The organism is Paenibacillus sp. AK121 (assembly GCF_019042715.1).
In the GTDB taxonomy this organism is placed as follows: domain Bacteria; phylum Bacillota; class Bacilli; order Paenibacillales; family Paenibacillaceae; genus Paenibacillus; species Paenibacillus polymyxa_C.
Genome location: NZ_JAHPJM010000015.1, coordinates 57,672 through 115,342, shown reverse-complemented (window position 1 = coordinate 115,342; position 57,671 = coordinate 57,672). Strand labels below are relative to the sequence as shown.

The following is a 57,671-nucleotide window of genomic DNA, read 5'->3' as shown; positions in this document are numbered from 1 at the left end:
TTACTCGATATGCCAAAAGAAACGGCTCTTTCGCAGCGAATCAAGCATGCGAAAGAAGGATTGCGCAGTATTCCGCAAAAAGGAATAGGTTACGGGATACTGAAATATTTAGCCGAAGTATCTCCAGCCCTATGTGAGGTAGATCCTGAGATCAGCTTTAACTATTTAGGACAATTTGATCAGGATATGAAGGGAAATGACCTGCAGTCGTCTCCTTATAGTGGAGGTATGCCACTTAGCCCGACTATGGCTCGGACGTATACGCTGGATTTTGGCGGCATCATTTCAGGAGGCCAACTGGGGCTGACAATTAGCTATAGTCGTACCAGCTATCGACCAGAGACGATCGAGCGATTGGCCAGTTTATTGGAATCGAGCCTGCGTGAAATTTTGAAGCATTGCATTCATAAAGAACATCCAGAGCTAACCCCAAGCGATATTTCCTATAAAGGAATGCGTGTTGAGGAGTTGGACAGCTTGTTGTCTGAGATGGGTGCTACGGGTGAGATCGACAATGTCTATACCCTGACCCCAATGCAAAAAGGGATGCTGTTTCACAGCCAACTCGATAGTCAAGCAGCTGCCAATGACGCGTATTTTGAGCAGGTTTCTTATGATATGCAAGGTCAGCTGGACATTCAGGCTTTTGCAGAAAGCCTGAATACTCTAGTTCGGCGACATGAGGCGCTACGTACACACTTTTATTTTGGACGGGATACGGAGCCTTTGCAGGTAGTGTATCGAAACCGGGATTGTGGCTTCTATTACGAAGATTTACGAGAGCTGGATAGCGATACAAGGGATACGCAGCTGACCAATTTCAAGTTGCAAGATAAAGCACGAGGCTTTGATCTGCGTCGGGATGTCCTACTGCGTGTAGCGATTTTGCGCACTGGGGAAGATCGTTATCATTTTGTGTGGAGCTTCCATCATATTGTGATGGACGGTTGGTGTCTGTCCCTTGTAAACAAAGAAGTGTTTGAGAGCTATGCAGCACTTCGGGAGCGCAGAGTACCGGAGTTGGCACCGGCGGTGCCCTACAGCCGCTTTATTGAATGGCTGGAAGCACAGGATCGCAACGCAGCAACCGACTACTGGAGAAGCTATTTGTCCGGGTATGAGGAGCAAACAGCACTGCCAGCTGTAAAATCCGGTCGCAAGAGTGAAGGCTATATGGCCAGTGACTGGATGACGGATTGGGAGCATGAGCTGGCTCTCCGGGCGGAGGAGACGGCCAAGCGGTATCAGGTGACCATGAATACATTATTGCAAACCACATGGGGGATTCTGCTGCAAAAGTACAACAACCATAGTGATGTTGTATTTGGCAGTGTCGTCTCAGGTCGTCCATCGGATATTATCGGGGTCGAGGATATTATTGGCTTGTTCATTAATACCATTCCTGTTCGCATCCGTAGTGAAGCAGGGGAAACTTTTGCGGAAGTTATGAAGAAAATGCAGGAGCAAGCGCTGGCTTCTCATGCGTATGATACGTATCCGTTGTTTGAAATTCAGGCACTGACCGACCAGAAACAGAATTTAATTAACCATATTATGGTGTTTGAAAATTATCCGGTGGATGAGCAGATTGAAGAAATGGGTAGTGACGGGCAGGAGTTATTATCGGTTTCCAACGTGACGGCTACAGAACAGACTAACTATGATTTGAGCATCGTCGTTATGCCGGGAGAAGGCATAAAAATTCGTTTTATGTATAACGAACTCTGCTTTGATCAAGCAGATATTGAACGTCTGCACGGACATTTTGTGCATCTGCTAGAGCAAATTTTGCTTAACCCGAATGTTTGCGTTGAAGAGCTGGAATTGGTTACAGCCTCAGAAAAACAACAGATTATAGGAGAATTTAATGACACGGCCTTAGCATATTCCTACAATCAGACGATCCAAAAACGGTTTGAGGAGCAGGTGGAACGCACGCCGGATCATATCGCCGTCGTTTGGGGTCAACAATCTTTAACTTACCGTGAACTGAACGAGCGAGCCAACCGCCTTGCACGGACTTTGCGCGCGAAGGGGGTTAAACCAGATCAGTCGGTAGGCATTATGGTATATCGCTCGCTAGACATGATCGTAGGCATCTATGCGATCCTCAAGGCCGGCGGAGCCTATGTGCCAATTGATCCGGAATTTCCGGCCGACCGCATCTGCTTTATGCTGGAGGACTCGGGAGCGAAGCTGGTGCTGACGCAATCGCATTTAGCGGAGCAAGTATCGCTGAGCTTCGATGGCCAGGTGCTTGTGCTGGATCACGAGGACATCTATCACGAAGATGGCTCGAATCTGGAGCCACTGGCCGGACCGCACCATGTCGCCTATGTGATCTATACCTCCGGTTCCACCGGAAAACCGAAGGGCGTAATGGTGGAGCACCATTCCGTGCTGAACCGGATTTTGTGGATGCATGATCGTTACGGCTTAAGTGCGGAAGATACGATCCTGCAAAAGACCGCCTTCACCTTTGACGTGTCGGTGTGGGAGCTGTTCTGGTGGTCGATGGTCGGCTCGAAGGTGAGTCTGCTGTCGGTCGGCGGGGAAAAGAACCCGGAAGAGATTGTGGACACGATTGCTCGTGATGGCGTGAGCACGATGCACTTTGTACCTGCCATGCTGCATGCGTTCCTGGAGTATGTGGAGCAGCAACCACGAGAAGCGATGCAAGCGAAGCTAGGCACGCTGCGCCATGTTTTTGCCAGTGGTGAAGCCTTACCGCCACAGCATGTGGCCCGGTTCCAGCGGCTCGTGTCGAGCTTGGCCGGAGCGAAGCTGATCAACCTGTATGGTCCAACCGAAGCGACGGTGGACGTATCGTACTTCGATTGCGAGCCGGATGAGGAATATGCGGTTATTCCGATCGGGAAACCGATTCAGAACATTCGTCTGTACATCGTGAAGGAAGGCACAGGGCAATTGCAGCCGATCGGGGTCGCGGGTGAGCTGTGCATCGGCGGTGTAGGTGTAGCCCGAGGTTATCTGAACCGTCCAGAGCTGACGGCCGAGAAATTTGTGAAAGATCCGTTTGCTGGAGGCAAAGCAGGCTATGAGCGGATGTACCGTACAGGCGATTTGGCAAGATGGATGCCGGACGGCAACATTGAATATCTGGGCCGGATTGACCATCAGGTGAAAATTCGCGGTTATCGAATTGAACTGGGCGAAGTGGAGGCACGGTTGGCAAGTGTGCCGCTCGTGCGGGACAGCGTTGTTATTGCTTTGCAGGATGGAATAGGTCAGCAGCAATTATGTGCTTACTTCACGGCTGATGAGCAGCTGACTGTCCGTGAGATTCGAGCTGTACTATTGGGCAGTCTACCAAGCTATATGATTCCATCCGTATTCGTACAGATGGAGCGTATTCCGCTGACGGCCAACGGCAAAATCGACCGAAAAGCGTTACCTACGCCGGACACAGCGCTGCGCACGGGTATAGAATATGTTGCACCGCGAACCGACGTGGAGCAGTTACTGGCAGCCATTTGGCAGGAAGTGCTTGATATTCCACAAGTGGGTATCCACGATGACTTTTTCACGTTGGGTGGACATTCCTTGAAAGTACTGGAGCTTATACGCAAAGTTCACCTTGCCACAGGCATTGAGCTTCCTATACGTAGTGTGCTGGAGTTCCCGACCATAGAAGAGCAGGCGCTCACATTATTGAAAGCTGATCTGGAATACAAGGCTGATAGTCCAATCATTCGGTTGAATGAACACGGTCCGGTCTCCATCTTCTGCTTTCCGCCGATGCTTGGATACGGGCTGTCGTTTGCAGAGCTTGCGAAACAACTGGATCAAGACGCAGTCGTGTACGGGTTAGAGTTCGTAGATGATGCTGCGGATGAGCAGGCAATGTTGGCACGTTATGTTGATCTTATCGTCAGCACGCAAGCGCAAGGTCCGTATGTACTGCTTGGTTATTCCATAGGTGGGAATCTAGCGCATAAGGTTGCCTCTACACTGGAGCGTCAAGGTCATGCTGTATCCGACATTTTTATGCTTGATTCAGTCAAAAGAACGGAAGCCCTGCCTTTCACAGACGAAGAAACAGAGCAGGAAATTCATGCGATGCTGGAACAGGTTCCTGAATCTTACCGCGAGCTGCTGAATGAAACGTACCAGCGTAAAATGATCGCTTATGCGGTGTATGGCAATCAGCTTGTGAACACTGAAAAGGTTCAGGCGAATATTCATGGTTTTGACGCCGTTGGATCGGAAACGGTGAAGGGCACAGGAGATAATCGACTTTTATGGAAAGACGCTACACAAGGAAGCTATGAAGAACATAGCTTGATTGGGAATCATTATGAACTGCTGGAACCCGGATTTATCGAAGAAAATGTAAAAGGTATCCGTGCCGCGATACAAAAGATTACCCGGAACATGGACAAAGGCATGACACAAGGTTTAACACATCATAATTCTTGAAAATCTACGCTTGACGAATGATTAGAAGTTATCACCAATTTTAATCTGTAACCCATGAATCCTGATCGAACAAGTAAGAAGCCTTCCACTTACGCGATTCGATCAGGATTCGCTTTATCATGTGCACTCCCACGATGGGAAGTGCGATGATTTCATAGCGCCATGCTGATGGCTTCCATGCGGAGTATAAAGATCTGCTCGCTATGCAATCACCGCACGGTTCAAATTATTAAATCAAACTCATACGTAAGGAGAGTACTTGAATATGAAGAATAGAGGCTTTTACTACCTATCCGCATTTTTAGCAGCGTTGTATCTCTGGAATCTACTCATTGCTTCGGTATGGGCAGCAGATAGTATAACACCTAATTCAGTGGAAAAAGCAGTGGACGACATCATGAGTACACAATTGGAAAAATTGCATACTCCGGGCGCTGCGGTCGTTGTGACCCAGGAAGACCACATTCTTTTTAGTAAAGGTTATGGATATGCAGACCTGGAGCGGAAAGTGGCATTTGACCCAGCGAAGACTATTGTTCGTGTCGGCTCTCTAACCAAATCATTTAGCGCAAGCGCCGCAATGCAACTGGTCGAGCAAAACAAACTTGATTTGAATGAAGACGTAAACCGCTATCTCCACAGCTATAAAGCTTCACAATACCAAAATCATCCTTTTAATCTACATCAGCTTCTGACACATACTGCAGGATTAGATGAAGCGATATACGACATCAACAGCTCGACTCGGGCAGGTGTTTTACCTACAGAGCAGTATCTCAGCACGTATTTTCAAAAGCAATCTCCTATCCGAAAACCTGGAATTCGGTATGAATACAGTAATGTTGCCTTTGGTCTGATCGGTAACATTGTGGAGCAAGTAAGCGGTCAGGGACTGAATGATTACCTTAGCACACATCTGTTCCGGCCGATGAATATGCCGAGTGCGACATTGGAATTGCCACTAAATAATCCGGCACTAGCGCAATCCTATCAGTGGAAGCGTGAAGCGTATCTAAAACAGCCTTTTTCGTATATCAATCTGCCGGGAGCAGGAGCGTTGAACGTCACACCCAACGAATTTTCCCATTATCTGATCACTCATTTGAATCAAGGCAAGTATAAGGGCAAAGCGGTGCTCCAGCCACAAACGGTAAAAGCGATGCACGCACAGCAATTTGCAGCTGACGCTCGTCTTGATGGCATAGGTTACGGATTTTTCCGCGGTCAACTGGAGACGGGAGTGCACATGTTGTGGGCTACCGGGAAAATTGATGGTTTTATTTCCAAAATGGTACTGGTTCCCTCCCAAAAGATCGGTATTTTTGTAATCAGCAACTCAGCGGATACGGACACCCTGCTTCATGGAAAAGTCATCAATGCGATCGCCCAAATACTGCCCGCCGAGCCGCAGGCCGCTTCTCAGTCACCGGTTCGTTCTGTCAAGGAAATAAAGCTTTTACCAGAAATCGAGGGTGTATATCAGCTGAATTTGAATCCTATTCATGGGTGGGGAAAATGGCTTCGGATGCTGGGAAGTGTTAAATACACCGTTCGAATTCAAGATGATCATACGTTAATTGTTAAAGGGAAATTTCCGGATCAAAATGAAGCATCAGACAAAGTTTTTCAAGCAGCAGGTGATGGACTGTTTGTGGAGAAAGGGGGACAGCTTAAAATATTGCTGTATCAGGAAAACAGTACATGGATGATGATTGCCCCGGATAGTGAGACCATGAAGCAGACGACATTTTGGCATCGTACCTGGACGCTGCTTGTCAGCTACGCCGCATCCTCTATATTTTTCATCACAACCCTGCTGATATGGATGATAAGGTATGTGCTCAGAGCTATCCGTAAAACGAATAATCACATTTCATCCAATCTGGCATACATCGCGTTACTAAATACGATTTTTCTCGGGGTACAGGTCGTCTATGCTAACAATCAGATGGTCTATGGCTATTCCGCCTGGTTTATCTGGGGAATTTGCACGCTGCCGCTCCTTTCAGCACTCATTGCCGTGTGGGTATTGATTGTGAATGGCGCAAAGCTGATTACCGGGGAAAAAAGAACTCGGGCTGCCGGGAAAATTGTATTTGCGGTACTCACATTGCTGCATACAGCCTATCTTTATTATTGGAATTTCCTTCCCTTTCATTATTCCTAAAGATTTACAAAATAACGCATGTCCGCACATAAATGAATGCTAACATTTATATTTAGTGCCCCTCTGAGAGGGGCCTTAAACCAATTAACAGGAGGAATAGAATGGGAATCTTTCGTCGTTTTACATCCCGTAGCTTCAAATACGCAACAGCTATGGTTTTCACTTTATCGTTGTACGCTGGTGTTGTAGGCGGCATACAACCGGCACGTGCAGAAGGTCCGGCAGACCCTGCCCCTTTCATTGCAGCCAAAGTGGTCAATGAAAACGCTGGTAAAAAAGTATTGTTCGATAATACACATGGACAGACAGCCGGCGCAGCAGATTGGGTGATTGATGGTGGATTCTCAGATTTCGGACAAGCCCTTGCAAACAATGGCTACGATGTTCATGAACTTCGCCAATCTACACCTATTACTTATAATGATTTAAAGAATTATGATGTATTTGTGACAGCAGAGCCCAATATCCCTTTTAAACAAAGCGAACAGGCCGCAATGGAACAGTATGTTAAAGCAGGCAATAGCATTTTTTTCATTGGAGATCATTATAACGCCGACCGCAACAAGAATCGCTGGGACGGGTCGGAAAGTATCAATGGGTACCGTCGAGGTGCATGGGAAGACCCTGCGAAGGGAATGAGTGAGGAAGAAAAAAGCTCGACAGCGATGCAGGGCGTGGTTAGCTCAGATTGGCTGGGCAGCCAGTTTGGTATACGCTTTCGCTATAATGCATTAGGCGATATCACGGCTAATCAGATTGTTGAGCCTGCGCAGGCGTTCGGCATTACAGCAGGAGTGAGTAATGTGGCGATGCACGCAGGATCTACATTGGCGATTATTGACCCGACCAAAGCCAAGGGGATCGTATATCTCCCTAAAACCAATCAGGCTTGGGGGAATGCAGTAGATCAGGGCGTTTATAACGGTGGCGGTATAGCGGAAGGACCTTATGCTGCTGTAGCAAAAGTAGGTCTAGGCAAAGCTGCCTTCATTGGGGATTCATCTCCTGTTGAAGATGCAACGCCAAAATATTTGCGTGAAGAGACAGGAACCAAGAAGACAACGTATGACGGATTTAAGGAGCAGGATGACGCCGTGTTACTGGTCAATATGGTAGACTGGTTGTCCAAGAAGGAGGACTATACCAGCCTGTCGGATGTAAAGAACTTACATCTTGATCAGCCGACGGCATTGCTGTCTTTTGAAGATCCTCAGGCTTCCACGGAACCGCAAGCAGAGCCTTGGTCCGCTCCTGCAGCCGGCTACAAATGGTGGGATCAACGAACGTTCAAGGCCGGCTCCTATGGCGGACCTACAGCCAGCGCGCAGCCTGTGTACAGCATCGTTCGTCAGGAGCAGCTGCCGAATGCACAGCCTTTTCAAATTCGCATTGTTGCCGACCAACTGGCTCCCAATAGCACGATTAGCGGATTCAGCGCAGGTATTTATGTAGCGGGCGGCAACCAAGTAGCCCAGATTCAGAATCCGGATGGAAGCTGGCCGACCTCTTACGGTTATAGCGGAACATTTAGTCTGGAATCCGACAGCAAGGGGCATGCCTATAGAGACCTGACGGTGCGGATCAAGCCGGGAACCAGTGGTTCGGCTAATCTTAGGCTGAGACAAAACGGCAGCAACCTGCTGACCCAATCCGTCGTGCTGGCTGATGTCCCGGCTCAGCCTTTGCCTGAGGATGGCAACACGATTCCAGCTCGTATCAGTGTCGCAGAAGCACGGACTCTTTCGGCTGGCAAAGTTGTGACCTTGGAGGGTGTTGTGACGACAGAACCAGGGGCTTTTGGCGGTCAAGCCTTTTACATGCAGGATGAAAGTGGCGGCATTTATGTATATCAAAACCAAAGCGGCTTTCACCCAGGTGATCGAGTAAAGATTACAGCAAGTTTGGCGCTGTACAATAGTGAAGTGGAGTTGACCGATCCAGTGGCTATTGAAAAAACGGGAGAAGAACAACTTCCGCAAGCTGTGCAGGTCACTGAACTCAACGATGCGAACCAAGGACAGCTGGTTGAGCTTCCTACTGCCATTATTCGTAATGTGATAGATGCAACTCCTGTAGGTTCGTTTGAATTTGATGCAGTCGCGGGTGAGGTTAGCCATCATGTGCGAATTGATGCACGTACAGGCTTAACACGGACATCTTTTCCGTATCAAGAAGGACAGCAAGTGAAGCTGAAGGGAATTTCGGCGGTTTTTAAAGGGAATTATCAGTTAAAGCCGCGCGGGCTAGATGACTTTTCAGCTCAGACAGACGCAACTTTGCAGGAAGTGGAGCTTTCACTGGATCAAACAACATTTAACGTTGGGGATAAAGCAGCCACACATCTGAAGGGTACGCTGACAGATGGCAGCCAAGCTGATTTAAGTAATGCCTCTGTTCAGTATAGCAGCAGTCATGTATCCGTTGCACTGGATACGTATGGAGAACTTCGGGCCCTAAAAGAGGGGAGCGCCGAGATTACAGCCAGCGTCACCTTGGACGGTAAAACGGTCGTATCCAATCCTGTAACCGTTAGAGTCGAGAAAATCGCTGCAGGTGAGGTGCCGGGTAAACTGGTGCTGTCTCATGATAACGGTCAGGACACCGGACTGAAGGATGGAGACTACAACATCACCATGAATCTGTGGTGGGGCACGAATGGTGATGAACTCAAGTTGTATGAAAATGATAAGCTGATCGAAACCCAATCATTGCAAGCAGCTTCCCCTGGAGCACAGCATGCAGTCATTTCCATTACAGGCAAGAGCAATGGAACCTACACGTATACTGCCGAACTGATCAACGCTTCCGGTAAAACGGTCAGCGACCCGTTAACTGTCGAAGTGACCGATGCTTCTCCTGGCATTCCGGTGTTGTCTCATAATAATTGGGATGGTGACGGCGACTATACCCTGACAATGAACATGTGGTGGGGCACGAATGCTACCCAATACAACCTGTATGAAAATGGAAAGCTGATCGACACGCAGGATCTGTCGAGCCAAAGCCCGCAGGCTCAAAGTGCTGCGACCAATATCCAAAATCAAAAGCCGGGTACATATGAGTATCGGGCCGAGTTAGTCAATGCTGCCGGAGAGGTTTCCAGTCAAACCATAAGTGTAGAAGTAAAGGAACGTTAAATCGAAATGATGGGCTGTTAAAAAGAAGAGCATCTATTGACCTCGCGAGAGTCTATAGATGTTTTTTTTTTCGGGAATTATCATTTTAGGATTGGGTTGGCGAAGCGGAAAGTCCCTCTATATCTGAGGAGCCATAGAAGATCATGGCAACTAGAATCACAATGATGATAACCTCTGCAAAATATTCTCCATCAAACTCACTCACCACAAATATCTCCTTTCGCCACCTCTTAAGTATTTATTTATTTATTTTCTGTGAAAAGGCTTGTATTACCTGATCCAACGTCATATTGCCGTTATCATTTAAAAATTTCACCATATTATCGACATTAGTAGGGGCAGATGCTAATGTTTTGTATTTTCCTGTGAGTCCTAAAAATAAAGTTGCTTGTCTGTATAAAGTCACGGAATCGACGTTTAGTTTTCCTGTTAGTAGGAGGGCTGCGACTAGGACCTCCACATTTTTTCCTTGAAGTGCTGAAAAGATAGCCGAATTACTGTTTAATCCATTTTTCTTTTGACCGTTAGGGGGGGATTTGGATTTGCGATTCCCGTTCCCGTTGCCATTCTTTCCTAAGGAAGCCATTGAATCTTCCTCCCGCCATACACTGCTCCTGCCTGGTTTTCATGAAATTTGGGACAAGGGCAGTGGCACTGCACGTGCTCATTAAAATACGTTATGATCATACGATATGCGAGCAAGAAAGCTTTGGTTACCATATGAATCACTGTGGCCGAAGGTAGCTGACTGCTAAATTCCTGAATTTCTTTTCGCATGTTGGTCCAATTTAGAGTAAACTACAATAAAGAAAGCTAAATGAGCATTTTGCATCAATTCCAGGAGCTTTATCCAATCAGCAATAGATGGACCCTAACGGTTTAGCTCGTATATATTGCACCTTCGAGTATTGAACTTGAATTATGCAAAGTGCTGAAATAGGAGTTGAAATAAGACCATGTCGAACGAAGAAGTATTGTTAACTAAAGAGGGATTAGCCAAGCTGGAGGAAGAGCTTAAGGAACTGAAGACGGTAAAACGCAAGGAGCTAGCCGAACGCCTCAAGTTGGCCATCAGCTATGGAGATCTGAAGGAAAATAGTGAATATCACTCAGCCAAGGACGATCAGGCGTTTATGGAAACACGGATCATGGTCTTAGAAAAAATGTTGACCAAAGCTCGGATAGTGGATGAAAGTAATCTTGACCTTAAAACGGTCAGTATCGGATCTACTGTTATTCTGAATGACATCGAATTTTCGGAGAAGGTGGAATACAAAGTTGTAAGTCCTGCCGAGGCAGATGTTCTGGACAACAAAATTTCCTATGAGAGTCCTTTAGGTAAGGCACTTTTGGGGAAAGAAGTGGGCAGTATCATTCATGTCGATGCACCCATGGCTGTAATTAAATATGAGCTGCTAGAAATTAAGCTCACTTAGTCCATTCCCGATTCCCTTTATAAGGGGGCCGGGATTTTTCATTCTTGCTATTTACATACCATCCCTGCGGAGTGCATTTGCACTCCACAAACTGGACAGGATTTTCATTGCTTTGTATCGTATTAAGATTAATCTGTCATCAGGAAGCCGGCTTGCTCCAGTGCAGCACAGGCATCATTAATTTTATTTTCAACCGAGGCATGCAAGGTATGCAGGTGAATGCCTCCGGTCAGCTGGGACAAATAAGTGGCTTGGGTGGAACTGATCTTACGTATAAAATCGTCCACTTCTTTGCGAGTTCCGACCCGTATTGGAGCAGTCAGATCTCCATATACTGGATGTTCAACTATAACATCCTGCACACTGACACCGTAGTCCACAATCAGTTTTAATTCTTCTTCTGTTTGTTCAGGTCGGTGATTACACACAATAATACGAGAGGCTAAGGGAGCGACTTGAGCCGTAGGCTCCATATAAATGTATCCTTGACTCGTTGCAAGGATAGGCTCTTGGCTTGCTTTTAACAGGGAAATATCCTGTACAATTACTTGTCTGGAAACGGAGGACCTGCGTGCCAGTTCGCTCCCGGTCAGCGGTGATTCGCTTTTGAGCCACAATAGCAGCTGTTCGCGGCGATCCGTACCTGACCGTTTTGAAGATTCAGTCAACGGGATAAGCTCCTTTCTTGTTGATGCGTCAGGTCTGTCAAAATATCTACCAGTACATTCAATTCCTCGATGGTGGTTGTCCTGCCGAAAGAAATACGGATAAATTGTAAGGCTTCACGGCCGGATACTCCAAGGGCTTGTATGGCAGGGGAAGGATCGTGATGTCCGGCGGCACATGCGCTTCCGGTAGATATACAGACACCGCTGCGATTACATTCCAGCATAACATATTGTCCCTCGTAACCGTGAAAAAAACATCCTACAATATGATGCAGCACCGCTTTTTTTTCGCTTTCCTCTACGACCCAACGTAATGGAATCGATCTTTCCTGAATTTTCGTAATAAAGTATCTTCGCAGGGTAGCATACCGCTCCTGATGCATCTCCATCTGTTCGGTCATCATTTCTGCCGCTGCGACAAAGGCTGCAATCCCTGGAACATTAATCGTTCCGGGACGAAATCCCTTTTCATGCAGTGTATCAGGATATACCGGACGCCATGGGGTTCCGGGTTTGAGATATGCAGCACCGACACCTTTGGGGCCATACACTTTATGGCTTGATATAGAGAGTGCATCCACTCCCATGGCTTCTACATCTATGTGAACATTTCCAAATGTTTGTACCGCATCACTATGCAGCATAATACCGCGTTCGTGGAGCAGGGGAGACAAGGCAGCAAGATCCTGAATCAGCCCTGTTTCCGAATTGGCGTGTTGTACCGATACAAGCCCGGTATTGTCTCTAAGGTGGGGGATAAGAACTTCACGGGTTATTCTTCCTTCCCGATCCGGTTGTACAATGGTCAGCTCATAGCCCTGATGTTCTAGAAAAGTAGCAAGATTGTACATCGAGTGATGTTCCAAAGCGCTCATAATCCAATGCTTTTTGTGCGGCGGCAACCCGTTCAGGATCGATTGCACGACCAACATATTGGATTCTGTGCCCCCTGTTGTAAAATAGATGCCTTCCTTATGCCCGCCAATCATATTTGCCATTCGTTGCCTGCTGTAATCTAGTGTGTAGGCTGCTTGACCGCCTGCATCATGGAGACTGCTGGCATTTCCGAACATTTCCTTATTCATTACGCTATATATATGCAAAGCTTCGTCACACATGGGTGTGGAAGCGGCATAGTCCAGGTAAATCACAGCAAATCCTCCCCACTTAAAAATAATTCCATTCCAAAAACCCTTGAGATTATTGTAGGCATGTGTAAATATAAGTGTCAAGACACATGTAAATATGTTTGTACACATAGCGGTTATCTATTCGTGAGCGAGGGACAGTCAGCCGCAACGATATGGAGGGAATCTAATGTCTATGCTAGACGTTTTACAAGGAAATCGTGGACTTATGCCAGAGCATTATAAAACACTGACGGTTGCTGACATGGAGCAACGTGTAGCTGAGCTGAAACAAAAATGGGGCTCAAAGCTGCTCATTCCGGGCCATCACTATCAGAAAGACGAGGTTATCCAATTTGCTGATATCACAGGAGATTCGCTACAGCTCGCTCAAATGGCGGCACAAAATCAGGAAGCGGAGTTTATTGTGTTTTGTGGGGTTCATTTTATGGCGGAGACAGCGGATATGCTGACTACCGACCAGCAAACCGTCGTTCTGCCGGATATGCGCGCAGGCTGCTCGATGGCAGATATGGCGAACATGGAGCAGACGGAACGAGCGTGGAAGCATTTGCAGGAGTTGGTAGGTGATACGATCATTCCGTTAACGTATGTAAATTCCACAGCAGAGATCAAAGCCTTTGTAGGGCGGCATGGCGGGGCTACCGTGACTTCTTCGAATGCCAAGCAGGTGCTGGCCTGGGCGCTGAAACAAAAGGAACGTATTTTATTTTTGCCGGATCAGCATTTGGGACGCAATACAGCCCATGATCTTGGAATTCCGCTGGATGAAATGGCTGTATGGAATCCTATGACCGATCAGTTGGAGACTGAACGAAACCCGGAAACTGTGAAAATCATTTTATGGAAAGGGCACTGTTCAGTTCATGAAAAATTTACGGTAGATCACATTCGCAACGTCCGTGAACGCGATAAGAATATCCGGGTCATCGTTCACCCCGAATGCTCTTATGAGGTTGTACAGCTCGCAGATTGTGCTGGCTCCACCAAATTCATCATCGATACGATCCGTGCGGCAGAGCCGGGGACCCAATGGGCCGTTGGCACAGAGATGAATCTCGTGCAACGGATTAGACAGCAGCACCCTGAACAGCAGATTGAATCGCTCAATCCCGATATGTGTCCTTGTCTGACCATGAACCGGATCGATCTTCCGCATTTGCTGTGGGCAATGGAACAGATTGATCGGGGAGAGCCTGTGGGGGTCATTCGTGTGGATGCTCAGATCAGACAGGACGCTGTACAGGCACTGAATCGTATGCTTGCTATACGTTAAGTTTTTACCGTTATGTGAGCGTACTTTCTTGTTTGTGATCCAACCTCTATCTCTAATTAAAGATTAGTCGATTGTTCGGTTTCGTGCTATAATTGTAGCAACATACCGAAGGAGGTGAATCCCTTGTTTGAGCTTCAGGACCTACTCCCCTATTTGCTTACGATCGGCTTGCTGTGCACAGTGACTTATACGTATCTTGCTCATTTGCATGGCAGTGTAGCTGAATGCTGGGTCGAAGGCGGGCCCGTTCGCTCGCATGCTTCTCCGCTGATGCCGATATCTGCCCGCGGACAGGACATGCCTGTACGGCTAGCACGTCACATTCGGCGGAAAGAAGCGCCAGATGAAGATGCATCCGATTGTTCCCCCTTGTTGAGTGATGGCACAGTCAATCAACGAGGAGGAACATATGAAACGATTCAAGGGATTCACTTTCTGGGGTAAACAAGAACGAATATTGGGTTTAATCGTAGCGTTGGCGGTGGTCATGCTGCTGTCTGGTTGTGGTGCGAATGCTGCGGAGATTAATGCACAGACACCTGGTTTTTTTAATCATTACGTGGTATTCCCACTTTCTTGGCTCATTCAGCATTTGGCGCAATGGTTTGGTGGAAGCTTTGGGCTGGCGATCATGACTTTGACATTCATTGTCCGTCTGGCCTTACTGCCGCTAATGATGCGTCAAACGCGTGCCCAGCAGGGGATGAAGCGCAAGATGAGCGCTATGCAGCCCGACTTGGACCGAATTAAGAAGAAGTATGAGAATAAGAAAGACGCCACCAGTCAGCAAAGTATGCAGCAGGAAATGATGTCACTATACAAAGAACATCAATTCAATCCACTCAATATCGGTTGTCTGCCTATTCTCATTCAGCTACCGATTTTAAGCGGGATGTATACTGCTATCCGACTCACGCCGGAGCTGGCGTCTCACTCCTTCTTATGGTTCCGGCTCGGACAGCCGGACTGGATTCTGGCAATTGTCGTCGCAGTTGTATACTTGGCACAGGCTAAGCTTTCTCAGCTACAGATGACGGCTGACCAGCGCAAGCAATTTGCTATCATGGGTTATCTTTCACCGATTATGATGGCGGTCTTTTCCTTCAACGCTCCTGCGGCTATGCCTTTATATTGGACCGTAAGCGGCACCTTTTTGCTGCTTCAATCGTTGTGGTTCCGCAAACGCTATCCAATTGAGGAAGCAGAGAACAAGATTAAGCTTGGTGAAGTCACGCCAACCTAATAAGAAGATGCTATTTGTTTGACATAGAATTGCGTTTGCAGTGTCTCATGTGTAATGACAGGATACTATTCGAGCCTATAAGGCTTAAATAGTGTCCTTTTTTTGTAGTTTTTTTCACTATTATTTCGCTTGCGGTTTTGTAATCATTATGAAATCCTTATATCATAAATATTCTTAAAAGTTAGGAGAGACTATATGGGAAATTCAACAACAACCACTGAATGGTATGAAAATCAAATAAGAGAAGACGGCTGTTTTTGCATGAGAAGCATGCAAAAAGCACCGGGATATGTACAAAAGCTGAATTGGACAGAAAAAGAATTCACTCAAGGTTTGACTTACATACAATTAAGAAAAGACAATAAACCAGTAGGATTCATTGAGTATGCATTGGGTGAACAAGCATGGAGAGCTGTTCATGCGGATGGATATCTAGTAATTCATTGCATCTGGATCGCTGTAACTGGTTTGGGGCTAGGTTCACAGCTTATTCAACGCTGCATTCAAGATGCTATTACGTTGGGGAAGAAGGGAGTGGTAGTTGTTACCAACATAGATACCTCCTGGGCACCAGGTCCCGAGATTTTTCTGAAAAACGGATTTCGGCATGTGGAGGATGCTCCATATTCTTTTCAGTTGTATGTTTACAAGCTTAATCAAGAGCATTCAGACCCTTATTTTCCTGATAATTGGGTTTTACGTCTGGATCGTTTTAGTGAGGGCTTAACCATTTTACGAACTCATCAATGCCCTTATCTGGAAATAGCCACGCACAATGTGATTGAAGCAGCTGAGACTGTGGGGATACAACCTGAAATCATTGATATACGAGATCGTTCACAATTGATGGAACTGTCCCCGACACCGTATGGCGTATTTCATGTGATCTGTAATGGAGAATTGATTTCATATCACAGGATGACTCCTCGTTCTTTTGCCAAAAAGCTAACCATGCTTTATTCTAAAAGCTAATCTTTTCATGAAATGATACAAAAAAAGTGGGTAAATTAAATACATAGACGATACGAATGCTACATTTTGCTTGATCAGGGGATGAAGATTATGGAGGACCTTTAAAAAATGAAGCAACTACCTACAAAGCTGCCAATTTCCGTGGCTCTGCTCACATGTATAGTATGTGCCCTCGGTTTTGGCTTAATTGCACTATGGGTCAGCGACCATCAAGTACGGCATTTTGACCACAAGATCATTACAGCTATTGGGCAACTGGAGTCGCCTGCCATGACACGTCTTATGAAATGTTTCACTATGATCGGCAGCGGGATTCCAATAGTGATTATCATTTTAATTGCCATGTTCGTGCTATATAGCGTATTAGGACACCGCCGAGAATTGTTTTTTTTAGCGGTTGCTGTGCTGGGATCGGTGCTGCTGAATATGGTGTTAAAAATGCTGTTTCAGCGTGCGAGACCTGAAATTAACCGTATTATTGAAGCGAATGGATACAGCTTTCCCAGCGGACATTCTATGACTGCTTTTAGCATGTATGCGGCGCTGACGTTTTTATTGTGGAAGCATGTTCCTTCCAGAAGAGGTCGTATCCTTCTTGTTGTGCTCAGTAGCCTGCTAATCCTAGCGATCGGGACAAGCCGTATTTATTTGGGCGTACATTATCCGAGTGATGTTGTGGGTGGCTATTTCATGAGTGGCTGCTGGATGGCGGCTTGCATTTGGTTCTACCAACGTTATGAAGAACGAATACTATCCCTTCGTACCAAATCGACTGCATAATGAGTGGCATAGATGAAGAGGTTAAAAAAGCAGACGCATTAGCGTCTGCTTTTGATTTGGACAGAGGAAGTGGATTCGGTCATCTTAGTTCTCGTTTGTGATCTAGGCTTAAGTCCCAGCTTCTGCTCCCATTTTTCATACAAAATAATAGCCGCCTGCATAAAGATGCCTGGAAACTTCCGACTGCGAATGAATTTATGAACACCAACTGCGCAACCTGCCCCAATAAGTGCGCCTGCCAAAATATCTGAAGGATAATGCACCCCGGTCCATACGCGGGATATTGCAATAAGCACAGCCAAGATAACCCACAGAACACGATATTTTTGATGATGAAGCCATAGAATTGCAGCCAGAGCAAAAGCTCCAAGTGCATGATTACTCGGAAATGAAGCATTTGGATCATGGTGAATAAGCTGAATGACAGAATGTCCAACAAAAGGCCGGTCTCTGTAAAACAAATGTCCAAGCCCCCAACTGATTATAAAACCGATACAAACCGTTATAACGGCTTCTAAAACCATCATCCGATGCGGCATTTTAAAGGTGAACCAGTACATCAGTAAGGCCACTCCGAATAAATACGGTGCATATTGCGCCAAGAAGCGCATGGTTCCATTCAAAAAGGCGAGGTGATCAGCCAGTTCATTGATCCAGTGAAACAAAGCAAAGTCTACATTAATTAACATGAATAAATTACTCCTTAACCTCAAAAAATTGAATTACAAAGTTATATTATAGAGCGACTATACGGATAAAAGCTTAAAATCAAATAAAAAATGAATGTTATGTGCATTGCTTATTAGTTTTTTCTATAGAAAATAGGTGGTTTTGCGATGGATAAGTCGGTGCTGGTCATTGATGATGAAGAGAAGATATCCAGATTGCTTCAGTTGGAGTTATCCCATGAAGGATATGTGGTTGAAATCGCACAAACGGGAAGAGAAGGGTTGGAAAAAGCATTAGCCCATACATGGGATATTATTATCCTGGATGTGATGCTGCCGGAGATAAACGGAGTTGAGGTGCTGAAGCAGATTCGAAAAGTGGACCATCATACCCCGATAATTATGGTTACTGCACGTAACACGACTCCTGACAAGGTCTCAGGTCTGGATGAAGGAGCTAATGATTACATTACAAAGCCTTTTGAAATTGAGGAGTTATTAGCGCGGATGCGGGCTAGTATGAGGAATCAATTGGAGCCGGTAGCTACCGCTTCACCAAAAGAGGACAAGCAGCAGTCCAAACTTCAAGTCGATAGCCTCGTGTTGGAACCCAAGACGCGGTCTGTGGTGAGGGAAGGAAAACGTATCGAACTTACTCCCAAAGAATTTGATCTGCTTCTTTATCTGATGGAGCACAAAAATCAGGTATTGCATCGAGAGCAAATGATTCAGGACGTGTGGGGGTTTGATTTTGTTGGTGATACAAATGTAGTAGATGTTTATATCCGATATGTTCGCAAAAAAATTGATCATGGATACAAAAAGAAACTGATTAAAACCGTGCGCGGCGTTGGGTACTGTATCCGGGAGGAAGACCATTGAAGCTGCGGACCAAAATTACCTTGCTTAGTTCTATTTTAGTGATGACGATTCTCCTGTTTGTAGATGTCACGGTTCATCTATTATTTGTCAAAATCGCTACTCGTAATGAAAGAGAAGTGTTACAAAATAAGTGGACTGAAATTATTTCCGAAACAGGACCTACGATGATTCTGAAAAATGCATGGGGGCCCAAGCTGAAAGATGAACTTTCGGGGGATACCATTCTGAGGGTATTTGATCAGCAATCTCGCCTTCTGTATGAAGTAAGCCGTCAGTCGCGCTTTAAGCTAGACGATATACGTTTTAACCTTTCTCAGAGCTCTCAACTGACGGATCTACAGAATCATAAAATTCTGATCATTCACCTTCCGGTGCTTTCCCCAGAAGGTAGTCAAAAGGGGACACTGGAGATTGTAGAAAAATGGGATGCGCTCGAAAACAATCTCGATATCTTAAATACAATTCTTATCACGTCGACTGTAGGAGCTATGTTGCTCAGTCTGGTGGGTAGCACGATTTTGGCGAATGCGATATTGCTGCCAATTGCCAGTAGTATTCAAACGATGCAGGAAATCGAAAGAAGCTTGAAATTCAAAAAAATTCCTGTCGGCAGCCACAATCAAGATGAATTGTCCCAAATGACCGCAACTTTTAACCGAATGGTGGAGAGATTGGAAGAAAGCTTTCAGAGCCAGCAGCAGTTTGTTTCCGATGCCTCACATGAGCTGAATACGACATTGATGATTATTGAGGGCTATGCCAACATGTTGCGGCGGTGGGGTACGCGTGACGAGGACATACGTAAGGAATCGATTGAATCGATCTATGAAGAAACTCAGCGAATGCGTACGATGACGCAGCAATTACTGACATTGGCCTCCTCACAGCAGCAAGCCCCCGAACCGTATGAGCCGGTAGAGCTGGTTGGTTGTTGTCAACAGGTAGTAGCACATCTCAAGCCTGTACATGAACGTCAAATTTCTATTTTTACAGAAGAAAAGGAAATTTGGCTGGACGCTAATCTTGCAAAAATCAAGCAGTTACTAGTCATCCTGCTGGATAATGCCTTAAAGTATAGCTCGGATGAAATCGAAATATGGATATCTACAGATGAAAAAGATGTCTACCTTCGGGTTAAGGATTACGGAATTGGCATTCCTGAGGGCGAGATCAAGCGTGTCTTTGAACGATTTTATCGGGTAGACAGCTCCAGACATCGTAAAACCGGAGGAACCGGACTGGGGTTGCCGATTGCCAAGACAATAACAGATGCTCACCAGGGTACGATACGCATGGAAAGCGTAGAAGGAGAAGGGACGGAGGTCATCGTTACGCTGCCTCAAAAACAACAGAAAAGGCTGTCCCTCCAGTAGACATCTCTACTCAGAGAAACAGCCTTTTTAATGTTAATTGTAAGTTAAGCATTCGGTGGATGGGAATCATCCAAAATGATCCTAAAGGACACGACGTGCTGTTGTGTAATGGGAGTTCCACCATCCCGAATTCAGTTTTGTAACCGTTACGCCACCTTTACCATACGTGTGCAGTATTTTCCCGTCTCCCATGTAAATGGCTACATGATGAATTGGGGCATAGAAAAAGACCAAATCGCCTTTTTTAAGCTGACTACGCGGTACATAAGTGCCTACAGTTGACTGCTGTTTGGACGAACGTGGAAGCTTGATTCCATTTTGTGCAAAAACATACTGAGTGAACGAAGAGCAATCAAAAGAGCTTGTACTGCCTGCAGGAGCTCCATATTCATAACGGACGCCCATATACTGGGATCCTTTTGAAATAATCCGATCAGCTTTACTTGTCGAAGCGGCATGAGTGGTGTCTGATCCAACGACGAAGCTCCCAGCGCTCAGTGCCAAAGTCATCGTAAAGCAAATACCCATCCACAATTTTTTAGAAGTACGTTTCATATATAATTTCCTCCGTTATTCGTATTGTGTTGATGTCCTGAAATGACAATAACACAAATAAAATATCCGGAATTTACCACTCGTGGTTACAATCCTGTTACCCCAACGTTTTGCCCTGCTTTATTAGAAAACGATGAGAATTTTCTCCTTAACTTTGACTTGACAAATTAAATAAGTCCCCCTTATGGCTAGGCTCGTATGACAAAAAGCGACTTGCAGACGATTGGCACAAGCAATCATGCAAAACATACATACCTATATACTACAATTTATAACCTGTACGGGAGTATGCTCAGATTCCCGTTGACATCGTAAAGATTACACCGTATCTCCGGTCAGGAAGGGGAATTCATATGGCTTCAAGGCAGAGTAAAGCACTCAAAAACCAACCTTTAACCATTGTGCAGGTCATATCCAACTATCCCGATGCACAGCCTGTACCCTCCATCAAGGGCGGAACGGAAAAGGTTGTGCATGAATTAACAGAGGAATTAGTGAGACGAGGGCATCATGTATCTCTTTTTGCCGCCCGTGGGAGCAGGAGCAGCGCGCGATTGATTACTTATCCCAAGGGTTTGAAACATAGTCAGATCCCCCAATATGTACTTCGGCATATGCCTTCCGGTACACATATCATTCATGACCATACCTTTCGTTCTGCGGTGGCGCGTAGGAAGCTGCCTTGCTCATCATTGTGTACCGTTCATCTACCAGTGAAGAGGCACGGTAAAAACCCCGTATATGTCAGTAAAAGAGCACGCCAACTGATGGGCGGGGGCAAAGGATTTTATATCTATAACGGCATCAACACCCATGAATACGAGTTCAGCAGTGAGAAGCGCGGCTACTTGCTGTTTATGGGCAGAATCATACCGGATAAAGGTGTACTGCAGGCCATTCAGGTTGCAGAGCGAACAGGAAAAAGACTGCTTATTGCGGGTCCTATCAAAGCCCCTGTATTTTTTCGCCGAGAGATTCAAAAGCGAATTCAGCGCAATCCGAATATACGTTATGTGGGACCAGTTGGGGGTGATCGGAAACAGAAGCTGCTGAAACATGCAGAGTGTCTGTTGTTTCCATCACTGTGGGAAGAGCCGTTCGGACTCGTAATGGTAGAAGCCATGGCTTGTGGAACACCGGTGCTGGCACTAAAAAATGGCTCCGTTCCCGAGGTGCTATCAGGCTTTCCACAGTTGATTTGCAAATCAGTTGGCCAAATGGCACGTAAGGCACAGCAAAAAAATTACCCGTCACCCGCGCAGCTTCGATTGTATGTTAACCAAAGATTTACCAACAAACAGATGACCAGCAACTATTTGAGACTATACCGTGAAATCATCCGTCGGCGAGAACAGAAGAGAGGACACCGAAAGCCTATACGGAGGTGAAGAGGATGCAGGTCAAACGATATATGCTTGGAAAGGGCTCTTCTTGGGCGACTCCTTATTATGTAGCCATAGAGGGACAGAAAGGCCCGTGTGCGATGGTGGTTGCAGGCATACATGGTAATGAAATAGCAAGTATACGTGCGGCTGAGAAACTGGTAAAGCTTTTGAATGAGCAAAAACTGAGATTCAGCCATGGCAAACTTATTATTGTGCCAATTGTGAATCAAGAGGCTTACCGCAAGCGGATCAGAGGAAAACCTGATCTGAATCGAACCTTTCCGCGCCAGAAAAAGCAGGCGGCAACACAACCACTTTCCGCTGCTCTATTTAAACTAACACAAAAGCATCACCCTGAATGGTATCTCGACTTGCATGAGGCGAATGGATTATCACAAAAGGATGCCAAGGTGCTTGGTCAAACGCTGATCTCCAATAAGGGCAACCCGGTAATTCCCACGACGCGCCGGATTATTAAGCGAATGAATCGCTCGATCAAGGTGAAAGGCCGCCATTTCAACATGCGGTTGCATGAGCTCCCAGGTTCCTCTCGTACCGCTGCCGCCCGTATTTTAGGGGCACGTGCAGTAACCGTGGAAACGGGGTGGAGCCTGCCCGAGAAGGAACGCACACACTATCAGATGAAGATTATGCAGCACTTTTTAAGAGAAGCCGGGATGATTAAGGCCAACAAGGTTTATTTATCTGGCAAGGTTAGAACGGTTTCCTTATGAGATGTAATATTAAAAAAAATCGCTTCATGAGCAAAGGATTTTACTCACCTTGCTCAAGAAGCGATTTTTTTGATGTGTGATCTTCGTGCAGAAATCCTATCTGTTTAGATGCTATAACTCTGTGTTGTCAGGAATCGGATTTATAGAAGGCGCTCACCAAACTGTGACCCAGGCGCACCTCGATCAGTTCCAGTGCGGTATCCAGATCTGCGCGGATCGTGTGATACGTATCCACTGGAATGCTAAATACAGAGCCGCTTGCCGCAGCAAAGCGTTCTCCGTTCAGCATAACCTCTCCCCGGCCGGACACGATCGTCCATACTTTAAGTCCGCTGCCGTGAATACGTCCGTTCAAGCGATGATCTGGCAACACCGTCAGTCGTATGGCTAAGATGTCGTTCGGACTTCGGTGATCAAACTCGTCCAGCACCCGGTAACTGCCCCAAGAGGTTTCACCATGCATGGGGTGAAGTTGGAGGTTGCCTAGCTGCTCCTTGATCGCGTGAGCATGGCTTTTGGACGCAATGAGAATACCGTCAGGGCTTGCAGCAGCAATAATATCCTCCACGCCAATGACATGAAGTGGATAGGGCAGCTCATTCACGATGTGTGTGCCGTGAGTCTGGCCACTGATTTGTCCACGTCCGATCACTCGGCTTCCTAGCTGCTCTGTTAAGGCCTGCCAGTTGCCGATGTCGTGCCATTCGCCCTCGTAAGGCAGGACAACGGCCCGTTCAGTACGCTCCGCAATCTCCTCATCGAAACTGCGAACCGGGAGGCTAACATATATTGTGTACAGTTCTTCATCGTTCAGCGGCAATTGAATTTGCTCCATGCAGGACAGCATATACCGTAACGTAAAAGCGTAAATACCGCAGTTCCACAGCGCGCCTTGGTTAATAAGCTGCTGCGCCCTAGAGAGAGCCGGCTTTTCAGTGAAGCGAGCAACTTGTGCATAAGCCGATTTCCCTTCCTGCCTCATTTGCAGATCTGGAACAATATATCCATATTGGTCGGAGGCATGGGTAGGCCTTGTCCCAAGCATAGCCAGATCGGCTCCGCTCTCGAGCAATAGACCGGAGAGCGCTGCTATGCTGTGGAAGAAGTCGTCGCCTGCGAACATATCTGCTGGAGCAATACAGAGAACTTCATCCAGTCCCATGCCTCTTGTGTGAAAATAAGCAGCAGCGAGTGCGGCAGCTGTGAAGGTTCCCCGTTTGGCAGGCTCGCCAAGAACGGGCAGACGACCTTCAGTATGGCGAAATGCTAGATTTACCTGACTCCGATGAGCCAGAAGCAGGGCAGAGGAATCTAGCCCGGCTAAGGTAAGCTGACGATACACCCGGCCAAGCATAGATTCCTGCTGCCCATCAGGAGCGGGTAACAACCGGAGAAACAGCTTTGACCGAATATCGTTGGACAATGGCCACAGCCGTTTTCCGGCACCACCGCATAACAATACGATGCGCACGGACGTTTCCTCCTTCAATGCAGATCCATTTGGATCGCATCAACAATTGCGGGATTTTCTATTTTAGGAACTATTTCAATGCAGATTGAATCTTTGTTTTTGGAGCTAGCTGGTATACTTTGCGTTGATGAAAAGATAAGGAGCGGTAGCTTTGGGCGTAGAGATCCAATTGTTTTGGTGACAGCGAAGAAGCACGACTATGAAGCGCTTTATTCAATGACTTGCGCAAAATCATCCGAGAGGGCTGATTGCTGTATAGATAGTTGGCATACGTTTCATATTCGGAAAATCCAAACTGTTTTGTCCGGTCTATACTTTGAATAATGGCGTTGTACCAAGGTTCCCCATGTCTGGTCTCAATAACTTGCTTGAGCTGGGCGAGCCGTGTTTTTTCAAAAAGCATATAGTGAGTGACAAAGGACTTTGGTGAGGGAGCTTTAGCACCCATCAGCTTACGGTAAGTGCGAAAGTACTCAGGTTGACTCCAGCTGCGATAGTAAAAAATTGTTTTCCCGTCTTTACGGAACGTATGTGGACGAATCAAAATGGTGTCCGCGTCTATGACGAGAAAAAAAGACGATTTACTGATTTTGTCGCCATTCATTTTGAGCAATTGCTGATACAGCCAGCCTGATCGATCCCAGCGCGTTGTTCCGTAACGAATATGCTTTTTAGTGATGGGCAACACCGTTTTTTCGTCTATAAATGTACACTTCTTGTTGGCACATAGACGGCGAAGTTTGGTGCTTTGCGGTGAAACGATATAAATGGTTGCAATTCGGTGCTGCACGTGACGGCGCAGACTGTCAATTACTAGTGGTAGTGTCGCCAGATCTTTTTCAATTGCGGGGATCAGAACATCGATTGAGAGGGAACCCTTTTGTGGCTCATCGGATTGCGCAGACATGTTATTCACTCCCTATACGTGTAAATATACGCTACCGGTACCTTATATTATTGTATGCCTGGACAGGCGCTTTCGACCGGGCAAGGCCAACTGTCTAATTCTATGTAGAAGAGGGCGAATGGAGCTTCGAATGGGGATTTGGCGCATACGATAGATTGATCTTTTTTAACAGGAGCGTTCTACCCTGAGAGTAGAGAGGAGAGGGGCAAGTGAATTCTTCACAAGCGCAGGCGTTGCGCAGCAAATGGCATAAAACCCAATTGTTGCTCCAGCATGGCAGCATCAAGCCTTTTGTACCTGAAACTCGTAAATACAGCAAAGCAAATGTAAAATCAATGCTCGAAAAATATGGTATGGTCTATGTAAAGCCTGAGCGAGGTACCTTTGGCAAAGGTGTGATGAAAGTCGAACAAGAGGCAGGTCAGCGTTTTGCCTACCAATATGAGGAAAAGCGTCTGGAATTCAAACATTTGGATGCACTAATCACCAGCTTATCGAAACACACGGGGAAAAAAAGTTATCTCATTCAAAAGGGAATCCATTTACTGCGCCATCAAAATCGTTATTTTGATATCCGGATCATGGTGCAGCGTAATGCAAAAGGGTCATGGGAATCTACCGGAATTATTGGACGCTTGGGTCATCCCCGTAAAATCGTGACCAATTATCATAGTGGTGGTAAGCCGATGGCCTTAGAACAACTACTGAAATCCCATTTATCGCAAAGTAAGCAGGCTGAGCTGGTCAAGAAGCTCAATGAACTAGGGATTACCATCGCCACACAACTACAAAAAACATATCCGAAATTCCGGCAAATTGGTGTGGACATTGGATTGGATCATCGCTTTATCCCGTGGATCATTGAGGTGAACACGAAGCCAGACCCATATATATTTAACCAATTGACAGATAAGTCTATGTACCGAAAAGTAATAAGCTATTGGCGACTGGCTAATGAAAAAAAGAAAGTTACAGTCCCAAGCAAGGATAAGAAGAATAACAACAAGAATAAAGATAAAATTGCAAATAAAGTTGATCATACAAATAAAGAACCTAAATCAAAAAAAGGATGAATTGTTTATGATTCATCCTTTTTTTCTTGCCTGTTTATCCTAATCCTAACCGCGAGGTGGCGACTCGGACATTCACGGTACTTCCTATGTCGATATTTTTAACCCCGGTGATGTATGGTATTTCCCCCGTGGTTATGGTCACTCCATTCAAGGCCTTGGTCCTGGAGAATGTCATTTTATCCTGATTTTCGATAATGGTGTTTTTCGGAGGACCATACGTTCAGCATTACTGATTTTATCGCTCAGACTCCCGCGGATGTTGTCATGCAAAATCTCGGACTTGCAGCCGACGAGCTGGCTCTTTTGCCAAAGAAGGAAGCTTATTTTGCAAAAGGACCTGTCCCATCTATCGCATCTCATGATGCATATCCGCGCGCTTCTTCCGATCTAATTACTAAACACCGCTATCCTTTAATGGCCAAACAGCCCAGATTGGCACCGGGTGGAGGGACTCAGCGGACCGTTACAGTAGAAGATTTCCCTATTTCTTCGACGATGGCAGGATCTGTGATTGAATTAGAGCCAGGCGGATTGCGAGAAATGCACTGGCATCCCAATGCGGATGAATGGCAATATTATTTGGACGGAGTGGTCATTACGAGGCCATTGATTTGAGTGAGTGGATGGCTGGCAACCCTGTTGATGTATTGGCAACAAATCTGAGCCTGCCTCGGGAAATAGCGCATAAACTGCCTCATAAATCAGTCTTCATCGCCCCAAAATCTTAAATCATAAATCTTAAATCTTAAATCTTAAATCATAAAGCAACTAAAATGCCCGCTTATGCTACCTTATTCCAGTTAGCCTAAGCAGGCTATTGAACTTGATTCTGTTTATATTACTTTTGTAGAAAGTAATAGAGTGAATTTAAAATTGAACAACCTGCAACCCTGTGCTATTCTTATACGAAAGTGAAGATTAATGTAGTAAAAGTTATATTTTATTATGCTTATAAACATCTGATGATACGATGAATAGAAGGGATGTGCAGCCATGAATTCTGTCATTGAACTTAACAATGTAAGCTGGAAGAGAGATAACCGTACCATACTGGATCAAATTAATTGGCAGGTAGCTGAGGGAGAGCACTGGGCTGTACTCGGTTTGAATGGATCAGGCAAAACAACGATGCTCAATATGATTAATGGTTACATATGGCCAACCACAGGTAGTGTCGGTGTATTGGGTCATACTTTTGGGGATGTAGATTTGAGGGAATTACGCAAATCTATTGGTTGGGTCAGTTCCTCTTTACAGGAAAGAATTAATGGAAGCCAGCGCACGCAGGATGTTGTCATTAGCGGCAAATTTGCTTCCATTGGACTGTATGATCAGACGACGGATACAGATGATAAACAGGCTGTTCAGCTTATGACCCAACTGGGCTGTGCTCATCTCGTAGATCGGTTGTATCAGGGATGCTCACAGGGAGAAAAGCAAAAAGTGCTTATTGCTCGCGCGTTAATGGCCTCGCCCAAGCTGCTGATTTTGGACGAGGCGTGTAATGGGTTGGATTTTTTTTCTAGAGAAGCATTACTGGATAGTGTTCGTCAGCTGTCCGAGACGCCGGGTGCTCCAAATTTATTGTATGTTACACACCATATCGAAGAAATTCTACCCATGTACACACATACGATTCTGATTCGCCGGGGTACGGTGTTTGCCAAAGGTAAAACGACAGATATCCTGAGCAGTGAAACGCTCAGTGCTTTTTTTGAAACATCTGTGCAAGTAGACTGGAGACAGGATCGTGCATGGCTCTCTATGGTATAGAGAGCCTTTTGTCTGTCTAACCTGCTACCAGCATAATCAGAATGGGCAAAATCAGGAATGAGGCAAGCGTGCTCCACAAGATGCAGGTAGAAACCAGTTTTGGGGATGCATTAAATTTTTCGGCTAAAATGACTGCATTCACAGCCACTGGCATCGAGGCCAGAATGAAGAGAACGGAGAACAAAAGTCCTGAAATTCCCAGTATCAGCATGGCAAGACAAGCCGCAAGCGGGGAGAGCAGAAGTCTAATTATCAGTCCTGCGTAGCTGGCTTTTTTAATAGATGGCTCCAGCCTGAATATTTTTACATAAGCCATCTGGGTACCGAGAATCGCCAGCACGACCGGAGAATAGGCGGCTGCAATCATCGAGACACCTGATTGAATGCCAGAGGGTAGATGCCAATCCAATGCTCGAAGTCCCAGTGCGAGAAGAGCCGCATAGATCGCAGGGAGAGAAAATACCGACTTCACGGCACTTTGAACAGAAAATTCAGAGCGGGCTGCAAAGTATACACCAATGGTATTGACCATAATCATCTGGATGACGACATATACGGAGGCTTTATCCAGGCCAAGCTGTCCAAAAGCAAGTAAAATAAGCGGCAACCCATAATTTGCACTATTAGTCAGTGTGGAGATTAAGGTGAGTCCCGCCGTTTCCGGGGTGCTCAGCCTGAAGATTTTCCCCGCTAATTGTGCAATTCCCCACAAAAGCAGCAGGTTCAGTAATGAAAAAGCGGCTGTCAGTGCCACATCATGCCAGGAAAGCTGTGCCTTGAGCAGTGTGTCCAGAATCATGGCGGGACTTAAAAAATATAAGTACAAAGTCGAGAGCGGTTTTGTTTCCAGCTTCATGAATTTGCCGAGTAAAAATCCGGCAATTACCGGAATGGACAGCGGAACGATAACGGATAAAAGAGTTGAAAGTACGATTTGAACCATGAATTCCACTCATCCTTTCTGTAATGACATTTTCCATTATAAGGCGCTACTTTCGAACCCGTCCAAGATGGATAAACAATTAAGGTTATAGGTATATGCTATGAAGCTTAGATCACTTATTCTGAAAATAACAAAAGGGATGTCCACAGCCATGTTAAACGGCTAATAGGAACATCCCTTTTATATGAAACCGAGTATTCTGAAGGTTTATGCAGAAGCCATAGTTTCCGCTTTAGTTCGGCAATCGTCAGAGCAATAGTGTTGATGCTGTTCTTCGCAATCTGGACACACGATATGTTGGAGATTGCACACGGGGCAGTTAATATAATGATCGTTTGTTGTTTCACAGTGGTAGCAATTACCAACAACAACGTCTTCATCTGTATGGTTGATCCGAACCGAAATTCGTTCGTCAAATACATAGCACTTACCGTCAAACAAACGTCCTTGTACTTCTGGGTCCTTGCTGTAAGTCACAATGCCGCCATCCAACTGAGCTACATCGTTAAAGCCTTCTTTAATCAGCAGACCAGACAGCTTTTCGCAACGAATACCTCCGGTACAGTATGTTAGGATTTTTTTATCCTTGAACCCAGTCATATTATCGCGAATCCATTGTGGAAATTCACGGAACGATTCAACTTCGGGGCGAATAGCTCCGCGGAAATGACCGATGTCATATTCGTAGTCGTTACGTCCGTCCAGAACCACGACATCTTCATCTTGGAGCTGTTCATAAAACTCCTTTGGTGATAGACGCTTGCCGCTAATTACATTAGGGTCCAGCTCGTCCTCATGACGTAGCGTAACCAGCTCCTGACGATGGCGTACAAATATTTTCTTGAACGCATGACCGTCAGACTCATCTATTTTAATAACGATATCGTGGAATTTCGGATTAGCGCGCAAATCACGGATGTACTGCTCCGTTTGCTCTACTGTACCGGACAGTGTTCCGTTGATTCCTTCCTCAGCAATCAAGATTCTTCCCTTGACGCCCAACTCCTTGCAGTAAGCCAGATGCTCTGCCGTAAAGGTGGCAGGATCTTCAATATTGACATATTTGTAAAACAACAAAATTCGATAAGCATGTTCACACATGTAAAATCACCCTCTGATTCAAGTCAAAGTTTTTTAACAAGCAAGTTTAAATGTACCACATTCTTTAAGTTAGTCAACATAAATGTATAAAAAGTGGAAACGGAAAAGATGACGAGCGACAAAAGTAAGGGGTTACATTATAATGGTATTGTGGGGTTGATGAGATTTACAGTAACAGGTTGAGGTCTAGCAGATGAAAGGATGAATTCGATGAAACATCATTTGACAGCGCATACACCACCTATGGGGTGGAATAGCTGGGATTGCTACGGTGCAGCAGTACGGGAAGAGGAAGTGCGAGGAAATGCTCAATACATGGCGGAGCACCTGAAGGAATATGGTTGGGAATATGTTGTGGTGGATATTCAGTGGTATGAGTCAGGAGCAGTATCTTCACAGTATCGCCCGTTTGTCCCATTGGAAATGGATTCATATTCACGTCTGATTCCAGCGGTGAATCGTTTTCCTTCGGCAGCAGATGGACGCGACTTCCAAGCTCTTGCGGAATATGTACACGGTCTGGGATTAAAATTTGGGATACATATTATGAGAGGCATCTCCCGCCAGGCGGTTCATCAGGATACTCCGATTTTAGGAACTACAGCTACAGCCAGACAAATTGCACATCCTAACTCTATTTGTCCCTGGAACACAGATATGTATGGGGTAGATGCTTCCAAGGAAGGCGCACAGGAGTATTATAATTCGTTATTTGACCTGTATGCGGAATGGGGTGTGGATTTTGTCAAAGTAGATGACATTGCTGCATCACGTCTCTATGGTATTCATTTGACGGAAATTGAATTGATTAAGCGGGCTATCGCCCAATGCGGACGTCCGATGGTGTTGAGTCTATCGCCTGGTCCCGCACCGCTGGAGCATGCATCTGATTTAATCGCAAACGCGAATATGTGGCGTATGACTGATGACTTCTGGGATGTATGGCCTTTACTGTATGGTATGTTTGAGCGCTGCGAGAAATGGGCGGAACATGTAGGTCCAGGTCACTGGCCGGATTGCGACATGTTGCCACTGGGCCATCTGGGTATTCGTTCGGTAGATTCAGTAGATTCTGGCAGTCATGATCGATGGACACGCTTTACGAAGGATGAGCAGCTGACAATGATGACTTTATGGAGCATTTTCCGGTCTCCACTGATGTTTGGGGGAGAACTGCGTGATAATGACGAATGGACACTTTCATTGCTGACGAACAAAGAAGTGCTCGATGTTCATCACAACGGTGTGAATGCGCGACAGGTCTACAGAAAGGATGAACATATCGTTTGGACTTCTCACAACGAGGAAGGTCACGTATATGCGGCTTTATTTAATGCTGGAGATGAAGCTTCCACAGTCCGTGTGTCCTTACAGGAGCTTGGAATTGAAGGGCAGGCAAGTGCCAGAGACTTATGGAACCATGTGGATTTAGGTGATATAGTGCAGGAACTGTCTGCAGATTTACCCCCTCATGGAGCTGCACTATTCATTATAAAATAACAGGATGTTAGGAAGGATCTAAGCTGCACGTTCAGCTCTAGTCACCTTATTGTAAAGTGGAGGATGTTTTTACGATAAGGTGATTTTTTTGTATGTGTAACTTTATGATATTTTAACGGACTCGACATGATTCTTGGGAATTTGACATTTGGAACATGTTAGGTTTATAGAGTGCCTATTTCTGCACAAATTTAAATCATTCTAGCGAATAGAGTCGAGAAAGGAGTCAAATGATGAAATTAAAAAAAATTCACAAAAATGAGCAGGACGAGCCTTGGCCCTCTAGTGAACAAATTCTGTGTATCGGAGGGGCCAATCTGGATCGTAAAATCATGATTAAAGGTACATTTCAGCTTCACACCTCCAACCCGAGCAGCACTAGTCTGCAATCTTGCGGTGGGGTAGCACGGAATGTGGCTGAAAATTTAGGGAGGTTGAGTCGACGGGTCAGCCTGCTGACCGCAGTTGGGGACGATGCTGAAGGTGAATTTATCATCGAACAGTCCAGCCGTTACATGCACGTGATTCCTCTTCAAGTCAAAGGTGAATCGTCAACCGGTGTCTATACTGCCTTGCTGAACGAGCATGGTGAAATGATTGTAGCGACAGCAGAAATGGAGATTTATGATCAGATTCGTCCTTCCGTAATTTTTGAAAATATTCCTTTAATCGCCTCGTCCCGACTCGTTCTGCTGGACACTAATTTTTCTATGAACGTAATAGCGGCCACCATACATGTCTGTCTGGAACATCAGGTTCCGCTTGTCGTTTCTTCGGTGTCAGCTTCCAAGATGAGAAAGCTTCCCCGAAATTTGCATGGGGTGGAATGGCTGGTATGCCAACCGGAAGAGGCTGAAGCTTATTTGGGACTTGAACTTAAAGATGATCAGCAGATATTGGACGCAGCCCGAGTTTTTCACAAACTTGGGGTTCAAAATGTCATTATTATCTGCGGTGCTGAGCGTGTGTTGTTTGCTTCTCAAGATGGAACTTATGGACAAATCCCTATACACCCATTTCAACAGGTCATTGATGTCACAGGCGCAGACGACGCTTTTATTGCCGGGATGATTTATGGAATTACCCAAGGTTATCCTATGGAACAAGTGTGCCAGTTTGGAATCAGTTGTGTCGATTTAACCATACAAACGGATCGGACAGTCTCAGACACCATTTCTATGAATAAACTTCATTCTAGATTCCAGGAGCTGTATGGCACACATTCGCAAAATTTTGTTTTTTTTAAGGGTGTGTATTTTAAAAAGAAAAATACATAAGTAAAGAAAAGAACACTAACCTACAGCAGCGTGTATTTGGAGCTTCACGGACGTAATGGTCTCAATTATTGAATTTATAAAAGGAGCAGGTTGTCTGATGGACAGTGTGAAATACGCTATTGTTTTTCTGCCGCTGTTCCTACTTTATTTGCTTTTAAAGGGAGGGGCTTTGGCAGTAGGTTTACTATATCGACTGATCTATTCCATTTCGACCTTACGTGCAGGACAAAGTGACGATCTTCTAGCTGTGCAGCATGCTAAGCGTATTATCGTAATCGGCTCACCGGGGAGCGGCAAGACTTTTTTGGCCAAACGTCTATCGATGTGGACTCATTTGCCGTATACCTCGTTGGATGATTTGTATTGGGGGCCAGAGTGGAAGCGGAGTACGGACAAGCAATTTCACAAACAGCTGGGAGAAGTCCTGCAAAGGGAAGAATGGATTATCGAAGGGAATTATCATGAGCGTTATTTTACCGAGCGACTCCAGCGTTCCGATACAATCATCGTGATGGATGTCAGCACGATTGAGGCGATATCAGGTGTTATCACACGTTCGCTTAACCGTTTTTTATTTTCCAAGGAGTTACCCACAGGAATAGAGCGGGAAGCCGTTCGTATTTGGGATATTTCACCTCGGTTTGTCCGCTTTGTTCTGGGTTTTCGCAGGCGTATCCGTCCTAAAATCTGGCCGCTCATTTTGCAATATGGTAATGAACGGAATTTGATTATCCTAAAATCTAAATATCGTTCATGTCCCTGGATGAGACCAGATAGACAATTATCTCCTTGACTAGAATCTGCGTTTCGTGTAAAGTGGTGAAAATTGTAATATATAGGAATAGTGTAGACCAAGGATCAAAGGTTCAATTACCCGCTGTACAGAGAAGAAACCCATGGGCTGAAAGGTTTCTCGCCGCGAATGAACGTTTCCCTGCCTTGCGAGCTGTAACGGTGCGTAAGATAAACCGTTACCGGCCAGATGCCGTTATCTGAAGAAGGACCGTCCCGTATATGGTTACGGTCAAATGAAGGGTGGTACCACGACACATTCGTCCCTGACGGATGTGTCTTTTTTGCGTACATTTTACGTTCTTACAAGGAGGAAGCCACACATGCGCCAAAGCCAATTATTACTGACAACCTTACGTGAAGCACCTGCAGAGGCCGAAGTGATCAGCCATCAGCTGATGCTGCGGGCAGGATTTATCCGTCAATTGGCGGCTGGAATGTATACCTATATGCCACTGGGCAGACGGGTGCTCAGAAAAGTGGAACAAATTGTACGAGATGAGATGGATCGTGCAGGGGCTGGAGAGCTGCTAATGCCTGTATTACAGCCAACGGAGCTGTGGCAAGAATCGGGGAGATACGATGTGTACGGTCCTGAGCTGATGCGTCTGCAAGATCGGCATGATCGGGAGTTCGCATTAGGTCCTACACATGAAGAGGTCATTACGTCTTTAGTACGAAATGAAGTAAATTCCTATCGGAAATTGCCGGTAACACTGTACCAAATTCAAACCAAGTTTCGGGATGAACGACGTCCTCGGTTTGGTCTGCTTCGCAGCAGAGAATTTTTGATGAAGGATGCCTATTCGTTTGATGCCAATTGGGCAGGACTAGATCACACTTATTGGACGATGTTCCAGGCCTACCAACGTATTTTCACCCGCTGCAGTCTGAATTTTCGCGCAGTCGAAGCAGATGCAGGCGCTATTGGTGGTGAGGGTGAAACTCATGAATTTATGGCACTGGCTGAGATTGGAGAGGATACCATTGTGGCATGTACCTGCTGTGATTATGCTGCCAATCTTGAAAAGGCGGAGCCACGGACGACGGGGAGCATAGGAATATCTTCTGTCTCCAATGAAGATGAACATGACAGCCATCCTTCAATTGATACAGATAAAATGGAAAAACTGTACACTCCAGGTTTGCGAACCATAAATCAACTCGTTGAAACGCTTCACATAGAGCCGAAGGAAATCATCAAAACACTGATTTATATGGCTGACGATCAGCCGATTGCGGTAGTTGTCAGAGGAGATCATGAGGTCAACGAAGTAAAAGTTAAACAAATTTTAGGTAGTGAAAAATTCGAAATAGCAAATGCAGATGCCGTCACAAAGGCGACTGGAACCCCACCCGGGTTCATAGGTCCATGCGGCTTGACAATCCCTGTGTGGGTCGATTACGCCGTTGTCCAAATGTCCAGCGGTTTTGCAGGCGCGAACGAGCAGGACTACCATTATCGGCATGTGAATCCAAGACGCGATCTAGATCTTCGCCATGTGGCTGACTTGCGCAATGTTATAGAAGGGGATAGATGTTCTCGGTGTGACGAAGGGAAATTGGAACTTCATCGAGGAATTGAGATTGGACACGTATTCAAACTGGGCACCAAGTACAGTGAAAAGCTGGGGGCGACTTTTCTGGATGCGTCCGGAACTGATCAAGTGATGATTATGGGCTGTTATGGTATTGGTGTTTCCCGAATCCTGTCCGCCATTGTAGAGCAAAATCATGATCAGAACGGAATGATATGGCCGCATGCGCTCGCCCCGTTTCAGGTTCATATCATTCCGATTTCTGTGAAAGACAGGCTTCAGATGCAAATAGCTGAGGACTTATACAGCCAACTGCAGGATCGCGGTGTGGAGGTGTTGCTAGATGATCGTGAGGAACGCCCAGGGGTTAAATTTAAAGATTCGGATTTAGTAGGTATTCCCGTGCGTATCGTCGTTGGTAAAGATGCTGAACACGGAAAAGTAGAGTTCGTAGAGCGAAGAAGCAGCCACAAAGAGTCAATTCATATCCATGATGTAGAGAGACGGATACTGAACCTCATTCAACACTAAGCATCTGTATCCCGCAGAACATGACCTTCTCCAAGGGTAATCTCATGAAAGTCGGCCATCTGACGTGCCTGAAAACGAATGGGCTTGTCTCGACCTATCATAATGATATTTTGGATGTCAGCAATGCCTTCCGAGGGTAGGGAGAACGTGGTAACATAGGCGAATTCTTCACGCAGCGTTGTGTGAATGGCATGGATCAGATGATCGTGTTCGCTTTTGCCTATCAAATTCATAATTAGCGAGCCTTCTGCATCCAGCTTTTCTTTGGCCATTTTGAAAAATTCCCAAGATATTAAATGCAAAGGCGTACCCTGCTCCGTGAAGGCGTCCAAAATAATATAGTCATAAGCATCCGGGCTCTCCTTCTCCAGAATGCGGCGTCCATCACCAATAACTACATTGTCCTGGTCGTATCCAAAGAATGTTCGGCTGAATTCTACCACTTGTGCGTCCAGCTCGGCAATCTTAAAGCGTTTGTCTGCAAAATGACCCGCAATCGTGCCTACACCATGTCCGATAACAAACACGTCTTCAAATGACGGGTCGTTCAGCTCCATGAGATGGATGATTGCTCTGGGATATTCGAACAGAATACGTTGCGGATGATTCAAATCCATCGCACCTTGGATGGCTGCATTGGAGAATTGCATCACGCGAAATAATCCCTTTTCACCATACAACTCCGTGGTTTCATATACCGTGATTTCATGGTTATTGCTCAACTTTTTATGTAAGACATCCAAGTGAATAATCTCCTTCAAGTCAGACTTCCTCCTCATCTTAGACATTCATAGGATTGTTGTCCATAGATGAGGGGATTGAAAGTTCACATTCTTGAAGCATCCCTAATTAGGTAGAATTGTTTATTTTTCCATAACGGAGTTGTTTGAACTTGTTCGTATGTCCTTTAGGAGATATAATATACAAGGATATAATGAAGTTCGTTGTGTATATTCATACAGGAAGAGAGCGGGATATTATGGGACGTAAGTGGAATAACATTAAAGAAAAGAAGGCATCCAAGGATGCTAATACGAGTCGTATATATGCTAAATTTGGTGTAGAAATTTATGTGGCAGCCAAACAGGGCGAGCCAGATCCTGAATCCAATCGGGTACTAAGAGTCGTGTTAGAACGTGCAAAAACGTACAATGTACCGAAAGCGATCATTGACCGTGCTATTGAAAAAGCAAAAGGTGCTGGCGATGAAAACTACGTAGAGCTTCGTTATGAAGGTTTCGGACCGAACGGCTCCATGGTCATTGTAGATGCACTGACTAATAACGTAAACCGTACAGCATCGGATGTGCGTTCTGCATTTACTAAAAATGGCGGTAGCCTGGGTGTGAGCGGATCTGTAGCCTACATGTTTGATTCCACGGCAGTTATTGGTCTGGTGGGTAAAACCGCAGATGAAGTGCTGGAGCTGCTGATGGAGGCAGATGTCGAGGTTCGTGACATCATTGAAGAAGATGAAGCCGTCATCGTATATGCAGAGCCTGATCAATTCCATGCTGTTCAGGAAGCTTTCAAGCAGGCAGGAGTAACTGAATTTACTGTGGCTGAGCTCACCATGCTTGCCCAAAATGACATCTCATTACCAGAGGATGCACAGGTTCAATTTGATAAATTGATTGATGCATTAGAGGATTTGGAAGATGTTCAGCAGGTGTACCACAACGTAGACTCTGAGGAATAATCGGATTGCATCATTTACATCTGAGCGTTTGGATAAAATAAACATCCCTAAACCATCGTATTTCGGTACGATGGTTTTTTGGTGAATAAAATGATATAAAATCAATTTTATTTTCTTGACTGATCAGTCTGTAAAAATTATAATCATAGTCAAGGAGGTGAACATGAGGTTTGGGAAGAGCTAAAGAATTTGATACTGAAGGTGTTCTGCGAAAAGCTATGGCTGTATTTGGAGAGCATGGCTATGAGGGAACTTCTCTGACTATTTTACTGGATCAGCTGGGTATAGCGCGGCAGAGTCTTTATGATACCTACGGAACGAAATATGATTTATTTTTTTCGGCTATTCAGCTTTATATACGTGACAAAACTGAAGCCGTAGTTCATCTGCTCAGTCAACCTGGGAGCATTAAGGATGCAATAGCGACGATTTTTAATGAATCTGTTAGAGTGTTGACGGATAAGAGACTGTCCAAGGAATGCTTTATTATGAACAGTGCTATTGAACAGGCTCCGCATCATCATGAGATCAAAGCTTTTATTTCTGAAAATACTGAAAAGCTTGAACTTGCTTTTTACAACGCCCTAGTCCGCGCCCAAAAAGAGGGGGAGTTTCATGCTACGGAATCTGAGCTATTGTCAATCGCCAGATTTCTAAATCATGCCCGACTATCGTTGACATTTACCGCCAAGACAGGCGCCAGCACTGAGGTGCTTAGAGATATTGTACGTACGACACTGTCGGTTTTGGATTGATCTTTATGAACGCTTAATAGCGTTTATTTTTTGAACATTCCAGACCGATTAGTCAAATTTTTTTTGAGTATTATAGACTATTCAGTCTAGAATGATTATGTTTATTTTCGCGTCTTAAATTCATTTTTTAAGCAGAAATTAAAATAAATATGCGAGGTGTCTACCATGAATATCAATCCGAATACTGACGATGCAAAACAGCAAGCACAAGCAGTCATGCATAAATTTACGAGCAACCTGTTAGAAGAAAATATGGAGCAATGGATTTCATTATTTGATGATAACGCTGTTTTCGAGTTCCCTTATGCACCTAAACATTTTGTACAAGTGCTTCAGGGTAAAGCAGCAATTTACGAATATATTAAGGAGTTTCCTAGTATACTTCGGATTCAGCATTTCTCTTCACCAACTATCCATACGACAACGGACCCGGGTTTATTCGTGGCCGAATTCACCTCTGAGGCGCAGGCTGTGAGCACAGGTAAACCGTATAATCAAACCTACATTTCTGTTATTAAGCTGAAGAACGGAAAAATTACTCACTACAAAGATTATTGGAACCCTTTGGTAGCTCTTGAAGCTCTAGGATCGTGAATGAAAAAGTCAAGTCTCATAGGGATATAGAGATCTAGGCGAAAATAAAAAATTAAAATAGGAGTTGAATTTCATGAAAGACAGAAATATAGCGTTGATTACAGGAGCAAACGGCAAAACAGGCAGCCGTGTAGCTGCCAGACTTATGCAACTTCAGTATCCGGTACGTTTGGCAGGGCGTACTAAACCTGGCAATTCGGAAGGGGCAGATTATGTATTTTTTGATTGGTATGATGAATCAACACATGCACAGGCGCTGATAAATGTAGATAAAATTTATTTGGTAGTACCTGTGCTGGACGTCAATCCCGCCAAAGTGATGATTCCTTTTATTGAAAAAGCTTTGAGCGCCGGAGTGCAAAGATTTGTACTGTTAGGGAGCGCATCTGTGCCTGAGGACGGACCAGTATTTGGACCTGTGCATCAAGCACTTCGTAGATTAGCTCCAGAGTGGGCTGTACTGCAGCCATCCTACTTTATGGAGAATTTCACAGAAGGCCAGCATGTGGGCACGATCAAAAACAACAAGGCCATTTATAGTGCAACCCGAAACGGGAGAATAGGCTTCGTAAGTGCAGATGACATTGCAGAAGTGGGAGTGAGGGCTCTTATTGACGATAAACCACATAACACGGCTCATGTCATCACTGGACCTCAATCACTAACATATGACGAAGTGGCTGAAATGATCGGAAAATCAACAGTCCAACCGATCCAGCATATCTCGTTGTCTGATGAAGAGTTGAAAGCGGGCATGGTTCACGCTGGAATGCCTGAGGAATATGCAGACATGCTGGCAGGATTGGATAGAAGGATACGTGAAAATGGAAGTGAAGACCAAGTGACCGATACCGTTAAGCTTGTCACTGGGCGCTGTCCGGTCTCATTTGAGCAGTTTGTCCTGAGTCATGTAAACAGCTGGAAGTCATCATGATAAAGTGATTCCCGTTATTTCTTTTTAGGATCATAAGAGTAACCAGGATACTTGACGACAGGCCATTTGACCTTACGTAAATTAGAGATCACATCAGCGCCAACGTGTAAATTACTTTGAATCAGTTCTTTAGGCGTAAGAGCCATCCATTGATTTAAGGACACATCTGCAAAACGGTCACTTTTAAACATCTCAAGAAACCATAGTGTGCTAGAACCTGTATTTTGAATGTAATGACCGTAAGCAAAGGGCACATATCCAACATCCCCGGCTCTGAAATCAAATGTACGAGCTGCACCATTACCGCCAAAGACAGTCATCCGTCCTTGCCCGGCAAGATAGTATTGCCATTCGTCATTATTGGGGTGCCAATGCATTTCTCGCATGGCTCCGGGCTCAATTTCAACAAGGGCAGCTGCAATGGTTTTAGAAATCGGAAAATTGGAGGAGTCAACGATCCGTACGCTTCCGCCTGGTGTTTTGATCGGGAGCTGAGCTAGTAACTCATGCTTAAAGGATTGGGGTAACGTCCCGTAGGGAGAAGGAACCGCTTGACTTTGAATTGAACCGGGAACGGAATCCTGATAGATGTACACTTGGTCTTGAGGAATCGCTGCAAATTCGGCTTCTGGAATCCCGAAATTTGCAGAGAGCACCTCTTTAGGTGTGTGTGCGAACCAATCCGAGATGGATAAGGTGTTCAGATCGGAGAAACTGCCATCATCGAAAACCAGTAAAAATTCACAGCCTTCTTCAAGGCCCTGTATAGAATGCGGGATGCCCGGCGGAAAATACCAGAGATCGCCAGGGCCTACATCAGCAATAAAATTACGTCCATCTTGGTCAACTGCCGTAATGCGAGCACTACCTAACAGCATATAAGACCATTCTGCCTGCTGATGCCAGTGAAGCTCGCGGACACCGCCCGGTGTCAAACTCATATTCACGCCGGCAAGAGTTGTGGCAATGGGTAATTCTCTTACTGTAACTTCTCTTGACCATCCACCCTGATTAAGCTGCATATGGGCGTCTGAAAAAGAAAACCTCATATTCGGTATGAGACCATTGTCCGTTACGGGAGGAACCAGCATATCTGGATTTTGTAAATCCCTCATCACATCACGTGGACCCTTGTCAATCCCCCCTGCGCCATCACTTCTTATGGGCTGGGGGATTCCGACTTTTTTCGAGCAATCATTATGCATTATTTGATCTTCCTCTCCAAGTTGAAGCATGATGAAGCATAGGATTAAGAGAAAATACGCATAAAGATTTTATGAGGACGTGATGAGTTTTATGCCGTGTGCGTTAGATCTGTAAACTGTGCTTGAATGATTTGGGCTAAATCATGCGGACTCAGCTCCACTTGGGTTCCAATTTTCCCAGCGCTTACGACGATCGTTTCCAGCTCAACTGCAGGCTGGTCGATATAAGTGGGATAGATCTTTTTCATCCCTATGGGAGAGCAGCCGCCGCGAATATATCCCGTATGCTTTTGCAGATCCTTAACTGGAAGCATTTCAATTTTCTTCTCTCCCGCAGATTTGGCAGCCTTTTTGAGATCGAGCTCTTTATGTACAGGAATGACAAAAACAAACAGATTTTGTTTGCTATGTGCAACCAAAGTTTTAAAAACAGATTCGGGTGCTCTTTGAATCTTTTCGGCTACGTTCATACCGTCTATTTTTCCGTCTTGGTGGTCATAACTCAAAATATTGTAGTGGATGTGTTGCCCGTCCAATATACGCATAGCGTTTGTTTTACTGACACTCATTTTAATTCTTCCTTTCTTAGCGTTTTTCCAAGTGATCTACATAATCTTTTGCATCCTTAAGTGAAAGATTCTTAGCGGTTCTTAACTCTTTTATGGCTTTAATCTTATTTCCTTCCCTGATTAGTAGAAGCAGCCTTTCATTGATTTCTCCGGAAGCTTCTGCGTGTTGGATATGTGGAGCAGGAGGAGCGATTGTATTTGACATCGAGGTTCCCGTTAGTCCTGAACGATTCTCAAGACGCTCCACATCGGATTTCAAGTCATTAAGCCGAGATTGAAGGCGATAGACCTTGAACAAAAGTATGACGGAGAGGATCAATGCAATGATTACTACATATTCGCTAGTTGCCAATTGAATCTCCCTTTTCTTGTTAGTTTTATCACTAAATTTTTGTCCTTTAAACATAGTATATCATGATGATTGACTAATCGAATTGAGAATCATATTCTTTGCGTACGGGTAGTGCAAATTGACTTATTGCAGACCGAGCGTTATATTACAGCTTATTATTAAGCTTTTTATAATCACTTCAAAAGGAGTGTATTCAAATACAACCAGTTTCCAATAATACCATTCGGGTCAAACACATTAATGTAGAGCTAGTTAAAAACACACTGAAATCCAAGGAATATGCAACCAAGTCATCTATAGCCAGTATTACAGGACTTAGTGTGGCAACCTGCGGAAATATTCTAAATGAGCTTCTTCAAACCGGAGAAGTATTAGAGATGGAATTGGAAGAATCGAACGGTGGGCGTCCGGCTAGACGTTACAAATATAACGCTGATTATTCCTATATTATTTGTTTAACTGTGAAAACGGAAGGCGGAGTAGATTCTCTTACTTATGCTGTTGCCAATATGCTTGGCGATATTATTGTAGAGAACACATCCGTTGTGCCTCATATTGATTATGAGGTAATAGATCAGCAAATTGAAGAGCTGATTAACAACTACGAAAACGTTAAAGCGATTGGTATTGGCATCCCGGGGGTTGTTCATCAAGGGGTTATTGATGTCTGCGATCTTGATCTGCTGATAGGAGTCCCTGTAGGACCACGCCTTCAAGATAAATACGGGGTAGAAGTTACCATTGAAAATGATATGCATCTGACCGTCTATGGATTTTATAACATGCAAAATTATGATGAGGACAAAACCTTCGCTATTGTTACGTTTCCCAAGGATAATTTTCCGGGAGCGGGTTTTATTGTCGATGGACATTTGTTAAAAGGAAATACCAAATTTGCCGGGGAAGTTTCCTTTTTACCCTTTGGCATAACGAGAGAGGAACAGCTTAAACAGTTAAATAGCACACAGGAATTTGTTTTTTTGGCGATCAAAACGATAACATCCATTATTGCGATTATAGACCCTGTATCGATCGCTTTGACAGGAGAGTTATCTAAGCCAGCACTGTTGGATGATATTTATAACGGCTGTCTAAAGGATGTACCCAAAGAACATATGCCTGAGATTTTTGTAAAAAACGATACGCACGATGAATACATGTATGGGTTGATTTCAGTTACCCTTGAAAGCCTGACCTACAATTTGCAATTGGTGGAAAAAAGAAAATAGAGGCCTTCCACTTTGAAGAATAGCTCACCCAGTTACAATTGGTAATTAACGGATAGATGGGTGGGGACGTTGTTATAAATAGGGAAGTAAGTATTGGAGATAATACGATTATAGACTCTGCAAGTTTTTAAAATAATACTTGACATGAAACGCGTTACAAACCTTAAGATTCAATTAGAAGTACTTTATAAACATTAGCGTAGAGGTAACGTGTTTATGTCCTAGTTAATGAAAAAACATCAGCAAAGGCGGAGAAAATATGAGTACACAGTTTCCAAAAGATTTCCTGTGGGGCGGAGCAGTTGCTGCTAATCAGCTCGAAGGCGCTTATCAAGAAGACGGAAAAGGCTGGTCCATTCAGGATGTAACTCCTCGTGGTGGTTGGGGGCCGGTTACGGATGTACCAACAGAAGATAATATGAAATTGATCGGTATTGATTTTTACCATCATTATAAAGAAGATATCAAACTTTTTGCGGAAATGGGCTTTAAAGTGTTCCGTACTTCCATTGCTTGGTCACGTATTTTCCCTAAAGGTGACGAACTGGAGCCTAATGAAAAAGGCTTGCAATTTTATGATGATTTGTTTGATGAACTTCATAAATATGGCATTGAGCCACTCGTTACATTATCTCACTATGAAACACCTTTACATTTGTCCAGAGAATACGATGGTTGGGTAAACCGTAAGCTTGTTGATTTCTATGAGCGCTATGCAACAACTGTATTTAATCGCTACAAAGATAAAGTAAAATACTGGTTGACGTTCAATGAAATCAACTCCATTCTTGAAGCACCATTCATGAGTGGCGGGATTAGCACACCAAAGGATCAACTTAGTGAACAAGACCTTTATCAAGCTATTCACCATGAGCTGGTAGCGAGTGCAAGAGCAGTAAAAATCGGTCATCAGATTAACCCTGATTTCAAAATTGGTTGTATGGTACTGAGTATGCCTACTTATCCGCTGACACCTAATCCAGACGATGTGATTGCAGCAATGGAATTTGATCACAGAAACATGGCATTTGCCGATATTCATGCAAGAGGTCAGTATCCAGGTTACATGAAACGTTTCTTCAAAGAAAACGGAATCTCTATTCATTTTGAGCCAGGTGATGCTGAAGATCTGAAGCATACGGTTGATTTTATCTCGTTCAGCTATTATATGAGTACTTGTGAGACGGCTGACGAAGCTAAAAAAGTCAAAGGTGAAGGTAACATCCTCGGTGGGGTTAGCAATCCGCATCTCGAGGCAAGTGAGTGGGGCTGGCAAATTGATCCGCAAGGTCTGCGCTATGTGCTGAATACATTTTATGATCGCTTCCAAAAACCACTGTTCATCGTTGAAAATGGTCTGGGCGCTGTGGACGAGCTTATCACCAATGAAAAAGGTGAAAAAACGGTTGAAGATGACTACCGGATCAACTATCTGAATGATCATTTGGTTCAAGTTGGGGAAGCGATTGAAGATGGAGTAGAGGTTCTGGGCTATACATCTTGGGGCTGTATTGATCTTGTCAGCGCGTCGACTGCTCAGCTTAAAAAACGTTATGGCTACATTTACGTAGATCGTCATGATGATGGTAGCGGTACACTTGAAAGATATCGAAAGAAATCGTTCCACTGGTACAAAGAAGTTATTGCTACGAACGGTGAAAGCTTGAAGCGTTAATTTATAATATAATTAAATTAAGTTGTAAAATATAATGATGGTTTTACGTGGCGACCGCTTCTGCTTTATTATGGGGGAAGCGATCGCCAAATTTTTTCATAAGCGTCATTTACGACAAGTATCTAACTACATAAACGGAGTGCGGACAAGCTATGACAGAAAAAGAAAAATCACAATTAGGGCTCAAAGACATTCCTTCTGGCGTGATTGCCGCAGGAAACCCTTGCAAGGTCATCCGTAAAATCACCGAAGATGATAAGCACAAGTATAAAAGGAATTAACCATAAAACTACAGCTTATCTGGAGCTGTAGTTTTGCGTCATACCAAACGTAAAGAAACATTTTTGCACAGATTTGTTTAGGGAATAGTGTAATAATGAACGTAAGAGGAACATTTTTAAATTACAATGGTCTATTCAGAAAGGAAGGGAAAAATATGAAATTAATGTTTATATCAGATATTCACGGTTCGCTGTACTGGTTGCAATTAGCACTGGAAAAATTCAAGGAGGAGAAAGCTGACCGTATTGTCTTGCTTGGAGATTATATGTACCATGGACCGCGTAATCCGTTACCGGAAGGATATAACCCGGCGGAAGTGGCTGCTATGCTGAACCAATACAAATCCCACATTGCAGTGTCGGTGCGCGGGAATTGCGATGCAGAAGTGGATCAGATGTTGCTAGAGTTTCCAATGATGGGTGATTATGCTTTGCTGTATCATGAAGGACGGCGAATCTATGTCACGCACGGACATGGTTTTAGTATCGGAAATTTGCCGCCACTGGAAGCAGGGGATGTGTTCATTCAGGGACACACTCATATTCCGGTAGCAGATGTGGAAAATGGGGTTTTTGTACTGAACCCTGGTTCGATCGCATTGCCAAAAGAAAACTACCCATCCTCTTATGGTGTGCTGGAGGGAGCACAATTTACTGTGAAGGATTTTGATGGCAGTACAGTAAAAACAATCACCTTTTCAAAGTGATTTTCTTTAAATTACAATGTGAATTATTAAAACTTTTCCGCTTCGATTGAGACAAAGATCATATTATTGTATGATAGGAGCGGAGTCTACATTTTGAAAAGAAAGAGAGCTTCAATACATGCAAATTAAGGATTCACATTATAAGATGCCGCCTGAATGGGCGCCACATGAACGTACGTATATTTCCTGGCCTGTACAATCTTCAATGGTTTACCCGGAGATGCATGCCGAGGTAAGTAAGGGTTATGCCGAAATTATAAGTGCCATGGCGGAATTTGAACCAGTTACCGTAGTCGTAAATCCAGATGATCTGGAGAGCGTTAAAGCGCTTGAACTTGGGGAACGGGTAGAACTGCTGCCGATAGAGCATAGCGATGCGTGGTTGCGTGACAACGGTCCAACTTTTCTGACAGACGAACATGGTCAGTTGGCAGGTGTAAACTGGAAGTTTAATGCCTGGGGCGGCAAATATGCTCCATGGGATCTAGATGACCAGGTTGCGCCGCAAATTCTGGACCAACTTGGAGTTCCACGGTTAGATGCACCACTAGTAATGGAAGGCGGTTCACTGCACGTAGACGGCGAAGGCACCCTGATTACAACCGAAGAGTGCTTGCTTAATCCCAATCGCAATCCGGAACTAAGCAGAGAAGAAATAGAACGGTACGTATGCGAATATACAGGTGCCGAGAAAATTATATGGCTAAAACGTGGACTCAGTGGCGACGAAACGGATGGTCATGTGGACAATATTGCTTGCTTTGCTGCTCCTGGCAAGGTCATTATGCAAGTATGTGATGATCCTGAGGATGAAAATTACGAAATCACGCAGGAAAATCTGCGCATCTTAGAGCAAGCAACGGATGCCAAAGGTCGTAAGCTGGAAGTGATTCAGATCGGCCAACCTCCGCGTGTGGATTATGAAGACAGCCGACTGACACTGAGCTATATTAACTTCTACTTTGTGAATGGCGGCATTATTTTGCCAGTGTTTGGCGGAACTGCCGCTGAGAGCGATCTTGCAGCCCAGCAAGTACTAGCAAAAGTATTTCCGAATCGCAAGATCCGCACTGTAGATGGTATGGCAGTTATCCGTGAAGGCGGTAATGTACACTGTACAACCCAGCAGATGCCTGCTGTAAAGCGTTAAACGATACAACATTCATAAGGAGGACTAAGGTGAGAAAAGTAAAAGTGGCAGCAACTCAAATGAGCTGTTCTACCAATATTGAAGAAAATATCAGCAAAGCAGAGAAACTGGTACGTGAAGCGGCAGCCCAAGGCGCGCAAATTATTTTGCTGCAGGAATTGTTCGAAACTCCGTACTTCTGCCAGAAGGAAAAGTCTGATTATTATGTATATGCAACTGAGCTGGAGCACAACAAAGCGGTTAATCATTTCAAGAAGATTGCCAAAGAATTGCAGGTTGTGCTGCCAATCAGCTTTTACGAAAAGAAAAACTATGCTCGTTACAACAGTCTTGCTGTCATTGATGCAGACGGTGAAGTGTTGGGTAAATACCGTAAAAGCCACATTCCGGATGGTCCTGGGTATGAGGAAAAGTTTTATTTTAATCCGGGCGATACTGGGTTTAAAGTGTGGAATACACGTTATGCCAAAATTGGGGTAGGCGTATGCTGGGATCAATGGTATCCCGAGGCGGCCCGCTGTATGGCGCTTATGGGCGCAGAGATTTTGTTCTATCCGACAGCGATTGGTTCTGAGCCACAGGATTCTTCCATTGACTCCAAGGACCACTGGCAGACCTGCATGCTAGGTCATGCAGCTTCCAATCTGATTCCAGTCATTGCTTCCAACCGCATCGGAATGGAAACAGATGAAGAATCCAGTATCAATTTCTACGGCTCATCATTTATCGCCGGACCTCAGGGGAACAAAATCACAGAAGCGAGTCGTACTGATGAAGAAGTGCTTACTGCTGAATTTGATCTGGACGAGCTCGAAGTAGGGCGGATCGAATGGGGCATTTTCCGTGACCGTCGTCCCGAACTATACAAAATGATTGCTACCTATGATGGTGATCTAAAAGTATAATCTGTATACAGATAGGTATATTTCCCTTGCTGTCAAGCCGTGATGTTTCTTTTCTGAACTCACACGGCTTTTCGAGCAAGGGATTTTTGGTTTCTAAATGGAATACATCTTGTGATAGATCGGAGGAAGAAGAATAGCAATGAGGCATAAGGGGATAGACCAAACGTTCACACACTTACAAACTTCGGCCGAAGAAGATCAAGAGTGGGGAGACTCGCGTGCAAGAGATATGGCTATTTTGGGCTTGTGGGACGAGTACACGCTATCTGCGCAGCGTTTATGTGAACGAATGGCTACCGTAACCCGTCAAATCAGACCTTCGGAGTACGAGACGTTCCCAACTCAGTTTGAATGGCTGGAACAAAAAGAAACAGACTTGATTATTGATGGAATATGGTCAGCTGATTTACATGGTGATCATTGTCTGTTTGTGAATATTGGGGAGCATCACCCAGAATGGCATACATCGATTGAAGCTTATATTTATGATACGCAGGTGATAGACGAAGGATTTTCCTTCAATATTTGAACACTTCTCCTAAAGCCACTGCCTACGCAACTTCATTCAGAAACAATGGATATGCTACAATGTGTGAACTACTGGACAGATATGTCAGGGAAGGGAAATTGGAGCGTAGACCCTTCGGCTTCAAAAGAACGAATGCGTAGGTGAATAATGAATAAAAGTATGATTTTGGTTTGAGTCAAAAGGAACATTTCTCAAAGGATTGTTCCTTTTTTTATGTAGGACTATATTTCATCTATAGACTGAAACTATGATTCAGTACATAAAATAGCATTAGAATTTATAGATTTAATGATATAAAATCAATTCATAAGGAATGATCGTACTCAATAAAACTTCGATATCCTTTAAAGTGAAAAAAATCACATGTATGAGTTATTTAATGAAACTTGAAAATGAAATTTGCAAACCTGCAAGGAGGAAGAACAATGAACTACTATCCTGCGATATTTGAACCTCTGACCATACGGCGCATGACCTTGAAGAATCGGATTGTAATGCCCCCAATGGGAACCAACTTTGCTGCCATGGATGGAAGCTTTGTTCAGGATCATATTGACTATTACGTGCAACGGGCTAAAGGGGGGACTGGCCTGATCACAGTAGAAAATGTTTGTCTGGATTTCCCCATGGGAACGAACGGGACAACCCAGCTGCGGATGGATAATGATCAGTTTATTCCTGGACTGTTTAGATTAACAGAAGCCCTGCACTCTTATGGGGCATGTGTTTCTGTACAAATTAACCATGCGGGTGCTTCGGCTTATGCGGGACGACTGAACGGAGTTCAACCCGTATCCGCATCGAATATTCCTTCTAAAAAGGGTGGAGCGATCCCAAGACCTCTGCAAAAAGAAGAAATTTATGCCATTGTGCGTAAATACGGCGAAGCAGCGGGAAGAGCGCAACGAGCTGGGTTTGACTGTGTTGAAATTCACGCAGGACATTCCTACTTGCTGAGTCAGTTTCTTTCGCCAGTGTATAATAAACGTACGGATGAATTTGGCGGCAGCGCAGAAAACCGTACTCGTTTTGCCAGATTAGTCATTGATGAAATTCGTTCAGTGGTGGGTCCATTTTTCCCCATTTGCTTACGTTTTAGTGCGGAGGAGTTCACAGAAGGTGGGAACACCTTGGAAGATACACTGGAGTTACTGGAGTATCTCAATGATGAGGTAGATATTTTGAACGTTTCCGCAGCTCTAAATGATTCCATCCAGTTCCAGATTGACGGGATGAACCTGCCTGATGGTTGGCGCTCATATATGGCCAAAGCGGTAAAAGAAAAATTCGGAAAGGTCACGATGACCTCGGGTAATATACGGAGCCCACAGGCTGCTCAGGATATTTTGGCAAGAGGTGACGCTGATCTTCTGGCAATGGGCAGAGGTTTGATCGCAGAACCGAACTGGGTGCTTAAAGTGCAAAACGGCTACGAGCATTTGCTTAGAAAATGCATCTCCTGCAACATTGGTTGTGCCGATCACCGTATCTCCAAAAGTAAACCAATTTGCTGTACGGTTAATCCGGATCTGTTCAAGGAAGCTGAATACAGGAAACAACGAGTTAGAAACAGTGTTCAAGTCGTTGTGATCGGTGGGGGCACAGCGGGGATGGAAGCGGCCTGTACAGCGGCTGAGGTAGGCTGCAAAGTAACTCTCTTCGAAGAAAAGCCAGAACTGGGTGGCCTCGCGCGTGATATTGCTCGCTTACCAGACAAAACGCGCATCAATGATTTCCCAGATTATCTGATTCAGCGCACCAAGCAGTTAACCAATCTGAACATTGTCACGGGTACAAAAGCAGATATGTCGATGATTAGTGCTCTGAATCCTGATATTATTGTCAATGCAACTGGGGCCCAGCCACTGCTTCCACCCATTGCAGGTCTGCACGATCAACTAGGCAAACCGGGTACAAAAGTATTTTCCATCTTTGACCTGTTGAACAACATGGAGAACTTTCAAGAGTTTGAAGGCAAACGTATTGCTGTAGTGGGTGGAGGAGCCGTGGGACTGGATGTTGTAGAATATTATGCGGAACGCGGGGCTCAAAAAGTTTCTATCATTGAGATGATGCCTTTATTGGGCAAGGATCTGGATATGATTACCCGCATTTCAATGATGAAAATGGTGGAGGAAAGGGGAGTAAATGTCCATACAGAGACGGCTTTGACAGAAGTGTGCAGCGACCGCTTCAAAGTAAAGCATGGAGAACAGGAGTTTGAGATTCCTTTTGATCTAGGGTTCGTATGTTTGGGTATGCGTTCATACACTCCACTGATGGATAGCTTGCTTCAATATGGAAAAGAGCATCAGGTAGAAGTTGTAAATATCGGAGACAGCAAACAAGCGCGTCGTATTATTGATGGCACCCGTGAAGGTCGGAATATTTTGAAAACCATTCAACGGGTAGACGAATTTAAAAATGAGTTCTCCTATTCTTACTAAATTGAGGGTATAGGTGATAGTATTTATGACCAACAACTCACTTTATATTCAGGTTGAAGAGACGTCTGTCTTTTCAGCCTTTTTAATTTGGATTTATGCTGGCAAGAAGATTGATTCCTTTGTCATTTTAAAGGTAAACTATGGAAGGTATAAAAAGGCTATTAGCGTGGGGGGATGCGAGCGTGAATCATTTTTTGAGTGAAATTCCAGGTGCCAGCGCATGGAGGAACGTGCAAGAAATTCATAAAGGCTGGTCCAGTGACAGCAAATATTTTATTCAAACCACTGACGGTAGAGATTTGCTGCTGAGAATTTCGAATATCACCCAATATGACAAGAAACAGCGAGAATTTGAATCCGTAAAAAAGCTGGATCATATAGATAATGTTCTAATGTCCCGTCCGCTTGGTTTTGGATTGTGCAACAACGGACAGTCGGTATACTCTTTATTTACCTGGGTCAACGGGGAGGATGCTGAAGGAATTATACCCACATTAAATGCAGAACAGCAGTATCAGCTTGGAGTTCATGCTGGAAAGGTATTGGCTAAGTTGCATGAGATTTACGCGGAGCAAGATCGCGTCCAATGGGCTGAACATTATAATGCCAAAATCAACAGATATATCAGAAACTATAAGTCATGCGGTATTGCTTTAAAAGGAGCAGATCAAACGATAAGTTTTATTGAGCAAAACCGTCATCTATTAGAAAATCGCCCCCAGACATTTCAGCACGGGGATTATCATGTGGGCAATATGGTGATTACCTCATCTGGTGAACTGGGTATCATTGATTTTAATAGACTGGATTATGGCGATCCCTGGGAGGAATTCAATCGCATCACCTGGTGTGCTGGATTAAGCCCATTATTTGCTTCTGGTCGTATTCACGGTTATTTCAATAACGATGTGCCGGATTTATTTTTTAGGTTAATGGCACTGTATATTGCAAGCAATCAGATTTCATCGATTCACTGGGCCATTCCATTTGGCAAAGAAGAGGTAGACGATATGGTGCAACGAGCTGAAGAGGTTTTGGAGGGGTATGATTACTTTCAAACGGTTATACCAAAATGGTATCTACCTCGTTCACCTGAGTAGTAAAATGTGAAGACCGCCGCTCCTGAGAGTGACGGTCTATTTATAGTGTTTTATGATTGTTTCTTAATCTTATAGGTGAATTCCCAAACGGCCAGTTTGAAATATTGAGGAGAATCTCCTCTATTCTATTTATCGATTGCAGCCAAAGGAATTGTTAATGGTTGGTAAAAAAATAGTTTAGTATTTTATTGCATCACTTATGACCTAATATGATTATGACCTGAATTTTAGTAGAGAAAAGGATGGGGAAATCTGATGAAAAAAATATACAGAGAACAAGAAATCATAGATATGACCATTAAGTTGCTCGAACAAACTTCGATGTACGAAGAACAATATGAGCAATATGTAAGACGACCTTTTCGTACGGATTTTTATGATGATCTGAGTCCGTATGTGAAAGTTGGCAAACAGGGGTATACGCTACAGATGTACGAAAGAGGCGTACAGATGCTGAATAAGCTTACTCAAGATGTAGAGGATGTGATGTATTGGATCATCGAAGATACAATTCATATCATTTCTCATCTAAATCTGCTTCGCAAATATAAAGTAGATAACCAAAATACTCATCTAAAATATACCAAGGAGATCATGAAGGAGCTGACAACAGCAATGAATAACGCATTTTATGAAATTGGAGGAATCTATCAGGAATGGCATGAAGCGAATAGAAGGGCAACGTTGGAAAACCCATTAAAGTAAATAAAACTTAAAGAAACAGTTGACAATCATGAAGCAGAAATTTACAATTTTATATTAGTGATAATGATTATCAATATCAATAATTTTAAGTATGCTCTGCAATTACTATATTTCAAAGGAGAATTTATAACATGCATCATATGATGAGCAAGAAATCTTACATGATTTTATGTGCATTATTCGTAATGATCTTCGTTATTTCAGGATGTGGAAATGCAGGCAGTTCCTCAGATTCATCTGCTCAACCTGCCTCTTTCACGAAGGAAGAGGCAAGCGGTGAGTCTGGTACACGTACAGTCTCTACAATAAAAGGAGATGTAAAGGTGCCCGCTAATCCCCAACGGGTAGTGGTCAACTGGTATATTGGCGATGTATTCACGCTGGGAATCAAGCCGGCAGCGGTATTTGGTTGGAAACAAGAAACTATGCCTTTTTACGATAAGTTTAATGGGATTCCTGTTATTGAAAAGTGGGAGACCGAGGAAATTATGAAATACGATCCTGATCTCATCATTACATATGACACAAAGGATTATGATAAGTTGTCCAAAATTGCGCCTGTTCTTGTAATACCTGAGGGTAAAATGACATCTGTGGAACGGTTGAAATTCCTTGGTCAGGCCACAGGACATGAAGCAGAAGCGGATAAAGTGATTTCACAGTTTGAAAGCAAGCTGAGTGAGGCCAAAGAAAAACTTAATTCCGATATATTCAAGGACAAAACATTTAGCATTTTCGAGGACTGGGGCAGTGGATCCTACGGAATATATTATGAAACAGGCTCACGGGGAGGAACGTTGCTTTACGATTTTCTAGGACTTCACAAACCGGAAAAGCTCAATACATTGATTAAAAATTCCGGAGAGAGACGAGGTTCTTTATCCTATGAGGTAGCTGCTGAATACTTTGGGGATTATGTCCTGTGGTTTAAGCAGGAAGGCAAAGAATCCGAATATGCGAAGACCAAAATCTGGAGCAGTATTCCAGCCGTTAAAAATGGGCACATTATCGAAATTCCAGCGAAATATGCAGGACTTTTCTATTATTCAGACGTTGCTAGTATGACAGGACAGCTAGATTATATTATTGGAAAATTACTGGAACAGACGAAGTAACGATGCATAATTGACCAACTAAGGGTGTAATCGATGTCTACTCACAAAGAACGAAATAAAAAAGGAATATTTCATTTTGTAAGCTACATGATCGTGGGCGTGTTCCTGCTCTTGGTAGTTTCCGCAGCATCCATCACCTTTGGTGCTGCGGAGATGAGCTTGAAGCTGGCGTGGGGGGCTGTATTTCAATTTGATCCCAATATTACGGAACACCAAATCATTCACACTTTGCGTTTTCCACGCACTGTGGCAGACATCATTGTAGGGTGCAGCTTGGCTGTGTGCGGGGCTATTATGCAGGGAACCACTCGCAATCCATTGGCCGACTCGGGACTCATCGGTATAAGCTCAGGCTCGACATTTGCTATTGCGCTATGTATGGCCTTTTTACCAGGCCGCACCTACGGAGAGACCATGCTGTATTCTTGTTTAGGTGCAGCAATCACGACAGGAATTACGTACTACATCGCATCTATAGGCAAGCGGGGAATGACGCCTCAGCGCTTAGTGCTAGCAGGAATGTCCATTTCCATGCTCTTTGGTGCGTTTAGCACTTTTCTTGCTATTAAGTATGAGATTGGTCAAGCACTTGATTATTGGTCTGCTGGTGGTACTGCTAGTGCCAAGTGGAGTGAACTGGCTTTCATTTCACTACTATTTGTAGTGGGCTTGGTCTGTGCTATCGCCCTTTCTCCCTCCATTACGATCTTGAGCTTTGGAGAGGAGGTGGCGTCAGGCTTGGGAATTCGTGCGAATAGAATTAAGCTATTTTCAACCCTAATCGTATTAATTCTAACGGGGCTATCGGTTATTGTTGTCGGTCCTGTTGGCTTTGTAGGTTTGATCGTGCCACATATTATGCGATATCTGGTCGGTACAGATTATCGATATATTATTCCCGCCTCAGCGCTGTATGGCGCAGTCTTTCTCCTGGCAGCAGATTTGCTGGGTCGAATGATTAATCGCCCTCACGAAACGCCGCTGGGCATTATTTTTGCTTTGGTCGGAGTACCCTATTTTCTCTACCTTGTGCGCAAGCAAAGGAGGGAGTTTAGTTGAAGCTGTCCCGCAATAGCAGGGGTATAAGCATTATTTTACTGTTAACCATGTTGACACTACTGGTTGCTGTACTTAGCATGAATGTCGGGAAAATGAATCTGTCCCCACTCGAAGTTTTCAAGGTCATCATCGGCGAAGGAACGAATAAGCAGAACCTGATCGTATTTGAATTTCGACTGCCACGTATTGTGCTTTCCGTATTAGTGGGTATTGGCATGGGGATATCGGGTTGTATTATGCAAAGCCTGCTCAAAAACGACATGGCCAGTCCGGGGACACTAGGCATCAGTTCGGGCTCAGGGTTATTTGTGCTTTTGTATATTACGCTGTTCGCTAGTGAGGGATTACTATCGCCTATTATTCTTCCAGGGCTGGCTTTTGCAGGCGGACTAACGGCAGCTTTCTTGATTTTTATGTTTGCTTTCAGGCGGGGAAGAGACATTTCGCCTACAGGCCTAATTTTAACGGGTGTTGCTATGGGGAGTGGCTACAGCGCATTGTCGCTGATACTGACGCTCCGACTAGACAAGCAACAGTATGATTTTGCTCTGCGTTGGCAGGCTGGAGACCTGTGGGGGGACGACTGGAGCTATATAATGGTGTTGCTCCCCTGGGTGCTGATTATCTGCCTTTACGTTTTTTACAGGTCTAACACACTCAATACGCTGAATTTGGGAAATCAGACAGCATCGGGGCTCGGCGTAGCCATTAAAAGGGAATTTATCGGCTTGACGATCGCAGCAGTAGCTCTGGCTTCTGGTAGCGTGGCACTTGGTGGAAATTTCTTTTTTGTGGGGATGGTTAGTCCCCATCTGGCTCGCAGGCTGGTAGGTCCCGATCATAAGCTACTATTACCTACCACTGCATTGGTTGGTGCACTGGTCATATTAATTGCTGACACACTTACACGGACAATCAGTTTTGGTGCTGATATTCCAACCGGAATCATAATTACTATCCTGGTTACCCCTTATTTCCTCTATTTGTTGTCAAAGGCCAATTAAATGTAGATCAATGAAAGACCCTAACCCATGTCCATGGAAAATATGGCTGGGTTAGCGTCTTGTAATTAAACCTAATTTTTGGCATAATTTAAACCCAAGCGATAAGCTTGGTCCAGCAGTATTTCATAATGACCGGAATTTGAACCCAGTGTCTCATCTAAGAATTCAACCTTGGAATTGGAAACACCGCAATAATCTGCAATACCCACATTCAGCAAATGAGTAATCATTTCATCATAGTTGCGCTTTTTCAGCTGTTCTTTCGAAACGCCGGCCAAGCCAATCCATAAGATATGCTGATGATGAAGGTTATTCGAACCGTACGCAAACCCATTGTTCCATACACGATCAATATAACCCTTCAGCATAGCTGGCAAATGCCACCACCAAAGTGGAAAAATAAATGCCAACGCGTCATGCTCCTTCATCCGCTTTATTTCCATTTCTACTTCAGGGGAAAAGGACTGCTTCGCAACGGACCAATCCGGTTCGTCTCCTCCTTTTAAAACAGGATCAAAACCAATCCCATGCAAATCCAATATCTCATAATCGTGGCCTGCATCGGCAAGACCTTGTACGAAACGACCAGCAACCTTAAAGGTTAAAGAATCTTTTCTCGGATGTGAAACAACGACGAGTACTTTCATGTTTTCACTACCTTTCTTAATAGGCTAACTTCTAGGCATGCTCAATGCTTGCTGCTATTATAAACAGTAGGAAAATAATCTGGAAGTACGCACTTTTACGTTCTATAGGATGATACAGGTGCCATAGGAACATGGAAGTACCCTAGGTAGATTACCTAAACTGACCTGGGTCACGAATTGAAGTGATGGGTTGTTCTGAGCAAACGTAGCCTTCTAAAGGAGGATTAAGGAATGAATGAACCGACCAAAAATAGGGTTCAAAAGAAGTATCAAGTTGGAGTGGAAGCAGCTTTAGAGGTAATGGGAGGAAAATGGAAGCCTTTAATTATCTACCATCTGATGACAGGACGGAAACGATCGTCTGAGTTTCGTAGGTTAATGCCCGGTATTACTCAAAAAATGCTGACCACTCAGCTCAGAAGTCTGGAAAAGGATGGGATTGTTACACGAAAGGTTTTTAATGAAATCCCACCTAAAGTGGAGTATGAGTTAACGCACTACGGCTGGGGATTAAAACCCGCGCTAGATCATTTATGCTATTGGGGAGAGGATCACCTGGATAAGATCCATGGAGACAAATTCAAGGTTTTAGAAGAATTCCAAGGGTGCGACTGATATTAAGCCCTCATAAAGCATTCAATCAGATAGCTTGTGAGGGCTTAACTGTCCGTAAGACAATATAAAAGGCTAACTGTCGGTCATTCCGTTGTCATAACTTAATTGCCATTCAATTCCGAACCTATCCTTAAGGCTGCCGTAACATTTGCTCCAGAATGTTTCTTGAAGTTCCATGTTTACGGTCCCGCCTTCTTTTAACTTATGAAAGTACGATCGAATTTTCTCTTCGTCCTTATTGACGATGGCGAGGCTGATGTTGTTTCCCGCAACAAAAGGCATACCAGGAAAAACGTCTGAAAACATCACATTACTACCATCAATTTGAAGCCGCGTATGCATGACCAAATTTTTGGCTTCTTCTGGTAGAGGATAATCGGGGTTGGGCGGTGCTTCACCGAACGTCATGATCTTTGGTTTCTCAGTCCCAAATGCCTCTGCGTAAAATTCTGCTGCCTCGCGACAGTCTCCATTAAAGTTAAGATAAACATCAACTGACATGTGTTTCACTCCTTTAAGGATCATTATTTTTCCATACTATACAATCTCATTTCATTATTTACCTGCAAACAAACAAAAATACAATAAGATCCATTTTACAAAAGTATTTGCGGCTTAACATGTT

General features: G+C 44.5%; 54 protein-coding genes (1 of these 54 only partly in view). 39 read left to right on the top strand and 15 right to left on the bottom strand.

Annotated features, from left to right (window positions below; translation table 11 throughout):
• The 3 genes from KSP24_RS22030 to KSP24_RS22020 form a co-directional block, all read left to right on the top strand.
• Positions 1-4,440: the 3' portion of a non-ribosomal peptide synthetase gene (locus KSP24_RS22030; RefSeq protein ID WP_216976729.1), read on the top strand. 6,807 nt of this gene lie to the left of the window's left edge; the window shows 4,440 of its 11,247 coding nt (coding positions 6,808-11,247); the start codon falls outside the window, past its left edge; its stop codon occupies positions 4,438-4,440.
• A 265-nt stretch (positions 4,441-4,705) separates the two neighbouring features.
• Positions 4,706-6,607, top strand: a complete 1,902-nt coding sequence (locus KSP24_RS22025; RefSeq protein WP_216976727.1) for a serine hydrolase domain-containing protein — start codon at positions 4,706-4,708, stop codon at positions 6,605-6,607.
• Between the two features lie 101 nt (positions 6,608-6,708).
• On the top strand, positions 6,709-9,744 hold the full coding sequence (locus tag KSP24_RS22020; RefSeq protein WP_216976725.1) for a chitinase N-terminal domain-containing protein: 3,036 nt from the start codon (positions 6,709-6,711) through the stop codon (positions 9,742-9,744).
• Positions 9,745-9,982: 238 nt separating this feature from the next.
• On the opposite strand, the gene KSP24_RS22015 is transcribed toward KSP24_RS22020, so the two are convergent.
• Positions 9,983-10,330, bottom strand: coding sequence for a hypothetical protein (locus KSP24_RS22015; protein ID WP_013371003.1), 348 nt, complete (start codon positions 10,328-10,330; stop codon positions 9,983-9,985).
• Positions 10,331-10,700: 370 nt separating this feature from the next.
• Between KSP24_RS22015 and greA the strand changes: the two genes are divergently transcribed.
• Complete coding sequence (greA, locus tag KSP24_RS22010; protein WP_013371005.1) at positions 10,701-11,180, top strand: transcription elongation factor GreA; 480 nt, start codon at positions 10,701-10,703, stop codon at positions 11,178-11,180.
• 128 nt (positions 11,181-11,308) lie between these two features.
• Here the strand turns inward: greA and KSP24_RS22005 are convergent, their stop codons facing one another.
• Both KSP24_RS22005 and KSP24_RS22000 read right to left on the bottom strand, forming a co-directional pair.
• On the bottom strand, positions 11,309-11,848 hold the full coding sequence (locus tag KSP24_RS22005) for a transcription repressor NadR (RefSeq protein ID WP_216976723.1): 540 nt from the start codon (positions 11,846-11,848) through the stop codon (positions 11,309-11,311).
• On the bottom strand, positions 11,845-12,999 hold the full coding sequence (locus KSP24_RS22000) for an IscS subfamily cysteine desulfurase (RefSeq protein ID WP_064963647.1): 1,155 nt from the start codon (positions 12,997-12,999) through the stop codon (positions 11,845-11,847). Before KSP24_RS22000 ends, KSP24_RS22005 begins: the two co-directional genes overlap by 4 nt.
• 166 nt (positions 13,000-13,165) lie before the next feature.
• On the opposite strand from KSP24_RS22000, the gene nadA reads away from it, so the two are divergent.
• The 5 genes from nadA to KSP24_RS21975 all read left to right on the top strand — a co-directional run bounded on the left by nadA (position 13,166) and on the right by KSP24_RS21975 (position 17,267).
• Positions 13,166-14,272 carry a quinolinate synthase NadA gene (gene nadA / locus KSP24_RS21995; RefSeq protein ID WP_064963648.1) on the top strand — a complete coding sequence of 369 codons (1,107 nt, stop codon included), beginning with the start codon at positions 13,166-13,168 and terminating at the stop codon, positions 14,270-14,272.
• Between the two features lie 123 nt (positions 14,273-14,395).
• The gene (locus tag KSP24_RS21990; RefSeq protein WP_013371010.1) at positions 14,396-14,716 is read left to right on the top strand and encodes a hypothetical protein; all 321 of its coding nucleotides are present in this window, start codon (positions 14,396-14,398) and stop codon (positions 14,714-14,716) included.
• Entirely contained in the window at positions 14,682-15,515 is an 834-nt protein-coding gene (gene yidC, locus KSP24_RS21985) for a membrane protein insertase YidC (protein ID WP_058712336.1), read from the top strand. The genes KSP24_RS21990 and yidC overlap by 35 nt, the downstream gene beginning before the upstream one ends.
• A 195-nt stretch (positions 15,516-15,710) precedes the next feature.
• Entirely contained in the window at positions 15,711-16,487 is a 777-nt protein-coding gene (locus tag KSP24_RS21980) for a GNAT family N-acetyltransferase (RefSeq protein ID WP_216976721.1), read from the top strand.
• A gap of 108 nt (positions 16,488-16,595) precedes the next feature.
• A complete protein-coding gene (locus KSP24_RS21975; protein ID WP_216976719.1) occupies positions 16,596-17,267 on the top strand; it encodes a phosphatase PAP2 family protein in 672 nt (223 codons plus the stop codon).
• A 38-nt stretch (positions 17,268-17,305) separates the two neighbouring features.
• Here KSP24_RS21975 and KSP24_RS21970 read toward each other — a convergent pair whose 3' ends face one another.
• Positions 17,306-17,956: an undecaprenyl-diphosphatase gene (locus KSP24_RS21970; protein WP_013371014.1), complete on the bottom strand. Its 651-nt coding sequence runs from the start codon at positions 17,954-17,956 to the stop codon at positions 17,306-17,308.
• A 147-nt stretch (positions 17,957-18,103) separates the two neighbouring features.
• Between KSP24_RS21970 and KSP24_RS21965 the strand changes: the two genes are divergently transcribed.
• Together KSP24_RS21965 and KSP24_RS21960 are read left to right on the top strand one after the other, a co-directional pair.
• On the top strand, positions 18,104-18,817 hold the full coding sequence (locus KSP24_RS21965; RefSeq protein WP_064963651.1) for a response regulator transcription factor: 714 nt from the start codon (positions 18,104-18,106) through the stop codon (positions 18,815-18,817).
• Positions 18,814-20,190: a sensor histidine kinase gene (locus KSP24_RS21960; RefSeq protein ID WP_102163781.1), complete on the top strand. Its 1,377-nt coding sequence runs from the start codon at positions 18,814-18,816 to the stop codon at positions 20,188-20,190. Before KSP24_RS21965 ends, KSP24_RS21960 begins: the two co-directional genes overlap by 4 nt.
• Before the next feature lie 81 nt (positions 20,191-20,271).
• Here KSP24_RS21960 and KSP24_RS21955 read toward each other — a convergent pair whose 3' ends face one another.
• On the bottom strand, positions 20,272-20,745 hold the full coding sequence (locus KSP24_RS21955; RefSeq protein WP_013371017.1) for a C40 family peptidase: 474 nt from the start codon (positions 20,743-20,745) through the stop codon (positions 20,272-20,274).
• A 353-nt stretch (positions 20,746-21,098) separates the two neighbouring features.
• On the opposite strand from KSP24_RS21955, the gene KSP24_RS21950 reads away from it, so the two are divergent.
• Together KSP24_RS21950 and KSP24_RS21945 are read left to right on the top strand one after the other, a co-directional pair.
• On the top strand, positions 21,099-22,133 hold the full coding sequence (locus tag KSP24_RS21950) for a glycosyltransferase family 4 protein (RefSeq protein ID WP_216976717.1): 1,035 nt from the start codon (positions 21,099-21,101) through the stop codon (positions 22,131-22,133).
• A gap of 5 nt (positions 22,134-22,138) precedes the next feature.
• The gene (locus KSP24_RS21945; protein WP_216976716.1) at positions 22,139-22,864 is read left to right on the top strand and encodes a succinylglutamate desuccinylase/aspartoacylase family protein; all 726 of its coding nucleotides are present in this window, start codon (positions 22,139-22,141) and stop codon (positions 22,862-22,864) included.
• 127 nt (positions 22,865-22,991) lie between these two features.
• Here KSP24_RS21945 and KSP24_RS21940 read toward each other — a convergent pair whose 3' ends face one another.
• Both KSP24_RS21940 and KSP24_RS21935 read right to left on the bottom strand, forming a co-directional pair.
• Positions 22,992-24,335 carry a sugar phosphate nucleotidyltransferase gene (locus KSP24_RS21940; protein WP_216976714.1) on the bottom strand — a complete coding sequence of 448 codons (1,344 nt, stop codon included), beginning with the start codon at positions 24,333-24,335 and terminating at the stop codon, positions 22,992-22,994.
• A gap of 70 nt (positions 24,336-24,405) precedes the next feature.
• Positions 24,406-25,242, bottom strand: coding sequence for a DUF6492 family protein (locus tag KSP24_RS21935; RefSeq protein ID WP_013371021.1), 837 nt, complete (start codon positions 25,240-25,242; stop codon positions 24,406-24,408).
• Positions 25,243-25,451: 209 nt separating this feature from the next.
• Here KSP24_RS21935 and KSP24_RS21930 point away from each other — a divergent pair, with 209 nt between their 5' ends.
• The 4 genes from KSP24_RS21930 (at position 25,452) to KSP24_RS21920 (ending at position 28,088) form a co-directional block, all read left to right on the top strand.
• The gene (locus KSP24_RS21930; protein WP_216976711.1) at positions 25,452-26,315 is read left to right on the top strand and encodes a YheC/YheD family protein; all 864 of its coding nucleotides are present in this window, start codon (positions 25,452-25,454) and stop codon (positions 26,313-26,315) included.
• Positions 26,316-26,385: 70 nt separating this feature from the next.
• On the top strand, positions 26,386-26,706 hold the full coding sequence (locus KSP24_RS25685) for a cupin domain-containing protein (RefSeq protein WP_367949375.1): 321 nt from the start codon (positions 26,386-26,388) through the stop codon (positions 26,704-26,706).
• Positions 26,619-26,930 carry a cupin domain-containing protein gene (locus tag KSP24_RS25380; RefSeq protein ID WP_367949374.1) on the top strand — a complete coding sequence of 104 codons (312 nt, stop codon included), beginning with the start codon at positions 26,619-26,621 and terminating at the stop codon, positions 26,928-26,930. The genes KSP24_RS25685 and KSP24_RS25380 overlap by 88 nt, the downstream gene beginning before the upstream one ends.
• 378 nt (positions 26,931-27,308) lie before the next feature.
• Positions 27,309-28,088 carry an ABC transporter ATP-binding protein gene (locus KSP24_RS21920; RefSeq protein ID WP_064963658.1) on the top strand — a complete coding sequence of 260 codons (780 nt, stop codon included), beginning with the start codon at positions 27,309-27,311 and terminating at the stop codon, positions 28,086-28,088.
• 16 nt (positions 28,089-28,104) lie between these two features.
• Here the strand turns inward: KSP24_RS21920 and KSP24_RS21915 are convergent, their stop codons facing one another.
• Positions 28,105-29,031 carry an AEC family transporter gene (locus KSP24_RS21915; RefSeq protein WP_216976709.1) on the bottom strand — a complete coding sequence of 309 codons (927 nt, stop codon included), beginning with the start codon at positions 29,029-29,031 and terminating at the stop codon, positions 28,105-28,107.
• 207 nt (positions 29,032-29,238) lie between these two features.
• Positions 29,239-30,132, bottom strand: a complete 894-nt coding sequence (trhO, locus tag KSP24_RS21910) for an oxygen-dependent tRNA uridine(34) hydroxylase TrhO (RefSeq protein ID WP_013371026.1) — start codon at positions 30,130-30,132, stop codon at positions 29,239-29,241.
• Positions 30,133-30,342: 210 nt separating this feature from the next.
• Between trhO and KSP24_RS21905 the strand changes: the two genes are divergently transcribed.
• The 4 genes from KSP24_RS21905 (at position 30,343) to KSP24_RS21890 (ending at position 35,770) form a co-directional block, all read left to right on the top strand.
• Complete coding sequence (locus tag KSP24_RS21905; RefSeq protein WP_216976707.1) at positions 30,343-31,632, top strand: glycoside hydrolase family 27 protein; 1,290 nt, start codon at positions 30,343-30,345, stop codon at positions 31,630-31,632.
• 233 nt (positions 31,633-31,865) lie between these two features.
• Positions 31,866-32,909 (top strand): carbohydrate kinase family protein, encoded by a 1,044-nt coding sequence (locus KSP24_RS21900; RefSeq protein ID WP_058711083.1) that lies wholly within the window; start codon positions 31,866-31,868, stop codon positions 32,907-32,909.
• Positions 32,910-33,006: 97 nt separating this feature from the next.
• Positions 33,007-33,702 carry a P-loop NTPase family protein gene (locus KSP24_RS21895; protein WP_216976705.1) on the top strand — a complete coding sequence of 232 codons (696 nt, stop codon included), beginning with the start codon at positions 33,007-33,009 and terminating at the stop codon, positions 33,700-33,702.
• A gap of 322 nt (positions 33,703-34,024) precedes the next feature.
• Positions 34,025-35,770, top strand: a complete 1,746-nt coding sequence (locus tag KSP24_RS21890) for a proline--tRNA ligase (protein ID WP_216976703.1) — start codon at positions 34,025-34,027, stop codon at positions 35,768-35,770.
• Here KSP24_RS21890 and KSP24_RS21885 read toward each other — a convergent pair.
• Entirely contained in the window at positions 35,767-36,531 is a 765-nt protein-coding gene (locus KSP24_RS21885) for a spermidine synthase (protein WP_216976701.1), read from the bottom strand. The genes KSP24_RS21890 and KSP24_RS21885 overlap by 4 nt on opposite strands.
• A gap of 218 nt (positions 36,532-36,749) precedes the next feature.
• On the opposite strand from KSP24_RS21885, the gene KSP24_RS21880 reads away from it, so the two are divergent.
• The 4 genes from KSP24_RS21880 (at position 36,750) to KSP24_RS21865 (ending at position 39,752) form a co-directional block, all read left to right on the top strand.
• Positions 36,750-37,469, top strand: a complete 720-nt coding sequence (locus tag KSP24_RS21880; RefSeq protein ID WP_013310214.1) for a YebC/PmpR family DNA-binding transcriptional regulator — start codon at positions 36,750-36,752, stop codon at positions 37,467-37,469.
• Between the two features lie 170 nt (positions 37,470-37,639).
• Positions 37,640-38,224, top strand: coding sequence for a TetR/AcrR family transcriptional regulator (locus KSP24_RS21875; protein WP_216976699.1), 585 nt, complete (start codon positions 37,640-37,642; stop codon positions 38,222-38,224).
• A gap of 165 nt (positions 38,225-38,389) precedes the next feature.
• Entirely contained in the window at positions 38,390-38,818 is a 429-nt protein-coding gene (locus tag KSP24_RS21870; RefSeq protein WP_216976697.1) for a nuclear transport factor 2 family protein, read from the top strand.
• 73 nt (positions 38,819-38,891) lie between these two features.
• Positions 38,892-39,752 carry an NmrA family NAD(P)-binding protein gene (locus tag KSP24_RS21865; protein WP_216976695.1) on the top strand — a complete coding sequence of 287 codons (861 nt, stop codon included), beginning with the start codon at positions 38,892-38,894 and terminating at the stop codon, positions 39,750-39,752.
• Between the two features lie 14 nt (positions 39,753-39,766).
• Here the strand turns inward: KSP24_RS21865 and KSP24_RS21860 are convergent, their stop codons facing one another.
• From KSP24_RS21860 to KSP24_RS21850, 3 genes are all read right to left on the bottom strand, one after another.
• Positions 39,767-40,957: an oxalate decarboxylase family bicupin gene (locus KSP24_RS21860; protein ID WP_216976693.1), complete on the bottom strand. Its 1,191-nt coding sequence runs from the start codon at positions 40,955-40,957 to the stop codon at positions 39,767-39,769.
• Between the two features lie 89 nt (positions 40,958-41,046).
• Positions 41,047-41,526, bottom strand: a complete 480-nt coding sequence (gene ybaK / locus KSP24_RS21855) for a Cys-tRNA(Pro) deacylase (protein WP_216976691.1) — start codon at positions 41,524-41,526, stop codon at positions 41,047-41,049.
• A 16-nt stretch (positions 41,527-41,542) separates the two neighbouring features.
• Positions 41,543-41,878 carry a ribosomal protein L7/L12 gene (locus KSP24_RS21850; RefSeq protein ID WP_216976689.1) on the bottom strand — a complete coding sequence of 112 codons (336 nt, stop codon included), beginning with the start codon at positions 41,876-41,878 and terminating at the stop codon, positions 41,543-41,545.
• A 320-nt stretch (positions 41,879-42,198) separates the two neighbouring features.
• Here KSP24_RS21850 and KSP24_RS21845 point away from each other — a divergent pair, with 320 nt between their 5' ends.
• The 13 genes from KSP24_RS21845 (at position 42,199) to KSP24_RS21785 (ending at position 55,784) form a co-directional block, all read left to right on the top strand.
• Positions 42,199-43,107, top strand: a complete 909-nt coding sequence (locus KSP24_RS21845) for an ROK family protein (protein ID WP_216976687.1) — start codon at positions 42,199-42,201, stop codon at positions 43,105-43,107.
• 259 nt (positions 43,108-43,366) lie between these two features.
• Entirely contained in the window at positions 43,367-44,782 is a 1,416-nt protein-coding gene (locus tag KSP24_RS21840; RefSeq protein WP_090739263.1) for a glycoside hydrolase family 1 protein, read from the top strand.
• Between the two features lie 152 nt (positions 44,783-44,934).
• The gene (locus KSP24_RS25510; RefSeq protein ID WP_013371041.1) at positions 44,935-45,063 is read left to right on the top strand and encodes a hypothetical protein; all 129 of its coding nucleotides are present in this window, start codon (positions 44,935-44,937) and stop codon (positions 45,061-45,063) included.
• A 155-nt stretch (positions 45,064-45,218) separates the two neighbouring features.
• Positions 45,219-45,770: a phosphodiesterase gene (yfcE, locus tag KSP24_RS21830; protein WP_025677844.1), complete on the top strand. Its 552-nt coding sequence runs from the start codon at positions 45,219-45,221 to the stop codon at positions 45,768-45,770.
• A gap of 118 nt (positions 45,771-45,888) precedes the next feature.
• The gene (locus KSP24_RS21825) at positions 45,889-46,920 is read left to right on the top strand and encodes an agmatine deiminase family protein (RefSeq protein ID WP_137078451.1); all 1,032 of its coding nucleotides are present in this window, start codon (positions 45,889-45,891) and stop codon (positions 46,918-46,920) included.
• Positions 46,921-46,949: 29 nt separating this feature from the next.
• Entirely contained in the window at positions 46,950-47,825 is an 876-nt protein-coding gene (gene aguB / locus KSP24_RS21820; protein ID WP_013371044.1) for an N-carbamoylputrescine amidase, read from the top strand.
• 139 nt (positions 47,826-47,964) lie between these two features.
• Positions 47,965-48,354: a hypothetical protein gene (locus KSP24_RS21815; RefSeq protein WP_254207935.1), complete on the top strand. Its 390-nt coding sequence runs from the start codon at positions 47,965-47,967 to the stop codon at positions 48,352-48,354.
• 425 nt (positions 48,355-48,779) lie between these two features.
• Positions 48,780-50,801 (top strand): NAD(P)/FAD-dependent oxidoreductase, encoded by a 2,022-nt coding sequence (locus KSP24_RS21810; protein ID WP_216976685.1) that lies wholly within the window; start codon positions 48,780-48,782, stop codon positions 50,799-50,801.
• 140 nt (positions 50,802-50,941) lie between these two features.
• A complete protein-coding gene (locus KSP24_RS21805) occupies positions 50,942-51,901 on the top strand; it encodes an aminoglycoside phosphotransferase family protein (RefSeq protein ID WP_014599730.1) in 960 nt (319 codons plus the stop codon).
• A gap of 255 nt (positions 51,902-52,156) precedes the next feature.
• On the top strand, positions 52,157-52,606 hold the full coding sequence (locus KSP24_RS21800; protein WP_216976683.1) for an immunity 63 family protein: 450 nt from the start codon (positions 52,157-52,159) through the stop codon (positions 52,604-52,606).
• Between the two features lie 131 nt (positions 52,607-52,737).
• A complete protein-coding gene (locus KSP24_RS21795) occupies positions 52,738-53,721 on the top strand; it encodes an ABC transporter substrate-binding protein (RefSeq protein WP_216976681.1) in 984 nt (327 codons plus the stop codon).
• 33 nt (positions 53,722-53,754) lie between these two features.
• A complete protein-coding gene (locus KSP24_RS21790) occupies positions 53,755-54,780 on the top strand; it encodes a FecCD family ABC transporter permease (protein WP_216976679.1) in 1,026 nt (341 codons plus the stop codon).
• The gene (locus KSP24_RS21785) at positions 54,777-55,784 is read left to right on the top strand and encodes a FecCD family ABC transporter permease (RefSeq protein ID WP_216976677.1); all 1,008 of its coding nucleotides are present in this window, start codon (positions 54,777-54,779) and stop codon (positions 55,782-55,784) included. Before KSP24_RS21790 ends, KSP24_RS21785 begins: the two co-directional genes overlap by 4 nt.
• 71 nt (positions 55,785-55,855) lie before the next feature.
• Here KSP24_RS21785 and KSP24_RS21780 read toward each other — a convergent pair whose 3' ends face one another.
• Entirely contained in the window at positions 55,856-56,431 is a 576-nt protein-coding gene (locus KSP24_RS21780) for an NAD(P)H oxidoreductase (protein ID WP_216976675.1), read from the bottom strand.
• Positions 56,432-56,662: 231 nt separating this feature from the next.
• Between KSP24_RS21780 and KSP24_RS21775 the strand changes: the two genes are divergently transcribed.
• On the top strand, positions 56,663-57,046 hold the full coding sequence (locus KSP24_RS21775) for a winged helix-turn-helix transcriptional regulator (protein WP_013371054.1): 384 nt from the start codon (positions 56,663-56,665) through the stop codon (positions 57,044-57,046).
• Positions 57,047-57,118: 72 nt separating this feature from the next.
• Here the strand turns inward: KSP24_RS21775 and KSP24_RS21770 are convergent, their stop codons facing one another.
• A complete protein-coding gene (locus KSP24_RS21770) occupies positions 57,119-57,547 on the bottom strand; it encodes a VOC family protein (protein ID WP_216976673.1) in 429 nt (142 codons plus the stop codon).
• Positions 57,548-57,671 lie beyond the last annotated feature (124 nt).

Excerpts from the sequence above, each read along its gene's own strand:
- yfcE (WP_025677844.1), top strand. The coding sequence starts at position 45,219 with ATGAAATTAATGTTTATATCAGATATTCACGGTTCGCTGTACTGGTTG.
- KSP24_RS21775 (WP_013371054.1), top strand. The coding sequence starts at position 56,663 with ATGAATGAACCGACCAAAAATAGGGTTCAAAAGAAGTATCAAGTTGGA.
- KSP24_RS21915 (WP_216976709.1), bottom strand. The coding sequence starts at position 29,031 with ATGGTTCAAATCGTACTTTCAACTCTTTTATCCGTTATCGTTCCGCTG.
- KSP24_RS21880 (WP_013310214.1), top strand. The coding sequence starts at position 36,750 with ATGGGACGTAAGTGGAATAACATTAAAGAAAAGAAGGCATCCAAGGAT.
- KSP24_RS21865 (WP_216976695.1), top strand. The coding sequence starts at position 38,892 with ATGAAAGACAGAAATATAGCGTTGATTACAGGAGCAAACGGCAAAACA.
- KSP24_RS21900 (WP_058711083.1), top strand. The coding sequence starts at position 31,866 with ATGAAATTAAAAAAAATTCACAAAAATGAGCAGGACGAGCCTTGGCCC.
- greA (WP_013371005.1), top strand. The coding sequence starts at position 10,701 with ATGTCGAACGAAGAAGTATTGTTAACTAAAGAGGGATTAGCCAAGCTG.
- KSP24_RS21980 (WP_216976721.1), top strand. The coding sequence starts at position 15,711 with ATGGGAAATTCAACAACAACCACTGAATGGTATGAAAATCAAATAAGA.
- KSP24_RS21935 (WP_013371021.1), bottom strand. The coding sequence starts at position 25,242 with ATGTCTGCGCAATCCGATGAGCCACAAAAGGGTTCCCTCTCAATCGAT.
- yidC (WP_058712336.1), top strand. The coding sequence starts at position 14,682 with ATGAAACGATTCAAGGGATTCACTTTCTGGGGTAAACAAGAACGAATA.
- KSP24_RS21945 (WP_216976716.1), top strand. The coding sequence starts at position 22,139 with ATGCAGGTCAAACGATATATGCTTGGAAAGGGCTCTTCTTGGGCGACT.
- KSP24_RS21790 (WP_216976679.1), top strand. The coding sequence starts at position 53,755 with ATGTCTACTCACAAAGAACGAAATAAAAAAGGAATATTTCATTTTGTA.
- KSP24_RS22020 (WP_216976725.1), top strand. The coding sequence starts at position 6,709 with ATGGGAATCTTTCGTCGTTTTACATCCCGTAGCTTCAAATACGCAACA.
- KSP24_RS21950 (WP_216976717.1), top strand. The coding sequence starts at position 21,099 with ATGGCTTCAAGGCAGAGTAAAGCACTCAAAAACCAACCTTTAACCATT.
- KSP24_RS21805 (WP_014599730.1), top strand. The coding sequence starts at position 50,942 with ATGGAAGGTATAAAAAGGCTATTAGCGTGGGGGGATGCGAGCGTGAAT.
- KSP24_RS21975 (WP_216976719.1), top strand. The coding sequence starts at position 16,596 with ATGAAGCAACTACCTACAAAGCTGCCAATTTCCGTGGCTCTGCTCACA.
- KSP24_RS21840 (WP_090739263.1), top strand. The coding sequence starts at position 43,367 with ATGAGTACACAGTTTCCAAAAGATTTCCTGTGGGGCGGAGCAGTTGCT.
- KSP24_RS25510 (WP_013371041.1), top strand. The coding sequence starts at position 44,935 with ATGACAGAAAAAGAAAAATCACAATTAGGGCTCAAAGACATTCCTTCT.
- KSP24_RS21955 (WP_013371017.1), bottom strand. The coding sequence starts at position 20,745 with ATGAAACGTACTTCTAAAAAATTGTGGATGGGTATTTGCTTTACGATG.
- ybaK (WP_216976691.1), bottom strand. The coding sequence starts at position 41,526 with ATGAGTGTCAGTAAAACAAACGCTATGCGTATATTGGACGGGCAACAC.
- trhO (WP_013371026.1), bottom strand. The coding sequence starts at position 30,132 with ATGTGTGAACATGCTTATCGAATTTTGTTGTTTTACAAATATGTCAAT.
- KSP24_RS21795 (WP_216976681.1), top strand. The coding sequence starts at position 52,738 with ATGCATCATATGATGAGCAAGAAATCTTACATGATTTTATGTGCATTA.
- KSP24_RS21860 (WP_216976693.1), bottom strand. The coding sequence starts at position 40,957 with ATGCATAATGATTGCTCGAAAAAAGTCGGAATCCCCCAGCCCATAAGA.
- KSP24_RS21965 (WP_064963651.1), top strand. The coding sequence starts at position 18,104 with ATGGATAAGTCGGTGCTGGTCATTGATGATGAAGAGAAGATATCCAGA.
- KSP24_RS21895 (WP_216976705.1), top strand. The coding sequence starts at position 33,007 with ATGGACAGTGTGAAATACGCTATTGTTTTTCTGCCGCTGTTCCTACTT.
- KSP24_RS21870 (WP_216976697.1), top strand. The coding sequence starts at position 38,390 with ATGAATATCAATCCGAATACTGACGATGCAAAACAGCAAGCACAAGCA.
- KSP24_RS21890 (WP_216976703.1), top strand. The coding sequence starts at position 34,025 with ATGCGCCAAAGCCAATTATTACTGACAACCTTACGTGAAGCACCTGCA.
- KSP24_RS21920 (WP_064963658.1), top strand. The coding sequence starts at position 27,309 with ATGAATTCTGTCATTGAACTTAACAATGTAAGCTGGAAGAGAGATAAC.
- KSP24_RS21970 (WP_013371014.1), bottom strand. The coding sequence starts at position 17,956 with ATGTTAATTAATGTAGACTTTGCTTTGTTTCACTGGATCAATGAACTG.
- KSP24_RS21905 (WP_216976707.1), top strand. The coding sequence starts at position 30,343 with ATGAAACATCATTTGACAGCGCATACACCACCTATGGGGTGGAATAGC.
- KSP24_RS22015 (WP_013371003.1), bottom strand. The coding sequence starts at position 10,330 with ATGGCTTCCTTAGGAAAGAATGGCAACGGGAACGGGAATCGCAAATCC.
- KSP24_RS21800 (WP_216976683.1), top strand. The coding sequence starts at position 52,157 with ATGAAAAAAATATACAGAGAACAAGAAATCATAGATATGACCATTAAG.
- KSP24_RS21825 (WP_137078451.1), top strand. The coding sequence starts at position 45,889 with ATGCAAATTAAGGATTCACATTATAAGATGCCGCCTGAATGGGCGCCA.
- KSP24_RS21810 (WP_216976685.1), top strand. The coding sequence starts at position 48,780 with ATGAACTACTATCCTGCGATATTTGAACCTCTGACCATACGGCGCATG.
- KSP24_RS21770 (WP_216976673.1), bottom strand. The coding sequence starts at position 57,547 with ATGTCAGTTGATGTTTATCTTAACTTTAATGGAGACTGTCGCGAGGCA.
- KSP24_RS21780 (WP_216976675.1), bottom strand. The coding sequence starts at position 56,431 with ATGAAAGTACTCGTCGTTGTTTCACATCCGAGAAAAGATTCTTTAACC.
- KSP24_RS22025 (WP_216976727.1), top strand. The coding sequence starts at position 4,706 with ATGAAGAATAGAGGCTTTTACTACCTATCCGCATTTTTAGCAGCGTTG.
- nadA (WP_064963648.1), top strand. The coding sequence starts at position 13,166 with ATGTCTATGCTAGACGTTTTACAAGGAAATCGTGGACTTATGCCAGAG.
- KSP24_RS21815 (WP_254207935.1), top strand. The coding sequence starts at position 47,965 with ATGAGGCATAAGGGGATAGACCAAACGTTCACACACTTACAAACTTCG.